This is a genomic window from Dyella sp. 01L423 (genome assembly GCF_056399945.1).
This window is the reverse complement of record NZ_JBFTSI010000003.1, coordinates 172,489-229,389: the sequence shown is the minus strand read 5'-3', so window position 1 is coordinate 229,389 and position 56,901 is coordinate 172,489. Positions and strand designations below refer to the sequence as shown.

Here is a 56,901-nt window from a genome sequence, read left to right as displayed (position 1 = left end):
CGCCCACCAGAACCAACACGATCACATCAAAGGCAGACATCTCGCCGAAAGCGCGCTTGCCGCACAGTCGTAAAAGGACTAGCAAGCCCACGTACGTGAGAGCGCCGCGCACGGCGTAATGCCACCAAGGCTCCGACAAAGCGAACGTTGACATAGGCTTCTCATCTCTCAGGCAACCGCCTCACGAGCGTAGCCGCACGATCCTGCGCCACGTCTCCCGGCCTTAAGGTAATCCCCATGGACGCGATCCAGCTGCTTAAATCAGATCATAAAACCGTGAAGGGGCTGTTAGAGGAACTCACGGCAACCACCTCGCGCGCTACCAAGCGCCGCGCGGCGCTTCTGCAAGAAATCCACCTCAATCTGCATGCTCACACCACGATCGAGGAAGAAATCTTTTATCCGGCTTACCGCGATGCCGGCGGCAAGGAGCAGGAAAAACTGTATTTTGAGGCGCTCGAGGAACATCGAGCGGCCGAAGACTTAGTGCTGCCAGACCTACTGAACACGGAGCCGGACTCCGAACAGTTCTCAGGCCGGGCCAAGGTACTGAAGGAACTGATCGAGCACCACATCGAGGAAGAAGAACAGGAACTCTTCAAGCAGGCCAGGCAACTGCTCGATAAGGCGACCTTGCAGGAACTGGGCGAGAGCATGGCGCAGCGCAAGGAAGAAGTGCTGGCCGAGGCAAAAAAAGCTGCGGCGGCATAAACGCCATGTCAGCACACGCGCCTCGTGTGCTGTTGGTGGTCGACGTGTTCAATCACTTTCGCTTCGTCGATGGCGAAGCACTGGCCGACGCCCTCCTGTCGGTGTGCTCCGATATGGCGAGCGCGATGGCGGCGTGCCGCGAGCGTGACATTCCGGTGGTGTTTTGTAATGACAATTTTGGTCGATGGAACGAACCATGGGACACCATTTTGGAGTTTACGGCCAGGGAAGGCCTAGAGGCCTCGAGGGTGCTCCTGCCACGCTTGCGTCCGCAGAGCCGTGACGTGGTATTGCTGAAATCACGCCATTCGGCGTTTTTCCAGACTCAGCTTCCGGCGTTTCTCACCGATCAACAGGTGAAAGAAGTCGCGATAACTGGTGCGGCCACTGACGCGTGCGTGCTTTGCACGGCGAACGACGCGCATGTTCGAGGTTTCGATACCTATGTCTTAAGCGACATCACGGCGGCCGCCTCGCGGGATCGGCACGACCGCGCATTGCACCATTTGCGCGAGAGCACCGGCATTCACATCACATCCCACATGTCGTGGGTCTCACGAGCTGCCACCCGTGACGGCTCAAAGAGCAGTTAGTGACCATGGCTGACACGTCATCCCCTACTCCATGGTGGAAGCGCCTAAGCGCGGGCTTCGTGACTGGGGCGGCCGACGACGATCCGAGCGGCGTAGCCACTTATTCCCAAGTCGGCGCCAAGTTCGGCTATGCGTTGCTTTGGATAGTCTTCCTCACGATTCCATTGATGATTGCCATCCAGATGGTCAGTGCGCGCATTGGACGCGTGTGCGGGCGTGGTTTGGCCGATACGTTGATGCGCCAGTTTCCTGCATCGGCGGTCTGGGGCCTGCTGGTCCTCCTTGTGGTGGCCAACGTGATCAATATCGGTGCCGACTTGGCGGCGATGGGTGCGGCGGCACAATTGCTAATGGGCGGACCACCGTTAGCCTATGCCTTAGTGTTTGCCGTGGCATCCACGCTGCTCCAGGTGTACCTCTCCTTTAACCGATACGCGCCGATCCTCAAGGTGCTGGCGTTGAGCCTCTTCACCTACGTGGCAACCGTGTTTGCGGTGCAGGTGCCCTGGGGAGAGGCGCTCAAAGCAACCGTCTGGCCAACGTTGCAGTGGAACACCGACTACATCACGGCGATCGTCGCAGTACTGGGTACGACGATCAGTCCGTACTTGTTTTGCTGGCAAGCCGCGCAGGAAGTCGAAGAGCTACGCGAGAGCGATGAGCGCGAACCGTTGAAACAGGCCAACGATCAGGCGCCGGATGCGTTGCGTCGAATCGCCATCGATACCAGTGTCGGTATGGTGTTTTCCAATGTGATCGCGTTTTTCATGATCCTGACGTCGGCAGCTGTTCTACATGCGCATGGCAAGACCGACATCCAATCGGCGTCCGAAGCGGCCGAAGCCTTACGTCCTATCGCCGGTCGTTTCGCTTTTATCCTGTTTGCCACCGGCATCATCAGCACGGGCCTGCTCGCCGTCCCGGTACTTGCCGGGGCCACTGCCTTTGCGATCGCGGGCGCGGCCCACGCGCCGTACGGCCTGACACGCAGGCCATCGCAAGCCAAACTCTTTTATGCCGTATTGGTGGGGGCCATGGCGCTCGGCGCGGGTCTGACGTTTTCGCCCATCGATCCCATCAAGGCGCTCTATTGGAGCGCCGTGGTCAATGGCGTTTGCGCGGTGCCCCTTATGGCAGCCATCATGATCGTGGCGCGTCGCAAGGCCGCGATGGGCGAGCATACCGTGCGCGGGCCTCTATGGGTTCTCGGATGGCTGGCCACCGCGGTCATGGGCGTGGCCGCCGTCGTGATGTTTGCGACGTTGGGCAAGAGTTGAATGCGCGCGTTCGGCTGGGGTATCAGCTTGGCACTTCTTCCGGGCGTTCTCTGGGCAGGGTCGGGCGCCTATGTCGTGGACGATGCCTCCATCACGCCTGCCGGCCAGTGCCAAGCTCAGAGTTGGCTCCAATTGGTCTCCGGTGGCGAAAAGACCCTCAACACTTTGCCTGCCTGCAGCACTGGCCCGGTGGAGTGGTCGCTGGGCCTGGGCGGGCAGAACCATCCGTACGAGCATCAGGAAAGCCCCGCGATCAAATGGATGATGCGAGATCCCGATCAACATGTCTTTGGGATTGCGGCCAATGTGGGTGCCACGTGGGGCAATGGCCATGTGCTGAACCGTAACGCTTATGTGGCCGTAACCTGGACGCCAGATGCGGCCCATCGTTGGGGAATCAGTGGCGACGCCGGGTCGGTGTATGCGCGCGGCAGTTCCTGGAATACTTTGGTCGGCATCGCCATACGTTACAAGGTGCTCGACCCATTGGCCCTCACGCTCGAGCGGATGCAGCACTGGAACGGAGGTGCTAACACGCAGGCGGGTCTTCGGTGGACCTTCCGCAATGGGGATAGCGTGGACCTTATCGCGGGCAAGAGTGAAGCGGTCGCCCATGGTCGGTGGCTCACGTTTGGTCTCAATGTCGCAATCTGAGGCTTTGCCTCTTTTGCCGGATAACGAGTTCGCCGCATAACCCCGCGCTGAGCGCGCTTGGGGGTGTCAGCTGCGTCTGACGCTCGATTTGAAGGCGAGTGTGTCGGACGGTGAGATTTAACCGTGCAACGCTTGGCTAAGCATGACAGAATGCAAAAGTAGTCCACCGTTGAAGACAAATAAACCATGAATACTCAATGGCTTGCCAATCAGGTGGAGCAAAACGAGCGTTTTAGAACGGAGCTAGTCCAGTTGGCGAGACTGGCCGTGTCGGGCGACCGGGAGCGGCTGAAGATCCAAGTGATGCGGCTGATTCGCAAGCTGCGCCAGGAGGGCGACGCGATGGCGGACGCACTGCAAGCGGCCGCGTTTCCCGTAGCCGAGGAGGCACGCGCGTCATTACCCACCCGGGCGGCGGCGCGCCGCTCCCATGCTGAGAGCTTTTCGACACCGCTTCCTGTGGATGAGGACACGCGCGCTGACATTCTGCGCATTGAGGACAACCCGCGGCCTACTCACGCGCTCGTACGCCACGCGGGCCTTGACCGTACGATCAGCCAACTCATTGCCGAGCGCCAAGCCGCAGACCGTCTGCGCAAGGCGGGGCTGGAGGCGCCCTCCACGGTCTTGTTTACCGGTCCGCCAGGCGTGGGCAAAACCGAAACCGCGCGGGAGACGGCGGCCCGTCTGGGCCTTCCTCTGGTAATTCTTGACCTGGCTACGGTGATCAGTTCGCTGCTGGGAAAAACCGGCAACAACATCAAGCGTGCATTCGACTACGCGCGCGCGGGCCCATGCGTGTTTTTTCTCGATGAGGTGGACGCCGTCGCCAAGCGCCGCGATGATCAAGCCGATGTGGGAGAGCTCAAGCGCTTGGTGACCGTTCTCCTGCAGGAACTGGATTTATGGCCGTCGCACAATCTTCTGATCGCGGCCACCAACCATGCCCAGCTGCTCGACCCGGCGGTCTTACGTCGTTTCCACCAACAGATCGTCTTCGCGCCGCCCACGCGCGAAGAACTGCTAAGCCTGGGCATGGCACTGGATGTGCACGGCGAACATTTGCCGGTGGCGTGGGTCGACGTGCTGGCCGACTTGGCGCATGGGACATCTCATAGCAGCTTCCTGCGCGATGTGAATCGGCTGCGCCGCGCTGTCGTGCTGCGCGGCCAGGCCGAAGGCCTGGATGTGCTGCGCGAGGTGATTGCGGAACGTAGCGCAGTACTAGGCAAGGATGTCAAAAAACGAATTGCCACCCATTTGGTGGACCAGGGCTTATCCAAACGCGAGGCCAGTCGACTGACGGGACTGGCACGCGATACCGTTAACTCTGCATTGCAGGAGGCAGCGCGCGCATGAAGGATCAACCGCGGTTTTTGTTGGGACGAGGCGAGCTTTTGACGCAACCGGTGGCGTATCGGCCCCGTGACCCGGGCGATACCGCGGAAGCGTACACGCTCGCGGAGCAACTCGACGTTTTGGGGACGCAGCTGCGGGGGCAGCAAGTGTTCTTCGACCGGTTGCCCTCGGCTGCCTGTCCAGGCGACCAGGTCGTGTCGATGATGACGCTGCATCCCAATGCCTACGCGCGCTCGAGGTTTCCCGAAAGGCTGCTCAACACTGCAGGCCTTTCCCTGTTGGGTAGCCTGCCACGCCACGTGCGTCCTCGCGCGGGGCGCGGACACGACAAAGATGAAGGCATGGCCACGACCGTGCTGTTTGTCGGCGGCACGAGACGCGCGTTTGGACGTCTTGGCGACATCGTCGCTTCGGGCGACGGCCTGGAGGACGCTGTCGCCAATGAGTTGCTGCGCGTGGAAGCCATTCACCCGCAAACGGTTGACGATCGCATCAAGGGGCCACTTCCCCGAACCGCTTCGGCCCTGGAAGTGGTGTTGCATTTGAGCGCCGATGCGCAAAGTGCGGAGGCCGAGCAGCAGTTCCTGGCGTTCGCCGAGCACGCCGGCCTGGCGATTCGTGTGGACCAGATTTACCAGGCACGTGGACTATGGTTCGCTCCTGCGCAAGGAACCGCCGGGCAGGCCCGTAGCGCGGCCGAATTTTCCATCGTCCGTGCGATTCGCCCGTTGCCGGCGCTCCGGCCGGTGGAGGAACTGGCCATCTTGCGCAGTGCCCAACCCGAGCCGGCGGTCATCTTGCCGGCCGAAGGGCCGGTGGATCCGGGTTTCCGCGTGGCTGTCTTCGACGGTGGCCTGTCCGAGGACCATCCGTTTGGGCTGTGGGCCTCGCGTATCGAGCCGCTTCCTGGAGACGGCATCGGGGACCCTGTCCCAGCCTATCTCGGCCACGGCCAGGCTGTGACGTCCGCGCTGCTGTTTGGCCATATGGAGGCGGGTACGCAGCCCCGTCCGTATAGTCACGTGGACCATTACCGCGTGCTCGGCACCAAGACCACGGAGGCATCGCTCTACAACGTCCTGCTGTGCATGGACCGCGTACTGCAGCAAGAAGAATACCGTTTCGTCTCGTTGAGCATCGGCCCGGTCGAAATTATCGGCGACGATCAGGTGAGCGCATGGACCACCATGCTCGATGACCATCTTCTTCAGGCGCGCTCCCTGGCGACCATCGCCATTGGCAATGCCGGGCACATGCCCTCACCGCATAATCGTGTGCAGGTACCGAGCGACAGTGTCAACGCGCTCGCGGTCGGCGCGTCTGATGGTCATCACGACACCTGGCAACGCGCGCCCTACAGCTGCGTGGGACCGGGTCGGTGCCCGGGATTGACTAAGCCCGATGTGGTTCATTTCGGTGGTGTAGATGGGAAGCCCTTCCGCTTTCTTCATAGCAAGCAGGGCTTGGGCGAGACGCAAGGCACGAGCTTTGCGTCGCCGTCGATCATGCGCCTCGCGGCGGGCGTCCGTGCGCATTTCGGTGAAGCGATATCACCGCTTGCCATCCGTGCGCTGATCATCCACAGCGCACAGCGCGGTGATCGCAGCGAGTTGGACGTTGGTTGGGGTTTGGCCGCCAACGACGTCAATACGATCACCGTCTGCCCAGACGGCAGCGTTCGCGTTCTGTATCAAGGGACACTGGAGCCGGGCAAAGTAATGCGCGCGCGGGTGCCACTGCCTGACATGGCACTGCAGGGCAAAATCACATTGCGTGGCACCTTTTGTTACGCCTGCCAAACCGATCCCCATACGCCGGGGGATTACACGCGTGCCGGACTCGGCATCACGTTCCGTCCTCACGCTGACAAGCTCGGCAGCGCCAAAGGCAAGCCGCCGGGATGGCAACCTAGTCCCAATTACCCGGCCACGCGGCCGTTCTTCCAGGAAGAGGGCAAGTTGCCGGAGCAAGCGCTGCGTCGCGACGCGCGAAAATGGGATACGGTGCGCAACCACCAAGACACGATGTTCGCCAGCTCGCTAAAGAATCCGGTCTTTGATATCCACTACCAAGCGCGAGAACCAGGAAGCCCTAACTCGCCCTCGCGCGCCATGCGACTGCCCTACGCCTTAGTGCTAACGCTCACCTCTAGCAGGCACGCCAACATTTACGACGAGGTCACTTCAGCGTTTCCGGTGCTCGCGCCTATCATGCCGACGGCGCAGATCCCTGCGGTTGTGCGCATGCCGACGAGTGGCGGTTAGCGGGTGGCGATGCGGGATCAGCTCGCTGCCTATTTGCAGAAGGCTACCGCAACTGTTCGACGGCTTCGATAGCGCCCAGTAGCCACGCCGGCGCCGTCAGGCGCTGCCGCGAATCGAAGCGGCAGCGGTACACATGCGCGCGCAAGGCATCTTGTATGAAGCGCTCCGGCCACGCTTCGAGGTACCGCTCGACATCCGCCAGGACGGCCATGCGCAGCGGAAGCCGCCAGTATTCAAAAGGCGTAAGGCTCTGCGGCAAACCATCGTGCCAGGCAGCCCGCCGGCGCGTCGCGGCGCGCGCCTGGGTTAAGCCAGCCAGCCGGGCGTTTCCGTACAGGCCACGGATGAGTAAGCGCGTTCCCCAGAGGAAATCGCGGGGTCCAATGCACTGGTTGCCAATGATGACCTCATTGCCGCGCGCTGCGCGCTGACCGCGCCGTTGAAAGCACAGTGCGCGGACGCTCAGCGGTACTGGCGCTTGAGCGCACGCCAGATTGGCACCACAGGTAGGACATGGGCGATGACCAGGCGGCTCAAGGCAGAGGCGGTGGGGCATCAGCGGGGCGTCGCACGCCGGACACGCGTCCAGCAAGCGGCAGCCATGACGTGCACAGGCAACAGTGAAGGCGAACCGCCACACTAACCGTGCTGGCAAGCCTTCGGCTAAGCACCGCGGGCAAAGCATCTGGCCATGGTGGCGGTTCAGACGGTGATACACGCCCAGCGGCAGAAGCCACGGTTGCCACCCGTTGGAGGACAGCGGGTCGAAGACGGTGCCCTCGTAACGGCGAAGCGTGGCTCGCCGCAGGCGATCAATCGGAACGCCGAGGACGTCGCTTGCTTGCGCGAGGAGCGCGTCATCGATTGATCGATCCATATCACGCGGCCAGACGGCGCGGGAACCAAATAGGCGTGTCCCAAACGTGTGGTTGCTGAGGCCATTGGCCCATGCGTAACGATGCAGCCACAGCGATAGCGGCTCATCCCGCGCCAGGCGCGGGTGGGCACACCAGGCCGTCACTGCATGCGCGCGGGGACCTTGCTCGCTGTAGGCCGGCGGCGACGTTGTGAGGGTGGTACCCATGGCAAGGCACGCAGCAGTTCATTGTCCACGCACTCGCGGCCGCTGGCTAACGCTTGGCTCACCGCGAGACACAATAGATCACGAATCTCACCCAGAAGACCTTCGCTGAAGGTCAGGATCAAGGCGGCGGTATCACGTTGCTGCAAGCGCGACGGTTGTTTGAGTGGCATCGTCACTTCGAAGCTAGCCAAGAGGCGGCGATATTCGCCATCCATTTGCCAGGTCGGCATCCATACCGGCGTCAGGCGATTGGACAGCTGCTCATCCTTGCTTACGGCAACCTGCGCATCCGTGGTACCGGAGACCACGATCGGAATGCGCAGGGTGTTGCCAAGGTGTTTTACGACATCCAACACGATGCGACGCCTGTCGTTTCGCGGCCCAAGGACGTGCTGGAATTCATCGAGCATGAGCATGCGGCACTGAACGACCTGCAGGAGCGCCCGAATTTGACGTGACTTTTCACTGACGGGGTCGCGGGCGCGAAACGGTTGGCGCAGCGCAATGAACATCTCGTCGTAGAGACGCGACTCGTCGGGGTTGGGCGGCACTTCAATGCGAAGGACGGGCACGCAGATAGCGTCACCATCTGGATTGGGGTTCATGGGATGTCGCTCCACGAACTCTAGTCCAATAGCGGTCTTGCCGCTGTTGGAATCGCCCAGGATCTGGAGGCCAGGCATGCGGTGGGTTGCGGGGTAATTCAACAAGCCTTCGAGCCGGTCGAGAATGGCATCCGCAGCGGTATAGCCAAACCACTTGGGCGCTCGCATGAATGCTAGTCGCTCGCTTGGCGATTTCGTCATCACTGGCCACACGCTGGCGTCCAGATGGTCCATCAGTGCATGACTCGCAGCGTGAAGGGCGTCGCAGGCGCCTCGTCCCAATCGTCGCCCACCGAGATATCGCCGGCGCTTCCAGGCGGCAGGCCCTCCTGCGCTTGCTCATTCGTGCGCGCCGTTTGCCGAACGCGCTTCTTCTGCAACGCCTTGCGTGCTTTCACCTTCTGCAGCTGCGCAGATTCCACTAGGGCATTGAGCCGCTCATAGGTCTCAAAGATCAGATCCTCATCGACTTCGCTTGCGCCTTCGCGCTTGAGCTGAGCGCGTACCTCGCGCAGCTCCCAAAGGCTCAGGGCTGGGCGTTCGAGCTGTCGGAACGGGATCGGATAGTAGCGGTCGGTATCAGGATCCAAGAAATACACCACGCTGATATCGCGCGGGTCACGGCGCACCACAAAGTGTCGGGGCTTCTTGGTCGCTCGGTCGGTCGCGCGGATCCACGGATCGAGGACGGGATCGTAATAGCTCAGTCCATCGATGCGCAGGCCGTAGGACTGTATGGTGCGCTCCAGTAGCGGCATGAAATCGAGGCGCAAACGCCGGGCATCGGCGATGGGCGTGGGCAGCCCTCTCCCCGGCGTGATGCCATCTCCCAGCAGGCCGGCTTCGAGCCGTTTGATTGGCGGCCGGCCGACCGCGGAGTGCACGCGCTGGTGATAGATGTTGCAGATGTATTCGGCGAGATAAAGCTCAAGCTCTCCAAAGGTCAGCGTTGCTTCCGTGTGCGGGGCGTAGGTACCGCGGTCTTGGGTGTTAGAAAACGTGGTGCCAGGCAAGGAATGAACCTCCTGGTTGAACGTGCCAAGCAGCCGTTCGATATGCCCGCCCCAGTTGGGAGTTTTGACCTTGCGCCACTCCATGCGGAAACGATGTTGCTCGGCGGCGCGCGTGATCATGGAACCATGAAACTCCTTGCCGTTGTCCGCGTGAACGGCCGCCGGCACGCCCCACATCGGCCATCGTGCTCGTACGCCGAGCGCCGCGAGCCAACCCTCCTTGGGCAAAATGGCATGCACCAGACACATGCCTACCGCGATCTCGCTCGGTGCGTCCAACGACAGATAGAACCCGGCGACGCAGCGTGTGTGCACATCGATGGCCAAGGTCAGCCACGGGCGTCCAATGTGCCGGCGATGGACATCGTCCACCACCACGACATCGAGCGGCGTGTGATCAATTTGCCAGTAAGCGCCCGGATAGTCGGCGCCGGGAAACGCGCCGGGGCGAGGTGCAAACCGGTCGTCAGACGCTTTACGACCATGCCGTCGGGCCGTGACCATGCGTTCGGACAGGTCTGCGATGCGCCGTCTCACCGTATTGGAGTGCGGCGTCGCCACGCCAGCACGACGGCAAGCCAGCTCCACGTCGCGCATCAGCCGCGACACCCGGGGCCGTTGGCTTTGCAGATACTTCGCTTCGATGGCTTCGCTGAGCAACGCCTCGGCTAGAGGGTCCAAACGCGAATGGCCGCGCCCGCCAGGCGGCTTGGCCGGCGCCAAATCTGCAATACGTCCGGAGGCTTTAAGTTTCTTTATCCAGCGATAAAGAGTGGCGACGTGTACCCCTAACGACTTAGCCAGCGCTTCTGCTTGGGCACGTGGGGCCGGCGTGTCGCCCAAGAACGGCGCAAGCTGGGCCGCCCGGCTTTGGGCCACACTCCAATCCTCGGGCGACAAGGATTCGAACCTTGAGCTGTCATGCGCGTCGTCGGCGAGCCGGGCCTCGCCGTTCGCCAGTCCTTCCAGAAGTGCAGCGATGGCCAACCGCACTCGCTCGCCGGTATCGATCCGGACAGCGAGCACCGAGTACAGATCGATGTAGCGCAGCAGGGTATAGGTCACCCCATCGATGACGACGTCCTGCCCAATAGCCAGAGGACTGGTGCTAAGGGTGTCAGTCACGGAGCCAGATCTCCGAATGCATGGTCAACTTCAAACCTAGATCGCAGCCGATGTCGCGGATAGCCACCAAGTGCCACAACGCATTGAGTAGTCGCGCCTGCTCCCACGGGTCAGTCGCGCAAGCGGAAAGCAATGTGGATGGTGTGGCCTGTTCCAAGCGCCGGAGCATTTTGGTGAGCAATGCGTGCTCGCCCTCGGAAACGCTGTCGTGGACGTAGGGCAAGAGAAACTTTGCGTTCCACAACAGATCGGTGCCCCGGATCTCGCGCTCGGTAATGAGCTTAAAACGCCACCCTTGCGAACGAGCGTAGCGACGGGCCGCCATGAAACGCGGCTTCAGCGTCGCCCATTGGTTCTTCAGCTCCTCGCGGTATTTAATCTCGTAGAGCACGCGGTATTCCGCATGGGCATCACCATTGCTGGGAACGTAGCTCACCAAGGCGTCCGGCACATAGGACGGTAGCCCGGGCGCGACCTGCAGGCGCAAGGGCTGTGGGTCCCAGCGGGTCACATAGGGGTCAAATTCGAGCAGAACGTAGAAGTCCCGTTCCAGCGAAGACTCGAACCTGGCGACGGCCGGCTCTCCCTGCTTGTCGGTAGGGATCATGCCGGCCAGCGCGCGGCGGCCGAGGCCGATTTTCCGGATAGGTGGCAAGAGACGCGGAAATCCAGTCGCAACAGTGTGGTGAAAATTGTAAGGAGTCGCGTTGACTTTAGGGAAGATGGGCGTTGGCTTTGATAGAAACATGGCTATCGGCCGGCTTAGTGTCGCCGCAATAGTCGCATCCACTTAGGAAAACCACATGGGCGGCGGCGCGCTGCCGCGGCCCGGGGAGATCTCGCTGGCCCATAATGGCGTGCTGTTTCTGGACGAGTTGCCCGAGTTCGGTCGACACGTGCTGGACGTGCTGCGCGAACCCATGGAATCGGGGCATATCGTGATTTCCCGGGCTGCGCGGCAGTCCACCTTTCCCGCGCAGTTCCAGCTGGTGGCGGCCATGAATCCCTGTCCGTGTGGCTATGCGGGCGATTCGCGGCAACGTTGCCAGTGTTCGCCCGATCAGGTGCAGCGCTATCGCGGCCGCATTTCCGGGCCATTGATGGATCGCATCGACCTGGGCATCGAGGTACCACGGGTTCCGCTGGGTGAACTGGGGGCGCCGCCCGGCCCGCAGGACGAAGACTCGGCGACCGTCCGGGCGCGCGTGATCAAGGCGCGCCACCACGGCCTGATGCGGGCAGGACGCGCCAACGCCGAGATCAGTTCGCGCGAACTGGAGCGCGACTGCGCCCTGGGACCGGCTGAGCGACGCTGGTATGACAGCGCGCTGGAACGGCTCGGGCTGTCCGCCCGGGCTTATCACCGCACGCTGAGGGTGGCCCGCACCATCGCCGACTTGGATGGCGGCGCCGCCTTGCTCGACCGCAGTCACCTCGCCGAAGCCCTGATGTACCGCCGTTTCTAAGGACGGCCGGCCATGTCTTATGGCCCTTGCGGGTAATTTTTGAACTGACGGGTATTGACTTGGTTCGGCGCAGGCGTATTATCTGTACTCGCTGGTTCTGCATTGAGCCATGCCTGCCACCCCGGTATCGGTACTCCCTCCCCCTCCCCCGTCCGATACCGGGGCTTGGCCCCCTCCCTTCCCCCTGATTCCCTTTGATCGACCGGCGGTTTGCGGCCGTGGACGACAGCGCATGGCGCGTGGTCCGATAGCTGCACTGCGATCGCACGAAGGACCGCGCATGAGGCTCGATCTCGGACTTCTGCTGGTAGGCATCCTGGGTGTCGGCTTTCTTGCTCAATGGCTGGCGTGGCGCGTAAGGCTGCCGGCGATCCTGTTCCTGCTGCTGGCCGGCATCGTGATGGGGCCGGTGGTCGGCGTGCTGGCGCCGGATCGGCTGCTGGGACCGCTGCTATTCCCGATCGTGTCGCTGGCCGTGTCGGTGATCCTGTTCGAAGGCAGCTTGACGCTGCGCTTCAGCGAGCTGCGGGAGATCGGTCGCGCGGTGCGTGGCCTGGTCACCTACGGCGCGGTGATCGCCGTCTTCCTGCTTGCCGTGGCCGCGCATTACTTCGCCGGCCTCAATTGGGAAGTCGCGCTGCTGTTCGGCGCATTGACCTGCGTGACCGGGCCCACGGTGATTGCGCCCATGCTGCGCACGGTGCGGCCCAACGCGCGCATCGCGAACACGCTGCGCTGGGAAGGCATCGTGATCGATCCGCTCGGCGCGTTGTTTGCCGTGCTGGTTTACGAGGCCATCGTCTCGCGCCAGCAAGGCCACACGATGGGCGTGTTCCTGGCGGTGATCGCCAGTGGCGTGGTGATCGGTTTGCTGGCGGCGTGGACGCTCGCGTTTTTACTGCGGCGTCAAATGATTCCCGAATATCTGCAGAACTACGGCACGCTGGTCGCCGTGCTGCTGGCGTTCTCGCTATCGAATGCAATCACGCACGAGTCCGGCCTGCTGACCGTCACCATCATGGGTATTGCGCTGGGCAATATGCGCGGCGTGCATATCGACGACATCCTTGATTTCAAGGAAAACCTCACCACCCTGCTGGTCTCGACGCTTTTCATCTTGCTGGCGGCGCGCCTGAGCTGGCCGTTGCCCGACGGCATGTTGGGCGCTGGCATCGCCATTTTCATCGTGGCCCAGCTGATCGTGCGGCCGGTGACTGCGACCATCGCCTGCATCGGCAGCGGCTTGAACTGGCGCGAGCGCGCCTTGATTGCCTGGGTCGCGCCGCGCGGCATCGTGGCGGCGGCGGTTTCCGCGCTGTTTGCGCTGAAGCTAGAAGCGCTGGGCATGGCAGGTGCGAAGGAACTCGTGCCCCTGGTCTTCATCTTGATCATTGGCACCGTGGTGCTGCAGAGCGCGACGGCGCGTCCGCTCGCGCGCTGGCTGAAGGTCGCCGAGCCCGATCCCACCGGCGTGCTTGTTTACGGCGCCGACCAGGCCGCTCGCGTGGTGGCGCGCGCCTTGGCCGACGCGGGCTTCCACGTTATCGTGGCGGACGAACATTGGGACGGTATCAAGCTGGCGCGTATGGACGGTCTGCCGACCTTCTTCGGCTATCCCGCGTCGTCACATGCGGAGCGCCATCTCGATCTCACCGGCATCGGGCGAATGCTGGCGATGTCGACCAATCGCGAGCGCAATGCACTGGCGTGTGTGTACTACCGGCGAGAATTCGGGCGCGGCAAGGTCTATCGATTGAGCAACGACGACGGCGCCGAGAACGGCAGTCGTGTGCAGTTGGGCGGAGACCTCGCGGCTCCCACGCTGTTCGATGCCGACATGACGCACGAGCGCTTCCTGGAGCGTCTCGCCGAAGGCTGGCGGATCAAGTCGACGCGGCTCACTGCGACCTTCGACTGGCCCAACTTCATCGAGCAATACGGTTCGCCGACGGTGCTGCTGTTCGGTGTCGAGGAGCATGGCGCGCTGCGCGTCGCGTCGGTGAAACGGGAGCTGGAACCGCGCGCGGGCTGGACGGTGATAGCACTGGTACCGCCGCAAAGCGCTGCCTGATCGAAGCGATACCTTCCATGCGTGCATGCGTGGGGGCGCTGGACAGGGCCGCGCTCCCCACGCACGCGCCGACGTCCCTGTCGGCTTACGCGAGGCAGGCAGCGTCAGGCGGCGCTGGCCTGACGCGAGGCGTGGAACTGGGCCTCTTCCGTGGACCCTTTGAGCGCGGTAGTGGACGACTGTCCCTGCTGGATGGCCTGGGTCACCGCATCGAAGTAACCCGTGCCGACTTCGCGCTGGTGCTTGACCGCGGTGAAGCCGCGATCGGCGGCGGCGAATTCCTTTTCCTGCAATTCCACGAACGCGCTCATCTGGCGACGGGCATAACCATAGGCCAGATCAAACATGCCGTAGTTAAGGCTATGGAAACCGGCGAGTGTGATGAACTGGAACTTGTATCCCATCGCGCCCAGTTCTTTCTGGAAAGTGGCGATGGTGGCGTCGTCGAGGTTCTTCCTCCAGTTGAAGCTGGGGGAGCAGTTATAGGCGAGCAGCTTGCCGGGATATTTCGCGTGGATGGCCTCGGCGAATTTGCGTGCTTCTTCCAGATTTGGCTTGCTGGTTTCGCACCAAACGAGATCGGCGTACGGCGCATAGGCGAGACCACGGCTGATGGCCTGGTCCAGGCCCGGGCGCACGCGGAAGAAGCCTTCCACCGTACGCTCGCCGGTGATGAACGGCTTGTCGTTGTCGTCGATATCGGAGGTGAGCAGGTCGGCCGCATCAGCATCAGTGCGTGCCACGATCAGCGTGGGCACGCCAAGCACATCGGCAGCGAGGCGTGCGGCGTTGAGCTTGTCGACCGCTTCGCGCGTCGGCACCAGCACCTTGCCGCCCATATGGCCGCACTTCTTCACCGAGGCGAGCTGATCTTCGAAATGCACGCCGGCGGCACCTGCTTCAATCATCGCCTTCATCAGCTCGAACGCGTTGAGCACCCCGCCGAAACCGGCTTCCGCATCGGCGACGATCGGCACCATCCAGTCGATCTCGTCCTGCCCTTCCGCGTGGTGCAGCTGATCCGCGCGCAACAGCGTGTTGTTGATCCGCTTGACCACCGACGGCACGGAATTGGCGGGATACAGCGACTGGTCGGGATACATCTCGCCCGCCAGATTCGCGTCCGCCGCGACTTGCCAACCGCTCAGGTAGATCGCCTGCAGGCCCGCCTTCACTTGCTGCATGGCCTGGTTGCCGGTGAGCGCGCCCAGTGCGTTGACGAAATCTTGCTTGTGCAGTGACTTCCACAAACGCTCCGCGCCGCGACGGGCGAGCGTGTGCTCCACTGGTACGGTGCCGCGCAAGCGTGCCACGGCCTCAGCGTCGTAGTTGCGCTGGATGCCGTTCCAGCGTGCGTTGTTCTTCCATTCGAGGGCGATCTGATCGGCGGTGGGCAGTGTGGTTTTCATGAGAGTGACTCCGTTGCATGTGCATGGATGCGGATGTGTGGGAGCGCACCCTGTGCGCGACTGCGGCCTTGCGGCATGACGCTCCGTTGGCTTGTCGCGCACTGGGTGCGCTCCCACCGTTGCTCTGCTGCCGATCAGCCGATCCGGGCGTACGCGGCCAGGGTGAGGAAGTCGCCGAGTTCTTCAGCGTGCGTAAGTTGCTTGAGCAACGCCGCCGCCTCTTCCGCACGATGCGCGACAGGGCTGTTGCCCTCCACCAGCCGATGCGTGTGCTTCACCAGCGCGTGATCGAACAAGGCGAAATCGATCGGCGCGTGATCGGTGAATTCCAGCGGACCGCGATGCAGCCATTGCCAGATCTGAGAGCGCGCAATTTCCGCGGTCGCCGCGTCTTCCATCAGGTGATGGATCGGCACGCAGCCCTGGCCATCCAGCCACGAGGCGGTGTAGCGCAGCGCCACTTCCACGTTGTTGTCGAAGCCGGCGCGCGTGATGGTGCCGCTGCACGGTGCGATCAGCTGGTCGCGGCAGACCTTGACGTCGCTGCGCGTCACATTGAGCTGGTTGGGCGAAGGCATGTATTTGTCGAACACCTCTTGCGCCACCGGCACCAGCGCCGGATGCGCCACCCACGTTCCGTCGTGACCGGCCTGCACTTCGCGCAGCTTGTCCGCGCGCACCTTGGCGAGTGCGGCATCGTTGGCTTCCTCATCGCCCTTGATTGGAATCTGCGCTGCCATGCCCCCCATGGCGAAAGCGCCGCGGCGATGGCAGGTCTGGATCAGCAGTTCCGAATAGGACTTCAGGAACGGCACGGTCATGAGTACCTGGCTGCGGTCGGGCAGCAGGCGGTCGCGATGGCCGCGGAAGGTTTTCAGATAGGAAAAAATATAATCCCAGCGACCGCAGTTGAGGCCGACCACGCGTCCGCGCAGCGCATGCAGGATTTCGTGCATCTGGAACACGGCCGGCAGCGTCTCGATCAGCACCGTGGCCTTCATGCAATCGGGCGGCAGCTCGAGCGCGGCTTCGGCGGCGGCCATCACGTCGTCCCATAGCGCGGCTTCTTCCATCGCCTGCAGCTTGGGCAGATAGAAATACGGGCCGCGATCGCGAGCTTGCAAGGTGCGTGCGTTGTGGAAGGCGTACAGTCCGAAATCCACCAGCGCGCCCGACATCGGTTCACCGTCGACGGTGATGTGGCGCTCGGGCAGATGCCAGCCGCGCGGACGCACCACGAGCACCGCAGGGTTGCCGTTGACGCGGTAGTGCTTGCCCTCGGGCGACGTGAATTCGATCGCGCCATTCACCGCGTCGCGCAGGTTGATCTGACCGTCGATCTGGTTGGCCAGGGTAGGCGCGGAGGAATCCTCGAAGTCCGCCATGAACACCTTCGCGCCGGAGTTGAGCGCGTTGATGATCATCTTGCGCTCGACCGGGCCGGTGATTTCCACCCGGCGGTCGCGCAGCGCCTGCGGAATCGGCGCCACCGTCCAGTTGCCCTCGCGGATGGCGACGGTGTCGGCACGAAAGTCCGGTAACTCGCCGGCGTCGTAGCGGGCCTGACGGCTCTCGCGGGCGGCCAGCAGGTTCAGGCGGCGATCGTCGAACTGCCGATGCAGGTCCGCCAGGAAAGCCAGGGCCTCAGGGGTAAGGATGGCGGCGTGTTCCGGGCGGATGCCGCCCAGCACCTGCGCCGCGGAAAGGGCGAGTCGTTCCTTGGGGACGGCCATGGGAATCTCCGTGATGACGTTGGGATGACACTAGGTCGCGGAGACTGGCTTTGACAAAGCAAATGTTTCAATCTTTGATATTGTCTTTTTTAATATCTATCGCAACTCAATGAATATAAAAGGCCAAAAGTGGACAAAAAGCCGCTGAACAAGGCAAAAAAAAGCCCCGTCACGCCACATCGGAGACGTACGGACACGTATGGTGAGGACGGCGAAACGAGCCGCTTCTACTACAAGGGCAATCGGCAGAAGCAGCTGAGGGCATTCGTCTACACGGTGAAGCTGGGCACGCTGACCCGGGCCGCCGAAGCGCTCTTTCTGTCTCAACCGACCGTGAGCCTGCAGTTGCAGGCCTTGGAGCGAGAGCTGGGCGTCCGCCTGCTGGAGCGTCGCCGCCGACGCATCAATCTCACCGATGCGGGGGAGGCGCTGTACGAGCTGGCGCGTCCGCTGGTGGAAGGCTGGGAAAACCTCGACCGCGATTTCCAGGCCAAGGTGAAGGGCTTGCAGGGCGGGCGGCTCACCATCGCCGCCGGCAGTTCTACCATCCAGTACCTGTTGCCGGATCTTGTGCGCCGCTACCGCGAAAGCTACCCCGAGGTTCAGTTGCAGCTCGCCAACGTGACCGGCAAGGATGGCTTGGCGCTACTGCGCGCCGATGAAGCCGACTTCGCCGTGGGCTCCATGCTCGACGTGCCCAACGACATCGCTTGGGCGCCCGTGCATCACTACGACCCGATGCTGATCATGCCGCCCGATCATCCGCTGGCTTCCAAGGCCACGGTGACCGTGCAGGATCTTTCGCCCTATGGACTGATTCTTCCACCGCAACGGCTGTCGACCTATCGGCTGGTGGACCTGGTCTTCCAGCAGCGCCAGGTGCCTTACCGCGTGGCCATCGAAGTGGGTGGCTGGGACGTGATCAAGGAATACGTCGCCATGGGCCTGGGCATTTCCATCGTCACCGGCATCTGCATCACCGAAGCGGATCGCACGCGTTTGGCCGTCCGTAACATGAAGCAGTATTTCCCGCAGCGCAGTTACGGCGTGGTGATGCGCAAAGGTAAATTCCTCAGCGCGGAAGCGAGGGCGTTTATCGATCTGGTGAAGCCGGGACTGCTGACGCATCGCGATTACGATGAGTCGGGGCATTCGGAGCGTTAGGGCGCACGGTTTCTGTGGGAGCGCACCCTGTGCGCGACGGCCTCAGGTTCCGTCACCGCAAGTCGCGCACAGGGTGCGCTCCCACAATGGGGTCTGAGTACGCTCAGTCGTTCGCGTTGCGATGTTTGCCCCGATAGGGCGTAAACAGCGCACGGATCCTCGCCATGTCCGCATCCGGATCGTCGGTGGCGCGCACGACCGGGCCGAAGGTAAAGGTCTTGCTCGGGTAATCGAGGAACAGCGTCTGGATCGGCACATTGGCATCGTGGGCGATGCGCAGGAAGCCCGACTTCCACTGCTTGACCTTTTTGCGCGTGCCTTCGGGAGTGATGCCCAGCCACATGCGGTCTTTCTCCCGGAAACGCTGCACCATCTGGTCCACCACGTTGAGCGCGGCGCTGCGGTTGATGGCGATCATGCCGATCGGGCGCAGGATGATGCCCAGCGGGCCTTCAAGCACTTCGCGCTTGACCATGATGTTGATGTCCACGCCCAGGCCGATCTTCATCAGCAGGCCGTAATAGCCATCCCAATAAGACGAATGCGGCGCGCCGATGATGATCAGCCTGGGCTCGTTCGGGAGCTCGCCAAGCAGCTTCCAGCCGGACAGGCGCAGCAGGCAGCGCGCGAGCCACGGCCAGAACTTGCTGTTGAGCTTGGGCGCTTCAGGCGGGGCAGGGGGCAGCATCGGGGTGTTCATTCACGACTCCAGTCACGCGACCGCGTTTGCTTGATCTTGCCGCGTTGCTGTTTGCCGGCGAGCCGGCGCTCTTTCGAGCCGCGGGTGGGCTTGGTGGCGATGCGCGCTTTGGGTACGACCAGGGCGCCTCGGATGATCTCGACCAGGCGATCGCGCGCATCCTCGCGGTTGCGGCCCTGGTCGCGGAAACGGCGTGCCTGGATCACCAGCACGCCCTCGTCGGTAAGCCGGCGATCGCGGCGTGCGAGCAGGCGCGCTCGCAAGGGCTCGGGCAGGGACGGCGATTGCGCCACGTCGAAGCGCAGTTCGACGGCGCTTTCCGTGCGATTGACGTGTTGCCCGCCGGGACCGTCTGCGCGGAGGAAGCGCTCAGTCAGCTCGGTCTCGGGCAGGACGATGGATCGGCTGATGGTGAGCATGGCGCAAAGTTTAGCGGGCGAGCGTGACATGCCGCCACGACGCGGCGCATCACAAATCGGGCAACGACCAGCCGAGGCGTTCGAGCAGGCCTCGATAGGCGGCATCCAGCGGCGCTTCCAGGCGCATCGGCTCGCCGCTCAGCGGGTGCGCGAAACTCAGGCGCCAGGCGTGCAGCAGCATGCGGTGGCAGCTGAAATACTGCTTGTAGAGGCGGTTGTGATCGCTGCGCCCGTGCTGGCAATCACCAATGATGGGATGGTGCAGGTGCGCCATATGCTTGCGGATCTGGCGAAAACGGCCGGTTTGCGGTTCGGCCAGCACCATGGCATAGCGCTGCTGGGGATAGCGCCCCAGCTCAATGGGCACTTCCACCGTGGCCAGGCGTCGATAGCTCGTGCGCGCTTCGCGGCGAGGCCCGCTGTCGCGGGAGCCGGGCAGGGGATAGTCGACCAGCGCCTCTTCGGGCTCAGGCCAGCCGCGTACCACGGCGAGGTATTGCTTGTGCACGTTGCGCCCCATGAACTGCTCGCCAAGCGCGGCGGCAATTTCACTTGAGCGCGCTACGAGCAGCACGCCGCTGGTGGCGCGGTCGAGGCGATGGGCGAGATAGGTCGTGCCGCCCACTTGCTCGCGCAGCAGGTCGATCAGGAACTCTTCCGCGTTGCCGACCATTTTCGACCGGTGCACGGCGAGGCCCGCGGGCTTGTTCACCGCGATGAGGGCGTCGTCTTGGTAGAGGATGTCGAGCATGTCGATGACTCACGAAAGAGGCGGACTATCCGCCGCTTTCACCGGTGCGTCATCCCGGCGCACCCCGAAAAGGGGGCAAGGGCCGGGATCCAGCAGCGACGTCGCATGGTCAGACGATGAGGCGCTGGATTCCGGCCTTCGCCGGAATGACGGTGAGGGGGATTAGCGTCGAGGCCAACCCGCAGCGAAAGCGATCAAACCGGCAACCGCAACGAGGGGAGCTTGCCACGCGCCATGCTCTGCTGCTTGCGTCCACAGCACCGCACTACCCAACAGCAACGATCCGCCCAACAACCCAAACGACAACGCGCGCCGCGTGCGCTGCGCTTCATCACGTTGCTGCGCGAGCTCAGCCGGATCACTGATCGTGTGCCGCTCGCCCTTGGCCACTTGGCGCAACGCATCGCGCACCAGCTCCGGGAACTGCGGGGCGGCGTGGAACCATTCGGGCAGGCGCTTGCGCACCTCGCGCAGTGTTTGGCGCGGGCTGTAGCGCTCGCGCAGGATGCGCTTGAGCACCGGGTGCGCCACCGCCCAAATGTCGATCTCCGGGTCGAGCATGCGGCCGACGCCTTCGATATTGAGCAAGGTCTTTTGCAGCAGGATCAGCTGCGGCTGCAGCGTCAGCTCATAGCGGCGCGCGGTCTGGAACAGTTTCACCACCAACTCGGCCAGCGAAATCTGCGACAGCGGACGGGTGAAGTACGGCTCGCAGACGGTGCGTACTGCCGCGGTCAGTTCGTCGATGCGCACGGTGGACGGCATCCAGCCGGCGTCCACGTGCAGCTGCGCGATGCGTGCGTAGTCGCGTTCGAACAAGGCGATGAAATTTTGCGCAAGCCAATACTGGTCGCGCTCCGGCAGCGATCCCATGATGCCGAAATCCAGCGCGATGAAGCGTGCATCGGCCGGGCGCGCCGTGTCGACCCAGATATTCCCGGGGTGCGCATCGGCGTGGAAAAAGTTGTCGCGAAACACCTGCTCGTAGAACAGCCGCACGCCCTTTACGGCGAGTGCTTTGCGGTCGATGCCGGCGGCGTCGATGGCGGCGATGTCGTCGCAGCTGACGCCGTAGACGCGCTCCAGCGTCAGCACGCGGGCGCTGGTGAGATCCCAGAACACCGCCGGCACGTAGAGATCGTCACCGCTCTTGAAGTTGCGACGAAGCAAGCTGGCGCTGGCGCCTTCGCGCTGCAGATCCAGCTCGTTTTCAAGCATCTTCTCGACTTCGGCGACGACGTCGAGCGGACGGATCTTGTCGGCATTGGGATGCCAGCGTTGCGCCAGCTCACCCAGCGAACGCAGCAGCTTGATGTCGCGCTCGATCTGCTGGTCGATGCCGGGGCGCAGCACCTTGACCACCACCGCGCTGCCATCGGCCAGCGTGGCCGCATGCACCTGCGCGATCGAGGCCGACGCCAGCGGCGTTTCATCGAAGCTGGTGTACAGCGCGGTGATCGGCGCTTTCAGTTCCTGCTCGATGATGGCGCGCGCTTCGCCGCCGGGGAACGGTGGCACCTGATCCTGCAGTTGCGCCAGTTCATCGGCGATGTCCGCCGGCACCAGGTCGCGGCGCGTGGACAGCACCTGGCCGGCCTTGACGAAAATCGGTCCCAGCTCGGTCAGCGCCAGCCGCAGGCGGGCGCCGCGAGAGAGATTCGTGATGTACGTGCGCGGCCGCGCCACGAAAGGGCGCACCAACTTGAGCGGTCGGAACAGGTGCGCGGCATCGACCAGTTCGTCCAGGCGATAGGCGAGCAATACGGAAGCGACGCGCATCACGCGCGGTACCACCTTCAGCGGTGTCCTCACGCGGCGGGTCCCTTCTTCAGACGCTGCTCCAGGCGCGTCAGACGCGCTTCGAGGCGTTCGCTGCGTTCGCGCAAATCATCCACGCCATCGAGGAAACCTTCCACTTCGCCGGGCGCGGCCGCGACGCGAGCCTCGTCGCGCAGCCAGTCGGCGGTGTCGGTGGTGAGGTGGCTTGCCGTTTCCTTCGCATGCGCCAGGCCGTAGCGCACGGCCCTGGCGAGCGGAACGCCGAGTACATCGCCGAAGGTGCGCGCGAACGCCTCTTCGAAATCGGGTGCGAACTTGCTGGCCAGTTTTTCCAGGCGGCGCGCAAGGTCGGCATCGCCGGCGATCTCGACCTTGCCCGGCGCCACGCCTTCGTCATCGCGCTTCACCAGCATGGCCAGCAAGCTGCCCGGCGTTGCGGCGACGCGCAGATGGTTGTCGTCCTGCGCAGGGCCGACCTTCAGCCGCTCGCCATCCACCGTCACCGACAACGCCAGCTCCGGCCCGCGCAGATGCAACTGCACGCTGCGCCCATCGAGCGCGGACAGCCGGCCGGCGGTTTCCGGATCGAGCGACAAGGTGTGATTCAGCGCGGTTTCCAACGCGCGACCGGCGAGGGCGCGCATGGGCCGTGGGAGGAGGGACATGAGGGATGGGGCAGTCATGCCGCCGATTGTAGCGGGTCAGGTCGTTTGAGCTGCAGAGCAGCTACGGTTGAAGCGCTCCCGCGAGCACCCGCCCCTCACCACCGGCCCTCTCCCCGGAGGGGAGAGGGAGAAGTGAAGTGCCTCGCTCCGTAGGTTTGTCGCGCACAGGGTGCGCTCCCACAGACAAGCCGGTGCGGCAAAGAGAAGGCGGGACGATCAAAGCCGATGTGCAGCGAGGCTCGGCTTTAAGTCCTCAGCGATTCGGGCGCGTTGCGCAGCGCTTGGAAGTATCCCCTGTGTACCCTCGGAGGTTGTCCCACAACCACTCGCCTCGAGCGTTCGGGCTTATCCCAACACAATGCTGCGGGCGTTATCAGGCCATTCTCTTTGGGTTACTTTCGACGCGAAGCTAGTCCCGTGGGATCTCTTGGGCCAGCAAGAGAAAAGTGACTCGAGCGGCGGCAGCCGATCGAAACGCCCGCCGCGTAGGCGGCCAGATCGCGGGAACGCGACAATCGAGGCGCAAAGTCACTGGATTCCTGCCTTCGCAGGAATGACGAGCTAACTTCGGATGTCCGATGCGCTACGGCGCAGCGCCGACAAACCCCATCTGCCGCCACGCCTCATACACCGCAATCGCAACAGTATTGGACAGATTCAAGCTGCGACTATTAGCCCGCATCGGCAAGCGCAACCGCTGCGCCTCAGGCAGGGCATCGAGCACCTCCCCAGGCAACCCAGCCGTCTCACAACCAAACAGCAACGCATCGCCTTCGACAAAGCGCGCATCCACATGCGCCACGCGTCCGCGCGTGGAAAACGCAAACACGCGTGGCTGGCCGATGCTCTCAAGGCAGCTGGCGAGGTCGTCGTGCACGGCCAGCTGCGCGTATTCGTGATAGTCCAGGCCTGCGCGGCGCAGGCGGGCATCGTCCAGTTCGAAGCCCAGGGGGCGGATCAGGTGCAACGAGGCGCCGGTGTTGGCGCACAGCCTGATCGCGTTGCCCGTATTGGGGGGTATTTCCGGTCGGTAGAGGATGACATGCAGCATCCGGCCATTATCGGGTCTGTCCGTGGGCCCGTAAAACGGTGAGCGTCCTTGCTCAGCCGTTGGAGAGGCGCGGGCACACGACGCCGTCGGGCGGCAGCGCGCAAGCGGTCGGGGCAATCAGTTGGCCGGCGCTGCCGGCGGCGGCAAGGCGAATGGCTTCGGGGGAAGCGTTCACCATGGCACCCAGCACGAGTCCGCAAACCAGCAGGCAGGCAACGAAAAGGCCGCGCAGCATCAAGGCTTCGAATTTCATGATCATGTCTCCGATGAAAGGTGAGGTAGTCCTGCACGGTACTTATGGCAAGCCTCGTGCCAAGCCCTCGTGGTGATTCAAGTGATTGTTACCAGGGAGAATTTCGTCCGGCGGTGAGTGGGCATGAGCTGTCCGCGGACAGCGACCGGGCGTGGCCGGACAACTGCGGACACCTGCCCGGACTCCCTACATGCGGCCCCGTCATGTTCTTGCGTCGAACGAAGCCCGTTGGCGGTTGTCCACCATGCCATTGGTCATTTGCCAAGGTTCCGGGCCCTGGCTAGCCTCGGAATGTTCATTCACCAAGAAAAACAGGAGTGTCGTGATGGCAAGAAAGCCCCTCGCCCTACTCGTTGCAGGAGTGCTCAGCATGTCGGCCGGTCTGCCCGCCATCGCGCTGCCCCAGGCGGCCACCGCCGAGTCCACTCAGGCGGTTCCGGATATCGCCTTTACCCGCTTCACCCTGCCCAACGGCCTTACCGTGGTGGTGCATGAGGACCACAAGGCGCCGGTAGTTGCGGTAAGCATCTGGTACCACGTGGGTTCGGGCGATGAGCCCAAGGGCAAGACCGGCTTCGCGCACCTGTTCGAGCACCTGATGTTCTCCGGCTCGGAGAACCACAAGGGCACGTATTTCCAGCCGTTCGAGCTGGCGGGCGCCACCGACATGAACGGCACCACCTGGTTTGACCGCACCAACTACTTCGAAACCGTGCCGACCACCGCGCTCGACATGGCGCTGTGGATGGAATCGGACCGCATGGGCCACCTGCTTGGCGCGATCGGCCAGAAGGAGCTCGATACGCAACGCGGCGTGGTGCAGAACGAGAAGCGCCAGGGCGAAAACCGTCCCTACGGCCGCGTGGACCAAAACATCCTGTCCAACACCTATCCGGGCAATCATCCCTACCAGCACGACACGATCGGCTCGATGGCCGATCTCAACGCCGCCTCGCTGGGCGACGTGAAGCAGTGGTTCCACGACTATTACGGCGCTGCCAACACCACCCTGGTGCTGGCTGGCGACATCACCGTGGCCGAAGCCAAGGCGAAGGCCGAGAAGTATTTCGGCGACATTCCCGCCGGCCCGCCGGTGCCGCGCCAGCAGGCGTGGATCACGCCGCTGAGCAAGTCGACCCGTGGCGTCCAGCACGACCACGTGGCGCAGCCGCGCATTTATCGCACCTGGGTGGTGCCGCAGCTGGGCACGGACGATGCGATCCAGCTCGACCTCGCGTCCACTGTGCTTGGCGGCGGCAAGACCTCGCGCCTGTACCAGCGCCTGGTCTACCAGGACAAGCTGGTCGACGACGTGTCCGCCAGCATCTCGCCGTTTGCGCTGGCCAGCCAGTTCCAGATCCAGGCCGACATCAAGGATGGCGTGGACCAGGCCAAGGTCGAAGCCGTCATCGCCGAAGAGGTGAAGAAGTTCCTTGCCGAAGGCCCCACCGCCGACGAACTGGAGCGCGCCAAGATCGGCAACCGCGCCGGCTTCGTGCGTGGTCTGGAAAAGGTCGGCGGCTTCGGCGGCAAGGCCGTGATTCTTGCCGAAGGCCAGGTCTATCGCGGTGATCCGGGTGCCTACAAGAAGGACCTGGAACGCGCCAACGCCGCCACCCCGGCGAGCGTCAAGGCTGCTGCCGACAAGTGGCTCAGCAAGGGCGATTACCTGCTGACCGTGCTGCCCGCCGGCAACGACTTCAATCCGGACAGCGAAGACGCCAAGGTGGTCGCGCTGGGCCCGCAGCCCGATCGTCCGGCAGCCAAGATGCCGGCCAAGCATGACTACACCGTGGCCAAGAGCGATATCGACCGCAGCAAGGGCGTGCCGCAGGTGTCGCAGTTCCCGGACCTGAAATTCCCAGCGCTGGAGCGCGGCAAGCTCAAGAACGGCATCGAAGTGATCCTGGCTGAGCGCCACACCATTCCCGTGACGCATGTGCAGCTGATGTTTGACGCCGGCTACGCGGCTGACCAGGGCCACAAGCTCGGCACCGCCAGCTTCACCACGACGCTGATGAACGAGAGCACCAAGGATCTCGACTCGGTGGAAGTGGCCAAGCGCAAGCAGCGCCTGGGTGCGATCACCCGCATCGGTTGCGGGCTGGACTCGTGCTCCGCTTCGCTCAATGCCTTGAACGACCAGCTGCAGCCGTCGCTGGCGCTGTTCGCCGACATCGTGCGCAACCCGGCGTTCAAGTCCGAGGACATCGAACGCATCCGCGGCCAGTGGCTGGCCGGCATCGCGCAGGAAAAGACCCAGCCCACCGCGCTGGCGCTGCGTACCCTGCCGCCGCTGCTCTACGGCGCCAACCACGCCTATGGCATTCCGTTCACCGGCTCGGGTACCGAAGCGGCGATCAAGGCGATGCAGGCATCGGATCTGTCGACCTTCCAGAACGATTGGTTGCGTCCGGACAACGTCAAGATCCTCGTTGCCGGCGACACCACCCTGCAGCAGATCATCCCCCAGCTCGACGCCGCCTTCGGCGACTGGAAGGCACCGTCCAGCGCCGTGCCGAAGAAGAACATCGCGACCGTGGCCGCCCAGGCCAAGCCGCGCGTGTTCCTGATCGACAAGCCTGATGCACCGCAGTCGCTGATCCTGGCGGGCCTGCTTGCGCCGTCCAGCAAGGCGCCGAACGAGCTGGCCATCGACGTGGCCAATGGCGCGTTCGGCGGCAGCTTCACCTCGCGTCTCAACATGAATCTGCGCGAGGACAAGCGCTGGGCCTATGGCGCCTTCAGCTTCATGCGTGATGCGATCGGCCAGCGTCCGTTCCTGATGTACGCCCCGGTGCAGACCGACAAGACCGCCGAATCCGCGCACGAAGTGGCCAAGGAAGCGAACGAGGTGATCGCCTCGCGTCCGCTCACCGAGCAGGAAGTGGACAAGATCAAGGACTCCAACGTGCGCGGCCTGCCGGGCAGTTTCGAGACCGGCTCCGAGGTGCTCAGCGCGATGAGCGAGATCGTCCAGTACAACCGTCCGGACGATTACGTGCAAACGCTGAAGGCTCGCACCGAAGCGGTGACCCAGCCTGATGCCGAAAGCGCGATCAAGGAAATCATCCAGCCCAAGGCACTGACCTGGGTGATCGTGGGTGATCTGAAGAAGATCGAGCAGCCAGTGCGTGCGCTGAATCTTGGCGACGTGCAGGTGATCGACGGCGACGGGAGGCCGGTGGCGGCCAAGCCGTCGAAGTAAGCGTGAGATTTTGTGGGGAGCTGTTCACGTCCCCGGGTTAGGATGGTGGCCGGGCGGGAGACCGCCCGGCCTTTTCATATCCATGTTGCGGAGCTGCTCATGCGTAAGACCCTGCTGTTGCTCGTTCCCATCGCGCTGCTTGGCGCGTGCACCTATGGCATCACGCTCGACGACGCCGGGAAGAACGTCCGCACGGCGTGGAGCGGCGATGTGTCTTCCTGCCGTGACCTGGGCAAGGTCACCGTGTCCGTGATGGATCACGTCGGCCCGATCGATCGCAACGACATCAAGGTGCGAGACGAGCTGGAAGTGATGGCTCGCAACGAGGCGGCCAAGATGCACGCCGATACCATCAAGCCGATGGGCGAACCCACCGACGGCTCGCAGCCGTGGGGCGCCTACCAGTGCGGCAATGCCCAGCTGGCGCCGTCGGCTCGTCCGGCCAATCCGGCGAATCCGAATCCGAATCCGGCGCCGAACGGCACCGCGCCGGGTGGGTTCGAGACTTACCCCGCCAAGGGCAACTGAGCCGCGTCGCGCGCGCTCGGTCTGGAACAACGCCTCGGCCGTCGCCGAGGCGACGGGCGAACCACTCGCCAGCTTCACCCCAAGGGCGCCCTCGTGGCGCCTTTTTCACGCGCGCCGTCCGACGCTCTTGCATGCCATTGGGGGGCAGGCATAAAATTCAGTTATATATATTACATATATGTACTAATTAATCGGGGCGCCATGAGCAGCTTTCTTCCGACCGAACAGCGATTGGCGGTGACCCGTCAGCGCTATCCCGCGTTTCCGCGGGACCCGGCCGTGCTCGTCCGTCTGATCCGGCACATCTACAAGCGCGTGAACGACGACGCCAACGCGATGCTGCGCCCGTACGGCATCAATCATCCGGAATACAACCTGCTGATGATGCTCTACGGCACCGAGGGCAACGCGATGCATCCCACCGAGCTGGCCGATGCCGCGGGCGAGAAGCTGGCCAATATCACGCGGCTGACCAACGAGCTGGCCGACAAAGGTCTGATTGCACGCAACGCCAGCGATGAGGATCGTCGCAAAGTCACGCTCACCCTCACCGACGAAGGCTTCGCACTGATCGAGAGTTTTCTGCCCGACGTTTGCGCCATGCTTGAGTGGCAGGTGGACGGCATTTCCCAGCGCGATGTAGCGCAGCTCGAACGCCTGCTCAAGAAGTTTCTCGATCAACTGGAGCGTGCCTGATCATGTCGGCCGTGCCTAGCGACCTTGCATCGTGGCGCAACCCGCCGTGGTTGCGCGACTTTGCGGCTGAAGAGGGACAGGCCTGGATCTTCGTGGTGAAGAGCCTGGTCGCCTTCTATCTCGCGGCGTGGCTGACGATGGTGTTCCAGTTGGAGCAACCATCCACCACGATGATCACCGTAGCCATCGTGATGCATCCGCAAAGCGGCACGGTGCTGGCCAAGAGTTTCTACCGCGCGCTGGGCACCTGCACCGGCAGCCTGTTCGGCGTGTTGCTGATGGCGGCCTTCCCGCAGCAGCGCGAACTGTTCCTGCTCAGCTTGTCGATCTGGGTGGCACTGTGCGCCGGCGGTGCCGTGCTCTACCGCAACTTCATGTCCTACGGCTTCGTGCTCGCCGGCTATACCGCCTTCATCGTGGTGCTGCCGGCAATCGATCATCCGACGGCGGTGTTCGATTCGGCAGTGGGTCGCGTGAGCGAGGTGATGCTCGGCATCATCGTCTCCGGCCTGGTCAGCGATGTGATCCTCCCGGTGCGTTTGCGTGAAGTGCTTCGACGCATTTCGCGCGAGCATTACCAGCACTTCATCGATTTCGCGCGCGGCAGCCTGGGTGGCGCCATTCCGCGAGAGGACATGGAGAAGGCGCATCTGCGCTTTGTGCGTGCGGCGGTGCAGATCGAGGATTTGCGCTCCTCGGTGATTTTCGAGGACCCCGAGGTGCGCGCGCGCAGCAGTCGCATGCAGTTGCTCAATCTGCGCTATATGGCGGCGGCCACCAGCTTCCAATCGTTGCACCATTTGATCAATCGCCTGCAGCGCAGCAACCACCCTCGCACGGCAGCCGCGCTGATCACATTGTATGGGCCCATTGGCAAAGCGCTCAGCCCTGATCCCTCCGAAAAGCCGATGCCGCGTTTGCTGGCGACGCGCATCGAGGCCTGTGAAGCAGAACTGCCGGTGCTCGCGGCAAAATTGCGCGAGGATTTGCGGCAGGATCCGAATCTGCTGCTGGAATTCGACAGCGGCACCACCCTGGTGCGTCGCTTCGCTGCCGAGTTGCGCGACTTCACCTCGCTGGAAGCGACCCTGCGCGAAACCCAGGGCGTGATCGGCGGATCGGTGGAGAACGTGGATTTCAAGCGCGCCAATGATTACGCATCACCGCTGATCGCCATCGTGCGCACCTTCTTCACCATGGCCACGCTGAGCGTGTTCTGGATCGAAACCGGCTGGACGTTCGGCCTCAGTGCGCTGTTGTTGGCCACGGTTTTCAGCGGTCTGCTGGCGACCTCGCCCATGCCAGTGCTGGCAACCGCCAACACCTGGGTGGCTTACGCGATCGGGTTGGTGGCCGCATACTTCGTGGTGTTCGAATTGATGCCGGGCAGCGACGGCTTCGTGATGCTGATCCTGGTGACCGCGCCACTGCTCGCACTCGGGCCGTATCTCACCACGCGCAACGCCACTTTGCCCGGCGTGGGCGCGGGTTACTCGCTGGGGTTCGTCTATATCCTGGCGCTCAAGAACCCGATGGTTTATGCGCCCGAACGCTTCCTCAACGACGGTATCGCTGCGCTGTTCGGCCTGATGGCGAGTGGCGCGGCCTTCATGATCATCCCGACCGTGATCGGCACGCAGTGGTTGCGCCGCCGTCAGCTGGTGCAGCTGCGGCGGCAGGTGGTGTTTGCCGCCACCGCGCCGATGGATGGCATCCTGTATCGCTTCGAAAGCGTGAATCGCGATCTCTATCAACAGATCGTGCAGTTCACTCGCCAGGGCAGCGAAGAGTCGCGCGTGCTGTTCTCGTGGGCATTGGCCGTGCACGACGGCGGCCGCGCGGTGATCGAACTGCGCCAGGACATGTTGCACGCGGGCCTGCCGCCACCGGTGAGGGAATCCATGCAATACGCCGTGGACGCATTGGCGCAGCTTTACGACTCGCCCGATATGGCGCGCTGGACGACAGCTGATGCCGCCGTTGACCAAGCCATCACACTCACTACGCAGACACTGCCGCAGGCACGGGCCAGCTGTCAGCCGGCGCTGGCGGATCTGCTGCAATTGCGCACGGCGTTGCGCGACGACGAGTCTGCGCTCGCTCCCTATATCGTCAAGGCACCGGAGACCGCCCATGCCCCGTGAAGTCGCCCTTGCCGATGCCCTGGTACCGGGCCTGCTGCTGGTCTACCTGGGCTGCCTGCTGGTGCTGTGGGGTATCGACACCCTCATTGGCCGCTACGGGCTGTATCGCTACGTGTGGCATCCCTCCCTGTTTCGCGTTGCCGTGTTCTTCGTGCTGTTCGGCGCGGCTGGCCTGCTCCTATATCCCTGACCTATGAAACTCGAACCTCAAGCTGTGCTTCGTTTCGCCATCACGGCGGTTGTCGTGATCGTGGCCTTGCTGCTCTGCCATGCGCTGTGGCGGCACTACCTGTATGCGCCATGGACACGTGACGGCCGCGTGCGCGCCGAGGTGGTGCGCATCGCGCCGGACGTCTCCGGCCTGGTCACGCGCGTGCCGGTAATCGACAACCAGGAAGTGAAGAAGGGCGACGTGCTGTTCGAGATCGATCCGCAGCGCTTCCGGATCGCCGAACAGCAGGCCGAGGCCAACCTCAACGCTGCCAAGGCTGCCGCCCGCGCGGCCGGCGCGAACATCGACGCGGTGTTAGCCAGCGCTGCTGCGCGCAAGGCCGAGTACGACATGCGCCAGGAGCAGGCGCAGCGTCGCCAAGACCTGGCTGATGTAGTGCCCAAAGAAGAACGCACCGATGCCAAGTCCGCCGCCCTCACCGCGCGTGCCGTGTGGGAGCAGGCGCAGGCCAGCGGCCATCAGGCCAACGCTTCGCGCGAACAAGCGGAAGCCGCGGTGGTGCAGGCGCAGGTTGCGTTGGATCGCGCCAAGCTCGACCTGGAGCGCACCGAAGTGCGCGCGCCGGTGGACGGCTATGTGACCAACCTCGATGTGCGCGTAGGCGACTACGCCGCTACCGGCAGCCCGCGCCTCGCGCTGATCGATCGCCACAGCTACTACATCTACGGTTATTTCGAGGAAACCAAGCTGCCGCATCTGCGCGTGGGCGATCCGGTGGATATCCGCATGCTGAGCGGCGGCATCCGCCTCAAGGGTCATATCACCGGCGTGGCGCGTGGTATTACCGATCGTGACAACCCTACGGGCCGCGACCTGCTGGCCGACGTCAATCCCACCTTCAACTGGGTGCGTCTGGCGCAGCGTGTTCCGGTGCGCGTCGACATCGACGAAGCCAGCGAACCAAAGGGCTTGATCCTCTCCGCCGGCATGACGGTGAGCATCGACGTGCAGCCACGCCGCGTGCTCGACAAGGAGCGCTGAGCCCATGTAGGAGCGCACTTGTGCGCGACCGCTTGACGTAAATGTCACAGTCATCTGGCGGTCGCGCACAAGTGCGCTCCTACAAGATAGGGCGGGATTGCTAACATGCGCCACTATGAATCGACCGCTACCCTCGCCACGTAACCTTGCCCGCCGCCTGCTTTCGCTTGGTCGAGGCCGTGGTCTCGACCTGTCCGGCCAGGTGAGTTTCGCCGTGCCGGCAGAGTCGATCGCCACATTGGCCGGTCCGGTGAAATTTCGCGACACGCTGCTTTCGTTGATTGCGCAGGCGAGGCGCCGCATCGTACTGGTCGCGCTGTATCTGCAGGACGACGATGCCGGCCGTGAAGTGATCGAAGCGCTGCACGCGGCGCGAAATGCACATCCGGATCTTTCCGTGGAAGTGTATGTCGACTGGCATCGCGCGCGTCGCGGGCTGATCGGCAAAGGCAGCAGCGAAGGCAACGCAGCGATGTATCGCGAGTACGCGCAGCGCCTGGGCGAGGGCGTGGTCATTCGCGGCGTACCGGTACAGACGCGCGAATTGTTCGGTGTGTTGCACCTCAAGGGTTTCATCATCGATGACGCGGTGCTTTACAGCGGCGCCAGCCTCAACGACGTGTATCTGGCCAAGCATGGCCGCTATCGGCTTGATCGCTATCACCTGATCCGCGACCAGTCGCTGGCGGACAGCATGGTTGGCTATGTCGATGCCCAGTTCCGCGGCAGCGATGCGGTGCCGCGCCTGGACCGCTTGCCGCAGCCGCGCTCGCGCGATCTGCAGGAACCGATCCGCCGCTTGCGCCAGTCGCTGCAGCAGGCGCAATACGTCGGCGCCAGCGAGGCGCCTCGCGATGGCGATGTCGCAGTGATTCCACTGGCGGGTTTCGGGCGCAACGACAATGCGCTCAACGAAACACTGCTGGCCCTGCTGCGTGGCGCACAGCGTCGCGTGATTTTGCTGACGCCGTACTTCAACCTGCCGCGGCCGGTGCGTGTGGCGATCGGTCACTTGCTGCGCCGTGGTTGCCAGTTGGACATCATGGTTGGCGACAAAACGGCCAACGATTTCTACATCCCGCCGGAGCAGCCGTTCAGCCGCATCGGGATGTTGCCGTATCTGTATGAAGCGAATCTGCGTCGCTTCGCGCACGATCATCAAGGCGCCATCGACAGCGGCCAGTTGAACCTATGGCTATGGCGCGACGGCGACAACACGTATCACCTGAAAGGGCTGTTCGTGGATGGGGAGTTCGCCGTGCTGACCGGCAACAATCTCAACCCCCGTGCGTGGGCGCTGGACCTGGAGAATGGCCTGCTGTTGCGCGATCCCTCGCGCAGGCTGTTGCCGCAGCACGAAGCCGAATGGCAGGCCTTGCGCAGGCATGCCACGCGCCTGGCGCATTATCGCGACCTGCCAGGCGTGCGCAGTTATCCGCCGGAAGTGCGCAAGCTGTTGCGGCGCATGCGTCGTGTGCGGTTGGATCGGTTGGTCAATCGCCTACTTTGAGGCCGCGTTTCCCTGTGGGAGCGCACCCTGTGCGCGACCACCCGACGGAGCGGAGACGACACGGCGCCGCGGTCGCGCACAAGGTGCGCTCCTACAGGTGAGGGGTGCCCCTGTTCGAAAGTTTTTCTGTGGGAGCGCACCCTGTGCGCGACAACCTGACGGAGCCAGGACGACATGGCGCCGCAGTCGCGCACAGGGTGCGCTCCCACACATAAATCGGGATGCTGCACAAAAATCTGGCGCGTCAGCCCGCCAGGCGCTCCAGCCGCAACGCCAGCCAGCGCGACACATCCGGCCACTCGCTGTCGATCACGCTGTAGCACACCGTGTTGCGCAAGCTGCCATCGGGGCGGCGCTTGTGGTTGCGCAATACGCCTTCGCGTTGCGCGCCCAGACGCTCGATGGCGCGCTGGGAGTCGAGATTGCGGTGGTCGGTGTGAAACTCCACCGCCACGCAGCCCAGCGACTCAAAGGCATGCTGGAACAGCAGGCGCTTGCAGGCGGTGTTGAGATGGCTCTTCTGCCAGCGCCTGGCGTACCAGGTGTAGCCGATGGCGACGCGGCGCGGGTCATTCACGAAATCATAGAAGCGCGTGCTGCCCACGATTTCGCCGCTGCTCTTCTCGCGCACCGCGAAGGGCAGCATCAGCCCGGCCTGCTGGCCATCGAGGGCCTTGGCGATGTAAGCGGCCATCTCTCCCGGCACCGGCGCACTGGTGAACCACAGCTTCCACAGTTCGCCGTCGGCCACGGCCGCCTCGAGGGCAGGGGCGTGGTCAGGCGTGAGCGGTTCGAGGATGACGTAGGCGTCTTCCAGCAGGACAGGCGTCAGCGCGGGCATCGGTGCTCCGTGGGAGGTCTTAGGCGTCCAGATCCGGTATCAGCCTGCTTTCCAGCCGGGCGATATGGTCCTTCAGCAGCAGCTTGCGCTTCTTCAGGCGGGTGATCTGGAGCTCGTCCCGGCTGAGCGACACGGCCAGGTGCTCGATGGCCACGTCGAGATCGCGGTGCTCCACGCGCAGCTCGGCCAGCATGTGGGCAATTTCGGCTTGGTCCTGGACCTGCATGTCGGTGCGAATGGCTGGGGAAAACACACGCAGTGTAGCGCCGCGCGACCCAAAGAGCCTGCCCCGGCCGATCAGATAGTTACAATGGGAGGCCGTCCCGTTCTCACCTGACCCATGTCCGCCCAGCCCGACGCCACCCGCAAGCAGCACCACGAGGCCGCCAAGCTGGCCAAGCGCCTGCGCCATCAGGTGGGGCAGGCCATTGCCGACTTCCACATGATCGAGGAAGGCGACAAGGTGATGGTGTGTCTGTCCGGCGGCAAGGACTCGTACACGCTGCTGGATGTGTTGCTGTCGCTTCAGGCCAAGGCGCCGGTGCGGTTCGGGATCGTCGCGGTGAACCTGGACCAGAAGCAGCCGGGTTTCCCTGCCCACGTACTGCCGCAATACCTTGCCGAGCGCGGCGTGCCGTTCCATATCATCGAGCAGGATACGTACAGTACGGTCACCCGGGTCATCCCCGAGGGCAAGACCATGTGCAGCCTGTGTTCGCGCCTGCGCCGCGGCGCGCTGTATCAATGGGCGGCGGCCAACGGCGTCAGCAAGATCGCGCTCGGCCACCATCGCGACGACATCCTGGGCACGTTTTTCCTGAATCTGTTCTACCAGGCCCAGCTGAAGGCGATGCCGCCCAAGCTGCGTTCGGACGACGGCCGCCACGTGGTGATCCGTCCCTTGGCATACTGCAAGGAAAGCGACATCGCCGAGTACGCGCAGGCCAGGCAATTCCCGATCATCCCGTGCAATCTCTGCGGTTCGCAGGAAAACCTGCAACGCAAGGCGGTTAGGCGCATGATGGAGGACTGGGAGCAGACCCAACCCGGGCGCGCCGAGAACATTTTTCGCGCGCTGGGCAGTGTGCAGCCCTCCCAGCTCACCGATCGCAAGCTGTTTGACTTCGCCACGCTGGGCGCGCGCGAAGGTTTCGCCCGCGCCGAAGCGCACGAGTGGCTTGCCGGTACGCCGGACGAGTCGTGACCTTCACCGAAAACCAGTCGAGTAACGCCGTGTCTCTCTTTGCATCCGTTGAAATGACCCCGGGCGATCCGATCCTGGGACTCACCGAGGCCTTCGTGGCCGACACCCGTCCGGGCAAGGTCAATCTGGGCGTGGGCATTTATTACGACGAGCAGGGCCGCATCCCGCTACTGCGCGCCGTGCAGCAGGTCGAGCAGCAGCTGGCGCTTGACGCCAAGCCGCGCGGCTATATCCCCATCGACGGCCTGCCGGCGTACGACCTCGCCACCCAGAAACTGGTGTTCGGCGAAGACTCGCCCCTGCTGGCCGCCGGTCGCGTGGCCACCTCGCAGACCGTCGGCGGCAGCGGCGCGCTGCGCGTCGGCGCCGACCTGCTCAAGCAGATCCTGCCGACCGCGAAGATCGCCATCAGCAACCCGAGCTGGGAAAACCATCGCGTGGTGTTTGGCGCGGCCGGTTTCGAGGTGCTCACCTACGCCTACTACGACGCCGCCACGCACGGCCTGGACTTTGCCGGCATGCTGGCGGACCTAGGCAAGCTGGAGCCGGGCACCGTCGTGCTGCTGCACGCGTGCTGCCACAACCCCACCGGCGTGGATCTCAATGCCGAGCAGTGGCAGCAGGTGGTGGATCTGGTGAAGGAGCGCGGCCTGCTGCCCTTCATCGACATGGCCTACCAGGGCTTTGACGAAGGCATCGACGCCGACGCCACCGCCGTTCGCCTGTTCGCTGCTTCCGGCATCGACGCCTTCGTGGTTGCCAACTCGTATTCCAAGTCGTTCTCGCTGTATGGCGAGCGCGTGGGCGCGCTGTCCGTCGTGGGCAAGACGCGCGACGAAGCCCTGCGCGTGCAGTCGCTGGTCAAGCGCACGATCCGCTCCAACTACTCCAGCCCGGCCACGCACGGCGGCCTGCTGGTATCCACTGTGCTCGGCAGCGCCGAGCTCAAGGCCATGTGGGAGCAGGAGCTGGGTGAGATGCGCGAGCGCATCCACGCGATGCGTGCCGGCATGGTGGAGAAGCTGGCCGCGGCGGGTGCATCGCATTTTGGCTTCATCCAGGAGCAGGCTGGCATGTTTTCCTACTCGGGCCTCAGCAAGGCTCAGGTGGACCGCCTGCGCGAGGAATACGCCATCTACGCCATCGGCACCGGCCGTATCTGCGTGGCGGCGTTGAACCGCGCCAATCTGGATACGGTGGTAAATGCGGTGGCTGCGGTCAGCCGCTGATCTAGCCTCAGGCCCTCAAATTTCGTCTTCCCGGCGCAGGCCGGGATCCAGCGCCTCAGTGCGTGAGAAGGCGACGCGGCATCATCGATGCGCATCGCACCTGGATCCCGGCCTTCGCCGGGATGACGGCAGAAAAAATACGGATACCGAATGTTCTTCCGCAATCTCACGCTCTTCCGCTTTTCCCCCGCCATTGCCGACGACCTCAACCGCCTGGACGAAGCGCTGGGCGACCATCGCCTGCGCCCCTGCGGTCCGCTGGAGATGGGCACCAAGGGTTTCGTGCCGCCGGTAGGTCGTGGCGATGAAGCCCCGCTCACGCACGCAGTGAATGCCTGCACCATGGTCACCGTGGGCGGCGAGGACAAGCTCCTCCCCGGTTCGGTGGTAAACGACGAACTTCACCGCCGTGTGCAGAAGATCGCTGAAGAAGAAGGCCGCAAGGTCGGTGGCCGCGAGCGCAAGCGCATCAAGGAAGACGTGCTCAACGAACTGGTGCCGCGCGCCTTCATCCGCAGCTCCCGCCAGCGCGCCTACGTGGACAAGAAGAACGGTTGGCTGGTGCTCGATACCTCCAGCCGCAAGTCGGCCGAGAACACGCTGACGCAGATCCGCGAAGCGATGGGCAGCTTTCCGGCCGTCCCGCTGGCGCCGGAAGAAGGCCCGCGGGTGCTCATGACCGACTGGCTGGCCAACGGCAACCTGCCGGCCGGCCTGGCCCTGGGCGACGAGGTGGAGCTGCGCGACCCGGCCTCCGCCACCGGCGCCATCGCCAAGTGCCGCCGCCAGGACCTGGATGGCGAGGAAGTGAAAGAGCACCTGCGCAACGGCAAACAGGTCTTCCAGCTCGGTCTCACCTTCGATGAGCGGATGAGCTTCGTGCTCGGCGAGGACCTGATCGTGCGCAAGCTCAAGTTCCTGGACGTGATCACGGAGGAACTGGGCGACAGCCATCCCGACGCGGCTGCCGAGGCCGATGCGACCTTCACCCTGCTCACCCTCGAGGTTGAACGCCTGCTGGGCAAGCTCGAGGAATGGTTCGGCCTGCCGCGTCCCGCCGAGGCCTGAGCCGCTCCATTCAGGCTCCGCCGTCCCGACCGTATGGTCGGGACGGACATCGCACTGCCTTGCGAACCCTGCATGCTCTCCCCACATTTCCTTTGGGACACTGGTAGTCCTTTGGAAATCGGTCGGCCTGGACGCCAAGCAGTTAAGGCGGGGATATGACGCAGCATCTTGAAGGCGATTGGCTGGAACTGGCCACCGCGAGCGGCAGCACCATCCGTGTGCTCAAGGCCGCCCATCCGCGCGCGCGCCGGTTGCGGCTGACGGTGACGCCCAAGGGTGCGCGCGTGTCGTATCCGCATGGCACGCATCCGGCGCAGGTGAGCGCGTTCCTTCGTCATCACGCCGACTGGCTCGAGCGCAAGCTCGACGAATTGCATCTGATCGTGAAGCCCTTGCCGCCGCTGCGCGTCGGCACGCCCACGGAATTTCCGCTGCGTGGGGAAACCGTGCAACTCGATTGGGCGGAAGGTCCGTATCCGCGCGTGGAAGCCGGCGAGGGCACGCTGACCCTGGTGATCCCTCGTCCGCATACGCGTGCGGTGCCGGTGGCGCGCGGCTTGCTCGCTTCGTATTTCGAAGCGCAGATCCGTCGCGATGTATCACGTTGGTTGGCCGGCTACGTACCGCAGCTCGGTCTGGCGCCCACGGCCTTGCGCGTGCGGCCGATGAAAAGCCTTTGGGGCAGCCTGGACACGCGCGATCGCATCAACCTCGACCTCGCGCTGGCGTTGGCGCCGCCCAATGCCTTGAAGTACGTGCTCGCCCACGAGCTGTGTCACCTGAAGGTGCGCAGCCACGCGCCGCGCTTCTGGGCGCAGGTGGAACTGCTGTTCCCTGAGTGGCGTGAGCAACGCGACTGGCTGCGACTCAATGGCGCCTGGCTGAAGACGGAGCTCGATCGCCTGATTGCAGACGTGGCGGACTGAGGTTTTCGTTTAACCCCTTTCTGGCGTTAGCGGCGAATATGGATGTATCGCCAACGGAAAGGACGCCATGTCGGCCGCCATCGCGCAATCAACGGACTGGACGCAAGCCTGCGCGCAAGCGCTCGAGCATCTGCAGCGGCAATTGTCGCAACCGCCTATCGGCCACCTCATCGACAGCTCGTCGCTGAGCGACGCCGAATGCATGCAGCGCTATCGCAATGGCGACGCACACGCCTTCCGCATCCTTTACGCACGCTATCGCGAGAAGCTGCATCGCTACGCCTTGCGCCTGGCGGGCAAATCCAGCGAGGCCGAGGAGGTGTTCCAGGACGTGTGGATGGCCGTCGTTCACGGCAAGGAACACTTTCAGCCTGAAGCCTCGTTCGCGGCATGGTTGTTCGGCATCGCCCATCGCCGCGCGGCGGATCGCTGGCGCACGCTCGGTCGGCATGCGCCTGACGCCATCGATCCTGAGCAAGGCGAGCATGCACTCGAACAACACGCCGCGCCGTCCTCGCATGCGCCCGACCGACATCTCCATAACGACGCCTTGGGCAAGGCCTTGGTCGAAGCCGTCGAGGCGCTTCCGCTGCCGCAGCGCGAAGCGTTCCTGATGAAGGCCGAAGGCGAGCTCAGCCTGGAGGACATCGCGATTGCCACCGGCAGCACGCGCGAAACGGTGAAGAGCCGCCTGCGCTATGCCCAGCAGAAATTGCGGGAGGCCTTGCAGCCATGGCGGTAAACGACGAGATGGATGACCTGCTGCTGCTCTATCGCCAGGCATCGCACGAAGCGCCTACGCCGATGATGGATGCACGCATCCTGCGTGCCGCAGATCAGGCCTCGGTGGTTCGCCGCTGGTATCGCCACGCGGCGTGGCCGGCCGCCATTGCCGCTGCGGTGCTGCTGTGGGCTGTGTGGCAGGGCCATGCGCTTCCCGCAGCCGACGCCGCCGTCCCCATGGCCGGCTACGACGCCGGCGCATCGCGCGCCGAGCTATTGCAGATGGACGTCACGCCTCCCCATGGCGAGCTCGATCGCTTTCTATTGAACGTCAGCAGTACTCACTCTCCATCCACGACAAGGAATGCCCCATGAAAAAGCTGCTCCTGACCGCTGCTCTGCTTGCTGCCAGCCTCGCCGGCATCGCGCATGCTGCGGCGCCTCCCGGTTGGTTCGTCTACGTCAACGGGACCGCTTCCACCGACTTTGAAACCGGCACGGAATCGTCGACCCGTACAGCCGGCGCGACCAGCGCGTTTCTTCGCGCAACCACCGACAACCACGGTTTCGCTACCTTGATGCAGACCATCGGCGCCACCGCCTATCAGGGCAAGCGCGTGCGGTTCTCCGGCTACCTGCGCACCAAAGACGCAGGCAAGGGGCAGCTGTGGATGCGTGTGGACGGCGCGGACAAGAAGCCCGCTGCGTTCGACAACATGGAAGATCGCGCCCAGCAAGGCGACAAGCCTTGGCAGCACTTCGACGTGGTGCTCGACGTGCCCGGCAATGCACGCGACATCGCTTTCGGACTGCTGCTGCAGAACCGAGGCGAAGTATGGGCTGATGGCCTCGCCTTCGAGGTGGTCGACCAGACCGTGCCGACCACCGGCAACCAGCCGCACGCCTTGCCGGCAGCACCAGTGAATCTGCAATTCGCCAAGTAAGTTCGGGCCCGCCTGCGCAGGGACGCGCGGCGGGCCATCTTGCGCGAGCCCGAGCAACGGTGGAACCTGAGTGCCCACCGGGGATTCAGGGGAACGCCATGGAACTGCCGATCGGCCCGTTCATCAAGGCCATGTGGCTGATCTTCACGCTGTACTGGTTATGGGGCTGGCGCCGCGTCAAGGGTGCGCAGCGCAAGGAGCCGATCCTGCCGCGCCTGCTCAAATACTGGTTGCCGCTCGTCGTGGCGATCCTGTTGATCGGCCCCGGTGACTGGTACCTCGGCAACTGGCTGGGCACGCGGATGTATCCGGGCAGCGATGCGGTGGCGGTGCTCGGCGCATTGTTCACCATGCTCGGCGTCGGCTTCGCCTGCTGTGCGCGCTACGTGCTCGGGCGCAACTGGAGCTCGGTGGTGCAGGTGAAGAAGGATCACGAACTGATCCAGAGCGGCCCTTATCGCTGGGTGCGCCACCCGATCTACACCGGCCTGCTGCTTGCCTTCTTCGGCACGGCGATGGCCATCGGCGAATGGCGCGGCGCGATCTGCGTGGTCATTGTCGCCGTGTCGTTCTGGTTCAAGCTGAAACTTGAAGAGCGCTGGATGCGCGAGAACTTCGGTGCCGTTTACGAGAGCTATATGCAGCGCACCAAGGCGCTGATTCCGGGTGTTTTGTAGAACAGCGTAGGACGGCCGGATGGCGCAAGGCCATCCGGCGCGCTGAGCGTTAGTGCGATAGCGTGAACTGCGTAAGGATGCGCGCCGTCTCGTCCGGCTTCTCCATGATCGGCATGTGATTGCAGCCGGTCATCGTGCTGGTGCTGATGGCGGCGGCGTTCTTCAAGCCGTTGCGCAGGCTGTCGAGCGCCGAGATGTCGACGATCTTGTCGTCATGGCACCACAGGCCGAGCACCGGCATGCCGAGTTTGTCGAGGCGGTTCTGCAGCGACAAATACTGCGACGGGTCACGCAGCTCGTTGAAAGTCTGGTTGATGAAGGCGCGGTTTTCCTGGTTGCGCCTGATCAGCACGTCCTGGAAGCGGCCGGGAATATCCAGCGGCTTGGCAAACGCCCAGGCAGTCGCCTTGGCGAACTGCTCGCGATTGTCGAAGGCGAACAGGTTTTTGCCGGCCAGGGCTTCGCGCGAGAATTCGTTCTCGTTGGTCTTCAGGCCGAACGAATCGAGCAGGGCGAGTTCTGCGACATGCTCAGGGTGTTCGGCGGCGAACACGCCGGCGATGGCGCCGCCCATCGAGTGACCGATCAGCACGACTTTGGGCAAGTTCAGCGCATCGACAAAGCCCTGCAGGCGCGCCACTTGCGCGTCGATGTTGTAGCTGGCGCCCTCGACGCGAGAGGACTCGCCCCAGCCCGGCAGATCGGGCGCGATCACGTGGAAATGCGGCGTCAGCAATTCCATCTGCTTGAGCCACACTTCCTTGCTTGCGGCAAAGCCGTGCAGCAGCAGCAGGGTCGGACCCTGGCCACCTTCGTAGTAAACCCACTTGGTGTCGCCGACCTGCACCGAGTGCTTCTCGACATGCGCGACCATCGCCTGGCGCTTGATGTCGGCGCTCATCAGCCACTGCGGTGCGAACAGGTACGAACCACCCAGCACCACGACCAGCAAACCGGCGACGTAGCCGAGGAATTTGAGCCGGCGCAGGGCCAGCCGCTGCCATAGCGGGCGCGTGGGAGCGGGCGTGGTGGTGGTCGCTTTCTTGGATGTCATGGGTGAACCAATGGTGGGGATCGCAGCTATCGATGGCGTCGCGCGCCTCCCTTTGCAAGGAGGCGCGCGCGGGACTTACTTGCTGGCGCCCTTGGTCGCCTTGGCGAACACGGATTCCACAGCTTCCTGCGTCAACGGGTGATAACCGCTCTTGGCCTTCGCATAAACCTGCTGCGCATAGGCCAGGCCTTCCGGCGACTTTACGAAGGCCTTGTACAGCGGCATGGTGAGGTAGAGACGGCCGATCCGCGTCATATGCTCGGCAGCGGCCGGCCACACGTCCTTGTCGCCCGCGGCAATGGCATGGCTATACCAGCGCATGCCGATCTCGGCGTTGGGCGTGCCGGTGAGATGCCAGGCGGCATCGATCTGCTTGATCTTGTCCAGCGGCGTCACGTCCGGCAGGCCGTCGAGGAAGTACATCCACTCCTGCGTGTTCCAGCTCTTCGCGTCGAGCTTGTCGGCCGCGAGCGAGCCGGCGAGGAATGAAGCGCGTTCCTTGTCGATCGCGTTGAAGCGCGGCGAATCGGGCAGGGGCGCATCCTTGGGAATGCCCGGCTCATACACCCACTGCTGCACATCGTCCCAGCTCATCTTGCCCGGGTTCTTGTCGAACAGATTGGCCTTGAGGTAATCGAGCATCTGTTCGGTGTCGATGCTCTGGAACGCGAAGTGCGCGAAATAGCCCTTCAGATAGGCATCGAAAGTGTCGCGGCCAAAGCGCTGCTCCAGCGTGCGCAGGAACCAGCTGCCCTTGTCGTACGGCACCTCGGAAATCGAATCATCGGCGCCAATGCCGGGCTTGGGTGCCAGGCGCTGCGCGTTCGGAGCAATGGTCTTGTCCCTGATGGACTTCTCAAGACCGCGCGCCGAGATCAGCGCTTCCTCGTCGGCCAGCGTCTTGCCGTAAACCGCCTCCGTGATGCGGCCCTGCACGTAGGTGGTGAAACCTTCGTTGAGCCAGATGTCGCGCCATGCGGCGCTGGTGACCAGGTTGCCCGACCACGAGTGCGCGAGCTCATGCGAAATCACCGAGACCAGGCTCTTGTCGCCAACCAGCAGCGTCGGCGTGGCGAAGGTCATGTTCGGGTTTTCCATGCCGCCGAACGGGAAGGACGGCGGCAGCACGAGCAAGTCGTAACGACCCCAGGAATACGGGCCGTATAGCGACTCGGCGGTCTTGATCAGCTTCTCGGTGTCTTCGAACTCCTTGGCGGCCTTGCCGACCACGCTGGGCTCCGCATAGACGGCCGAACGCGGACCGGTTTCCTTCGCCGCGATATCGCCGGCTGCGATCGCGAGCAGGTACGAGGGAATCGGATGCGGCTGGCTGAAGCGGTAGTCGCCGTTCAACGGATGGTTTGCGTCGTTGATCGCGCTCATGACCACGCGCACGTCCTTCGGCGCAGTGACATGGGCGTCATAGGTGAAGCGGATTGCCGGCGAATCCTGCAGCGGCACCCAGGAGCGCGCATGGATGGATTCGGACTGCGAGAACATGAAGGGCAGCTTCTTGTCCGCCGTCTGTTCCGGCGGCAGCCACTGCAGGCCCGAGGCGGTCGGCACGGTCGAATAGACGATGCGCACCTGCGACGGATGCTGCGGCGTGGCGATGGTGAGCTTGCTGCCCAGTTCCTTGTCGCGCGGCGCCAATGCGTACTTCAGCGCGCTGGTCTTGCCGGTGTCGTCGACGGCTTCGATGCTGGCGATCTTCAGGTCGCGCGTGTCGAGCACCAGGGACTGCGCCTTGGCGTCCTTCCAATCCAGCTTAAGCGTGGCCCGGCCATCGAGCTGCTTGTGCGGAAAGTCGACCTTCAGATCCAGGTCCAGATGCGTCACGCGGACCTGGTCGGGCTGGGCATAGGAATGCGGGTCGGCGGCGAAGGCGCTCAGCGGCAGCGCGAGGGCGCCGAAGGCAAGGAGGTGGAACGGGCGCATCGGGAGGCTCCAAAAGCAGGAATGGCGAGTATGCCATTGGAGGGTGAGGGGGCGCGGGTGCGGGAGGTCACCCTGGGGGCGCTGCTGGATCGGCGTGAGGTTTGGCTCCCTCTGCCCTCCGGGAAGAGGGGCGGGTGCTTGCGGGAACGTCCCTCCTTCGTCATCCCGGCGCAGGCCGGGATCCAGACGCGGTGAGCTGGGTTGTCGAGTTGTCGCGCCCCGGCGAGCCTGCCGCATCCATGCGGCCACCCTCTGGGCCTTCCTCCACCCGCCCGCCGCGGGGACCCCGGGGGCAGAGCCAGATCAAGAACCAAACAACGCCCGGCATCACTGGGCAGCTCTTTTGTAGGAGCGCACTTGTGCGCGACCAGCCGACGGAGCGGTACGCCCACGAGCCGCGGTCGCGCACAAGTGCGCCCCTACAAAAAAAGGAGTGCGCGCCCGTGGGTCGGGGCTTAGAGGTTGCGGGCCGCTCAACTTTTTGTGGGAGCGCACCCTGTGCGCGATAAACCTACGGAGCGGTACACCTAGTCGTGCCGGTCGTGCACGGGTGCACTCCCACAGACAGGAAGGTGCGCCAGGCTTGAGTGAATTCGCGGACACGCCTGGCTTTGCACGGGCCCTCCAACTTCGCCATGCATCGCAACGCAAGGTCCGCCCCGCGACCAGGCAAGAGCCGCACACGCGAGCCCAATCCCCACCCCGCTATCATCCCCCGATGAACACCGCCGCATCCTTCCCCATCACCCCACTCTTGCCCGAGATCACCGCATCCCTCGCGGCACACCCACGCCTTGTGCTCGAAGCGCCGCCCGGTGCCGGCAAGACCACTCAGGTGCCGTTGGCGTTGCTCGATCAACCCTGGCTCGGGGGCGACAAGATCCTCATGCTGGAACCGCGCCGCATCGCCGCGCGTGCGGCGGCGCAGTTTATGGCCAGGCAGTTGGGTGAGGAGGTGGGGCAGACGGTGGGGTATCGGATCCGCTTCGAGGCGAAGGTGAGCGCGGCAACGCGCGTTGAAGTGGTGACGGAGGGCATCCTCACGCGGCTGATCCAGGACGATCCCGAGCTCACCGGCATCGGTGCAATCCTGTTCGATGAATTCCATGAGCGCCATCTCGCCGGGGATCTGGGAGCCGCATTTGCGTTGGATATCCAAGGCACGCTGCGTCCGGAGCTGCGCCTGCTGGTGATGTCCGCCACGCTCGATGGCGAGCGCATCGCGCAGTGGCTTGATGCGCCGCGTATCAGCAGTCCGGGTCGCAGCTTTCCCGTGCGGGTGGAATATCCCGCCGCTCGCGCGCAGGAGACCACCGAGCACCAACTGGCGCGCGTCGTGCGCCAGGCCCTGGATGAAAATCCAGGCGATGTGTTGGCCTTCCTGCCTGGCCGCCGCGAGATCGCGCGCACGCAAGCCGTGCTGGCATCGTCGCTGGACGAGAACATCGACATCGTGGCGCTGCATGGCGAATTGTCGATGGCGGAACAGCAGGCTGCGTTGAGTCCGGCCGAGCCCGGTACGCGACGCGTGGTGCTGGCAACCAATGTCGCCGAATCCAGCGTCACGCTGCCGGGCATACGCGCGGTGGTGGACAGTGGTTTGGCGCGCGAGCCACGCTTCGATCCCAATTCCGGCTTTACGCGATTGGAAACGGTGAACATTTCACAGGCTTCGGCCGATCAGCGCGCAGGTCGCGCGGGTCGCGTCGCCGAAGGTGCGGCGTATCGCCTGTGGCCGCAAAGCAAGCGACTGGATTCCTCGCGCACGGCTGAAATCGCGCAAGCGGAATTGTCAGGCCTCGCCTTGGAACTCGCCGCGTGGGGCATCACCGCGGCCAGTGGCAACACGCTGCCCTGGCTCGATGCGCCGCCCTCTGGCGCACTGGCGCAGGCGCGTGAGCTGCTCGTGCAGCTGGCTGCGCTGACCGCAGATGGTCGAATTACAGCACTCGGTCGCCACATGCTCGAACTCGGAGCGACGCCCCGGCTTGGTGCGGCAGCCTTGCGCGCTGAGCCCGAACTGCGCGCGCTCGTCGCTGATCTGCTGGCATTGATGGAAGCGCGCTCGCCCTTGCGGGGTGAGCAGGCGCGCAGCGACGATTTTCGTGCACGCGTGAGCGCGCTGCATGTGTGGCGCGATCGTCACACCGCTGGCGCGCGCGGTGGTTCGGATGCCGGTGCGCTGGCCGCCATCGAGCAAGCAAGCAAGGGCTGGCGTCGTCGCCTGGATATGCGTTCCGCGGCAAGCGGCGTGCCGGACAGCCACGCCGTGGGCGATCTGCTCTTGCACGCGTTCCCAGATCGCGTGGCACGCCGCGACGACAACAACCCGCTGCGCTACACCCTCGCCAATGGCCGCGGTGCGCGTCTGCATGAGAGCACCGCGCTGCATGGCGAACCGTGGCTGGTGGCGCTGGATCTTCGATTCGAGGCGCGCGACAGCCTGATTCTCGCTGCCGCACCGATCGATTTCCGCGTGCTGGAGCGAGACTATCCCGCCCAGTTCAAACGTGAGCGCGCCTTGCGCTGGAACGACGAACGCAACGCCGTCGAAGCCTTCGACGAACATCGCTACGCCAACATCGTGCTTGAAAGACGCAGCGTGCCGGTGAAACCCGAAGACGCGCTGCCCACCTTGCTCGCCGCCGTGCGCGCCAAAGGCATCGATACGTTGCCGTGGAGCGACAACGCCAGACGCCTGCGTGCACGCATGCAAGCCTTGCGTGGTTGGATGCCCGAACTCGGTTTGCCCGATGTATCCGACATCGCGCTGATCGATTCACTGGAGGACTGGCTCGCGCCCTATCTCAACGGCAAGCGCCGCCTCGACGCGCTAAGCGCGGAGGAACTCTCCCAAGCGCTGGGCTCATTGTTTGACTACGAGCAACGCCGCCAGCTGGATGCGCAGGTTCCCGAAAGCCTGACCGTGCCCAGCGGCATGACGCGCCGGCTGGAATACGCCGAGGGCGAAGCGCCAGTGCTCGCGGTAAAGCTGCAGGAACTGTTCGGACTTGCCGACACGCCACGCGTGGCGAACGGCCGCATTCCCGTCACGTTGCACCTGCTCTCACCGGCGGGGCGTCCAATCCAGGTCACCCAAGACCTCAAGGGCTTCTGGGAGCGCACCTACCCTGAAGTGAAGAAGGAGCTGAAGGGACGCTATCCACGTCATCCGTGGCCGGATGATCCGTGGACCGCGGCGCCCACCCATCGCGCCAAGCCGCGCGGCACTTAATAAAAAGGCTGCCGACCTTTGGGTGCGGCAGCCTTCTTCAGCGCGGCTTTCAGTGGCGAATCAGCGCCCGATCTCGCGCAGCCGCTTGCCGCCCATCAGGTTGCGTTCGATCTGCTCCAGCGTCACGCCCTTGGTTTCCGGAATCAGCCAGAAGGTGAGCAGGATGAAGACGGCGTTGAGCGCGGCATACATCCAGAATGTGCCGGCGTTGCCGATGCTGTTGAGCAGGCTGAGGAAGGTGAAGCCCACGATCATGTTGCAGATCCAGTTGGTGAACGTGGACACGCCGATGCCGAAGTCGCGTCCCTTGAGCGGCTGGATCTCCGAACACAGCGTCCAGATCAGCGGACCGGCCGACATGGCGAAGCCGACAATGAAGATCAGCAGCATCGTCACGGTGAAGATCTGCGCGCCGTGGTCATGGATGCCGTTGTGCATCATCGTGCCGACCACGCCCAGGCCAACGGCCATCACGGTGAAGCCGGTATAGAGGATGGGTTTGCGGCCCCAGCGGTCGATCAGCGCAATGGCGATGAAGGTGGCCAGCACGTTGGTCAGTCCCACCAGCGCGGTAAACCACATCTGCGTGGAGGTGTCGTAGCCCATCTCCTTGAAGATGCGCGGCGCGTAATACATCACCACGTTCATGCCGGTGAACTGCTGCATCAACTGCAGCAGCACGCCCAGCCACACCGAGCGGCGGAAGTTGCGGTTGTCCTTGAACAAGTGCCAGCCGCGCTGCGGCATCTTGAGCTGCTCTTCGATGTCGGCGGCTTCGCGCGCAACTACCACGCTGTCGCCGCGCAGGCGCAGCAGCACCTCGATTGCCTCTTCGCGACGCCCGCGCATCATCAGCCAGCGCGGGCTATCGGGAAGGAACATCACGCCGAGCAGAAACAGTGCGCCCGGAATCGCGATGATGCCGAGCATCCAGCGCCATGCGCCGTTGTAGCTCAGTGCCGTGTCCGACAGGAATGCGACCAGGATGCCGATCGTGATCATCAGCTGGTAGGTGGAAATCATCGCGCCGCGGATGCGTTCCGGCGCCACTTCGGCAAGATAGAGCGGTGCAGTGAACGTTGCGAGGCCAATCGCAAGACCGAGCACCACGCGCGCGGCGATCAGCGTTTCCGGCGACCACGCGCCGCCCGACAGCAGCGAGCCAAGAATGAACAAGACGGCGCCCAGGATCAGCGAGCGCTTGCGGCCCAGCGTGGCCGACAACCAGCCGGCGCCGACCGCACCTACGGCTGCGCCGAACATCATCGAGCTCACGATCCATTCGATCATGTGGTCGCTGACCTTGTACTCGGCCTGGATGAATTGCGTGGCGCCTGAGATCACGCCGATGTCGAGGCCGAACATGAGGCCCGCCAGCGCGGCGAGCACACAGGTAAAGATGATGGTGACCTTGGCTTGCGCCGAGGCTGTCTCGATGACTTGGGCATTCATGGACAAAACTCCCCCGCTGGCGATAGTGGTGCCTCTAATGGGCAGATGTGCTTGAGCCGCGGTCCCTACGCGGCGGCAATGACGTGCGGCGGCGGACCGGCGAAACGCGGTTCCGGCAAGCCACGAAAACCTGCATCGGCGACGAACAACGCGCCGGCATAGGGTTGGGCGGCGAGCGCCGCCTCGTCGAGGCCGGCACGCGCACTGGTGATGTACAGCGTCGAAAAGTCCGTGCTGCCGAAGGCCGGTTTGGTCGGCTGCGATGCGGGTACGTCGATGATGCGATCGAGCTGACCGGTTGGCGTGTAGCGCGCCACGCGACCCAATCCCCATTGGGCGTTCCACAGGCCGCCATCGCGGTCGACGGCCGAACCATCGGGTTCGCCGCGTTGATCGTCCAGCGTGGCGAAAGTGCGCACGTTGGTTACCTGATCGCCGTAATCGCAGCACTGGATGATGCGGGTAGGCGAATCGCAGAAATACATGCTGCCGCCATCCGGGCTGAACGCGATGCTGTTGCTGATCGCCACGCCCGGCAAGGGCAGGCGCTCCAGCGACAAGTCATGATTCAACCGGTAGAAACCGCCCACCGGCTGTTTGGGGCCGCTGGCCGGTTCATGCAGCGTGCCGAACACGAAGCGGCCCTGGCGGTCGCAGGCACCGTCATTGAGGCGCGTGGGCAGCTCCGCTTCCACGTCGGTGACGGGAACCAGCGCATGCGTGGAAGGATGGAAGAACGCCAATCGCGAGGCGAGGCCCAACAGCAGCCAGCCATCCGCTTCGCACAGCGCAAAACTGGCGAGGCGTTCGGGCATGCTCCACTGGTGCAACGCGCCGTCATGCGGGCGATAGCGCCACAGCGTGCTGGCGTGGATATCGGTCCAGTACAACACCTGGCCACGGTCGCACCAGGTGACGCCCTCGCCCAGACCGTTGTGCACTTGCATCGCGACAGCGGCGCGAATGTTCATACCCAGCCTCCATCGACAATGAATGCCTGGCCGGTGCACATGCGGCTGTCGTCGGCGGCGAGGAAGAGTGCGGCGCGCGCCAGATCGTCAGCCATCAAGTAACCGGGCAAGCACTGCACGCGGGCAATCTCGGCTTCGCCGTCGGCATCGAGCCACAGGCGACGCTGTTTCTCGGTGATCACCCAGCCGGGGACCAGCACGTTGATGCGGATGCGGTCGTGGCCCAGCTCGCGAGCGAGGCCATTGACCAGACCGTGCACCGCGGACTTCGCCATTGCGTACATCGGATAGCCCGCGTTCTTCTTCATCCACCCGGTGGAACCGAGGCAGATCACCGAGCCGCCGCCGAGTGCGCGCATATCGTCGCGCACCGCCTGGGTCGCGAAATACTGGTGGCGAAGATTGACCGCCATGTTCTGGTCGAATTCGGCTGCCGTGGTGCCGCCGAAATCGTGGCGCACGTCGTTGGCTGCGTTGTTCACCAGCACGCCGATTGGGCCGTGCGCTTCACGCGCCGTGGCGATGGCCGCTTCCAGCGCATCGAGCCGCGTGACGTCGCAGCGTACGAACAGCGGGCGATGCGCGCAGGCGGCGAGGCTTTCCGTAAGTTGCTCGCCATTCGCCTGATCGATATCGATGAACGACACCCGCGCTCCCTGCCTGGCGAAATGCTCCACGAAGGAAGCGCCAATACCGGTGGCGCCGCCCGAGACAAATACGTGGCGATCGATCAGGCTGGGATAGCTCGCGAACGCCATGCTCACCACTCCGCCACGCTGCCGTCGGCATGGCGCCAGATCGGATTGCGCCAACGGTGACCCACGGCAGCGCGCTCGGCCACGTAGGCCTCGTTGACCTCAATGCCCAAGCCGGGACCGTTTGGAATGGCGACGAAGCCATCCTCGTAGGCAAACACGCTGCGATCCTTCACGTAGTCGAGCAGATCGTTGCCGGCGTTGTAGTGGATGCCCAGGCTTTGTTCCTGGATGAAGGCGTTGTGGCACACCGCATCGAGCTGCAGATTCGCGGCGAGCGCGAGCGGACCGAGCGGACAGTGCAGCGCCAGGGCCACATCGTAGGCCTCGGCCATGGCGGCGATCTTGCGCGTTTCGGTGATGCCGCCCGCGTGCGACGGATCGGGCTGGATGATGTCCACGCCACCCATCTGCAGCACGCGCTTGAAGTCATAGCGCGTATACAGTCGCTCGCCAAGCGCGATCGGCGCCGGCGAAATCGCGGCCAGTTCCGGCAGCGCTTCGAGGTGATCGGAGAGCACCGGCTCTTCGATGAACATCAGCTTGAACGGCGCCAGCTCGCGCATCAGTACCTTGGCCATCGGCTTGTGCACGCGGCCATGGAAATCCAGGCCGATGCCAACGTGTGGGCCTACCGCATCGCGGATCGCCTGCACGTTCTCGAGCAGCAACTCGACCTTGTCGTAGGTGTCGACGTATTGCAGTTCTTCCGTGGCATTCATCTTGACCGCGGTGAAGCCGCGCGCCACGGCTTCCTTGGCGGCACGCGCAGTGTCGGCCGGGCGATCGCCGCCGATCCACGAGTACACGCGAATACGATCACGCACGGGGCCGCCGAGCAGCTGATGCACCGGCTGGTTCAGATCCTTGCCCTTGATGTCCCATAGCGCCTGGTCGATGCCGGCGATGGCGCTCATCAGCACCGGGCCGCCGCGATAGAAGCCGCCGCGATACATCACATTCCACAGGTCTTCGATATGACGCGGATCCTTGCCGATCAGGTAGTCGGACAACTCATCCACGGCAGCCGCGACGGTGTGCGCGCGCCCTTCGACGATGGGCTCACCCCAGCCGACGATGCCGGCATCGGTCTCGATGCGCAGGAACAGCCAGCGCGGGGGAACCAGATAGGTGGTGAGGCGGGTGATCTTCATGCATGCGATCCTTTTGCATCAGAGTGGCTGCGCCAGGCGTCGGCGAACGCGCGTGCGCGCGTCGCGACATCGCTGGCCGGGCGGCCGGGAGCGTAGAGAGAGGAACCGATACCGAAACCGCCGGCGCCGGCGGCCAGCCACGGTCCCATGTTGTCGGGCGCGATGCCGCCGACCGGCAGCACGGCCAGATCCTTGGGCAATACCGCGCGCCATGCCTTGAGCACGGCGGGGCTGGCCTGTTCGGCGGGGAACAGCTTCAGCGCGTCGGCACCGGCGGCAAGCGCAGCGAACGCCTCTGTCGGCGTGGCGACACCCGGCACGCAATAGAGGCCCGCCTGCTTCGCAGCGCGGATCACGTTGACGTCGGCATGTGGCATCACGATCAAACGGCCGCCGGCGTCGGCAACCTTCTTCACGTTGGCGGGATCGAGCACGGTGCCGGCGCCGATCAGATAGTCGCCACCCAGTGCGTCGACCAGGCGACGGATGCTCTCGAACGGCTGCGGCGAGTTGAGCGGCACTTCCAGCATGCGAAAGCCGGCACCGGCCAGCGCGTGACCGATCTCGACCGATTCGTCGGGCGTCAGCCCGCGCAAGATGGCAACAAGGGGGAGGGGGTCAAGCCATGACTTCATGCGTTTATGCCGTTGCTTGCGTGGAGATCAGGCCGGCGGCATCGGCGATGCGCCACAGCCCGTGGGAAGTGGTGGCGTCCGGCGCCTGATGGATAGTCAGGCCAAAACGCTCCGCCGCGCGCAGATAGCGAGCACACAGCGGGCCTTCGCCGACCATGTGTACGGTGGTCTGCGCATCGACCCAGCCCTTGGCGATGGCGATGCGAAGTTCGTCGCCGATCAGCAGGCCGGACAGATAATCGGATACCGAGCTGGGTGCCAGGACACCGTCGAGCAGCAGCGTACGCGCCGAGAAAGCAATCGACAGCGCGCCAGCCGCACCACTGTCGCGCGCCGCCTCGACACCGCGAAGAAAAGCGCCGTCGTCTTCGGCGGCGGGTGGCAACTGCGCGCCGAGAATCGAGTGCTGCGTCAGCATGGCGAACAGCTCGCCGGTCATCAGCGTCGCGAAGCCGGTGACCGCGCCATCGCGCAACGAAACCCACTTGCTGTGCGTACCGGGCAGCAACAGACATCCGTGCCGGGCGACTTCAGCCGATTGCGCCACCACGCCGACGACCTGCGTCTCCTCGCCGCGCATCACGTCGGGGCGCGAGGGATCGCGCAGGCCGGGCACAAGGTGCAGCGTGCGACCGTCGGGCGTGGTCATGGCGGTCAACGCGCCGGCCAGGCGATCGACGCTCGTCGGCGTGTCGAGATACGGCACTTCGAGCCAGCCGTTGCGGCTGCCGACCATGCCGCAGGCGAGCACCGGAAGTCCGACCGGCCACTCGGCCAGCACGTCGGCCAGCGCGGCGGCGAAGCCGCCTTCGGGAAGATGACGGATGCCCCAGCCGCGCTGGCGGCGTTCGCGCACCACGCCCTCGGCATCGAACAGGAAGGCGCGCAGGCTGGAGGTGCCCCAGTCCAGGCCGATCAATCGCATCATCGAATCAGCTCCGCGCCGCGCGGCCTTTCTGCATGTTGGCGCGCGAGTCCTCGACCATGGCGAGCATCGCGCGGCGGGCCGCCTCGGGCTGGCTGCGGCGGATCGCATCGAGCACCTTGCGGTGGCCCGGCAGCGCGTACTTGAAGTTTTTGGCGGTGCGCGCGGACAGCACGAAGAAGGTGCCGAGCGCGCTCTCGATCACCGCGAACAGCGAGACCATCAGCTCGTTGTTGGTGGCGTTGAGCACCGCCTCGTGGAAAGCGAGGTCGGCGTCGGCCCAGGCATCCAGGTCGGCGGCCGCTTCCATAGCCGCGTAGGCGTCCTCGATCGACTGCAACTGTTCGTAGGTGCGGCGTTTGGCGGCGGCAGCGGCGGCGGCCGGCTCGATCACCTCGCGCATCTCGGCCAGCTTCTGCACGAAATCGTCGGTGGGCATCCGGGCGCAGCGCCAGGCCAGCACGTCGGCGTCCAGCTGGTGCCAGGCGCGCGCGTCGCGCACGCGCGTGCCTACCTTCGGGCGCGATTCGACCAGCCCCTTGGCGGAGAGCACCTTCATGGCCTCGCGCAAGGCAGTGCGGCTGACGTCGAGCTGCTCGGCCAGCAGTTCCTCGCGCGGAAGCACCTCGCCCGGCTTGAGGTCGCCACCGATGATGCGTTGGCCGATCTCGTGCAGCACGTGGCCGTGCAGGTTGCGCGTGGGCGTGGTCTTGGCCGGGAGGCGGCCCGGGCGGATCGACGAGGGCGGAGCGGAGTGTTTGGTCATGGGGTGCATCAGCGCCTGTCAGTCGGTCCATTTGTCATACAAGTAACCTTATAGCAGAGCCTTCGCGCAGCGTCATCCGTGTTCTGGCGGTATGTCGAAAGCAGGATCCGGCGCCGCCGAATCGAATTGCGAATGACTTGTGATGCGACGCGTCATGTCAACAAATCGCTGGCTATTGGAGCTGGTAGCTGGATTGCCGGCGATTGTCGCATTTGCGGGACTTCCCTGATGTTGCGATGCATCTCAAAAGGGCCGCTGTTGAGCGGGTCGCCCTTATTGTCAATCATCATACCATATGCTCATATGCCGATCCGCGCCAACGGCCCAAAGGGGCTGGCGTTGTGCAAGCGGCCCGATGTGGCGAGGCCGCGCGATGACGATGACCGCCGCGATGACGCGGTGGCATGGCTACCAAACAAGAACAGCGTCTTTGGGAGAGGAAGGCATGATGCAGACGAGAAAGCTCACGGTGGGTATCCGTAGTGCGTTGCTGTGTGCAGTCGGCGCCGCGTGCGGCTTGGCGGGGACCGATCTTTACGCGCAGACGGCAGCGCCCGATACGACGGCAGCGCCGGTGGCTTCGGCCGCGCCGGATGCGGCGGCGGCTTCGGCAGATGCGAAAAAGAACGCGACCAATCTCAACGCTGTCCAGGTGACCGGTCAGCTGGAGTCGCTGTTGCGCGCGCAGGAAACCAAGCGCGACGACATCGGCGTGGTCGATTCGGTGTCCGCCGCGGAAGCAGGCCAGTTTCCCGACCAGAACGTGGCCGACGCGTTGCAGCGCGTGCCCGGCGTGTCGGTGAATCGCGGCGGCGGCGAATCCTCGCAGATCACCGTGCGCGGCTTCGGTCCGCAGTTCGTCAACGTGCTGGTGAACGGCCGCGACATGGCATCGTCCTCGACCGATCGCGCGTTCGACTTCGACGTGCTGCCGGTGGAGTTGCTGCAGCAGGCGGTGGTCCACAAGACCGGCACGGCCGACCTCGACGAAGGCGGCATCGGCGGCACGGTGAACCTGGTGACGGCGCAGCCCTTGGACTTCAATGGCTTTCATGCCTCCACCAGCCTTGGTGGCGTGAATGACGATTCGGTCGGCGGCAAGGTCACGCCGAAAGTGTCGGGCATCATCGGCAATACCAATGCCGATCACACCTTCGGTTGGCTGGTCTCGGCGGTGTACTACAAGCGCGACCATTCGACCGAGTCGGTGGACACCTCCGGCTGGATGCACATGGGCTTCCCGTGGGTGAATCCGAACTACACGGATGTCTACCTGCCGCAGAGTCTGCAAGGCTCGGTCACCCATGAGAAGCGCACGCGTCAGGCGCTCAGTGGCGCAATCGACTGGAAGCCGATCGACGACCTCACCGTGAAAGTGGACGGCCTGTACTCCGAGTACAAGGTGGACTACAGCTACAACGCCTTCGGCCTGTACACCAATCCGTATGTGATCGACTCCATCACGCCGGGCGCGAACAACACCGCGCAATCGTTCAGCGAGAACGCGACGGGCGGCATGTCGAACGATTACATCAAGGAGGGCAACCCGCGCGATTCGAAAAACCTGCAGTTCGGCATCAATCTGAACTACCAGATCGACAAGGACACGCAGGTCGACTTCGACTCGTCCGTCTCGCGCGCCTGGAACAAGCAGTCGGCCAACGGCTATTTCGTGGTGATCGGTACGCGCAACCTCGGCGTCAATCCGGCGTGGACCAACAACGGCAACAGCCAGTTGCCGAGCTACACCGATTTCCTCTCGCCCACTGACGTCAATAATCTGCATGCCCACGTGACCAACGAAGGCACGCAGAGCCCGAACGTGAGCAACGATATCTTCGAGAACCGCCTGCATCTCTCGCACACGTTCCAGGAAGGCGTGCTGTCGCGCTTGGACTTTGGCCTGGAGCAGTCGTCGCAGGACAAGACGATGGACACGTACAACACGCCCAACAGCTTCGGCTGCGCGGAATACTGCGGCTACGTGGCGACCATCCCCGCGTCGGCGATCGGTGCGCACGTGGGCAATTTCGGCTCGCTGGTCGGCGGCGTGTCGCCGGGCTTCCCGCAGCAGTGGATCGACTACGACGTCAACAAGCTGTTCGCCTATCTGGCCACGCCTGCCGCGTACAATCAGTTGCCGAACGCGGCCGCCTTCAAGGCGCAGCTGGATGCCAATGGCGGCAGCTTCGGCGCGATCCCTGATCCGCAGAAGTACAGCCGCATCCACGAGATCGTGCGTGCGGCTTATGCGATGGGCACGCTCGACGGCAACATCGGCGAGATGCCGTGGGAGCTGAACCTGGGCATGCGCTACACCAAGACCGATACCACCTCGGAGGCGTACTCGGTGCCGCTGGTGTCGCTGGTGGTGAACCCCAACGACCCGACCAATGCGATCCCGACCTATGGCGCGATCTCGCCGATCAGCGCGCACGGCAGCTACAGCAACTGGCTGCCGTCGGCAAACTTCCGCCTGAACCTGCGCGATGATCTGATCTTCCGCGCCGCCGCGTCCAAGACGCTCACGCGTCCCGACCTGAGCAACCTGTCGGCAGCCGTTGGCTACGACTTCCGTCCGACCGACCAGACCATCACCAAGGGCAATGCGGAACTCAAGCCGTATCTGTCCAAGAACTTTGACATGGGCCTGGAGTGGTACTTCGCCGATACGAGCTACGTGGCGCTGGATGGCTTCTACAAGAAGGTGGACAACTTCAGCACGCTGGTGACCAGCACCACGGAGCTGCTCGGCTTCCCGTTCCTGCTGACCGAGCCGGTGAACCTCAACAGCGCCTCCATCAAGGGCGCCGAGTTCACCTTCAACTACCAGTTCACGCATCTGCCTTCGCCGTTCGACGGCCTGGGTGTGGCCACCAACTACACCTATGTGACCAGCAGTGCTTCGGCCAGTGGCACCGAGATCAGCACCACCGGCAAGTTCGCCATCCCCGGTATC

Annotated in this window: 50 protein-coding genes and 1 pseudogene (2 of these 51 cut by a window edge); 26 read left to right on the top strand and 25 right to left on the bottom strand. The window is 64.0% G+C overall.

Features of this window, described 5'->3' with window-relative positions; all coding sequences use genetic code 11:
* A protein-coding gene (locus AC1DMY_RS11980; RefSeq protein WP_477165187.1) for a DUF421 domain-containing protein crosses the window boundary here: on the bottom strand, positions 1–154 show its 5' end (the start). The gene continues 320 nt to the left of window position 1, outside the view; the window shows 154 of its 474 coding nt (coding positions 1–154); it begins with the start codon at positions 152–154; its stop codon lies off the left edge, out of view.
* A gap of 83 nt (positions 155–237) precedes the next feature.
* Here AC1DMY_RS11980 and AC1DMY_RS11975 point away from each other — a divergent pair, with 83 nt between their 5' ends.
* From AC1DMY_RS11975 to AC1DMY_RS11950, 6 genes are all read left to right on the top strand, one after another.
* Positions 238–711, top strand: a complete 474-nt coding sequence (locus tag AC1DMY_RS11975; RefSeq protein WP_477165186.1) for a hemerythrin domain-containing protein — start codon at positions 238–240, stop codon at positions 709–711.
* A gap of 5 nt (positions 712–716) precedes the next feature.
* On the top strand, positions 717–1,304 hold the full coding sequence (locus AC1DMY_RS11970) for a cysteine hydrolase family protein (RefSeq protein WP_477165185.1): 588 nt from the start codon (positions 717–719) through the stop codon (positions 1,302–1,304).
* Between the two features lie 5 nt (positions 1,305–1,309).
* A complete protein-coding gene (locus tag AC1DMY_RS11965; RefSeq protein ID WP_477165184.1) occupies positions 1,310–2,581 on the top strand; it encodes an NRAMP family divalent metal transporter in 1,272 nt (423 codons plus the stop codon).
* Positions 2,582–3,235, top strand: coding sequence for a hypothetical protein (locus AC1DMY_RS11960; RefSeq protein ID WP_477165183.1), 654 nt, complete (start codon positions 2,582–2,584; stop codon positions 3,233–3,235). It abuts the gene before it with no gap.
* A 186-nt stretch (positions 3,236–3,421) separates the two neighbouring features.
* Positions 3,422–4,594 (top strand): AAA family ATPase, encoded by a 1,173-nt coding sequence (locus AC1DMY_RS11955; RefSeq protein ID WP_477165182.1) that lies wholly within the window; start codon positions 3,422–3,424, stop codon positions 4,592–4,594.
* Positions 4,591–6,858, top strand: a complete 2,268-nt coding sequence (locus tag AC1DMY_RS11950; RefSeq protein WP_477165181.1) for a S8 family peptidase — start codon at positions 4,591–4,593, stop codon at positions 6,856–6,858. The genes AC1DMY_RS11955 and AC1DMY_RS11950 overlap by 4 nt, the downstream gene beginning before the upstream one ends.
* Positions 6,859–6,901: 43 nt before the next feature.
* Here AC1DMY_RS11950 and AC1DMY_RS11945 read toward each other — a convergent pair whose 3' ends face one another.
* From AC1DMY_RS11945 to AC1DMY_RS11930, 4 genes are read right to left on the bottom strand one after another with little or no spacing between them, the layout of a single operon-like run.
* Complete coding sequence (locus AC1DMY_RS11945) at positions 6,902–7,942, bottom strand: TniQ family protein (protein ID WP_477165180.1); 1,041 nt, start codon at positions 7,940–7,942, stop codon at positions 6,902–6,904.
* Positions 7,876–8,781, bottom strand: coding sequence for a TniB family NTP-binding protein (locus AC1DMY_RS11940; protein WP_477165179.1), 906 nt, complete (start codon positions 8,779–8,781; stop codon positions 7,876–7,878). Before AC1DMY_RS11940 ends, AC1DMY_RS11945 begins: the two co-directional genes overlap by 67 nt.
* Entirely contained in the window at positions 8,781–10,685 is a 1,905-nt protein-coding gene (locus AC1DMY_RS11935) for a transposase (RefSeq protein WP_477165178.1), read from the bottom strand. Before AC1DMY_RS11935 ends, AC1DMY_RS11940 begins: the two co-directional genes overlap by 1 nt.
* Positions 10,678–11,475, bottom strand: a complete 798-nt coding sequence (locus AC1DMY_RS11930) for a TnsA endonuclease N-terminal domain-containing protein (protein ID WP_477165177.1) — start codon at positions 11,473–11,475, stop codon at positions 10,678–10,680. Before AC1DMY_RS11930 ends, AC1DMY_RS11935 begins: the two co-directional genes overlap by 8 nt.
* 13 nt (positions 11,476–11,488) lie before the next feature.
* Between AC1DMY_RS11930 and AC1DMY_RS11925 the strand changes: the two are divergent.
* Positions 11,489–12,151 (top strand): annotated as a pseudogene (locus AC1DMY_RS11925) (ATP-binding protein); the annotation flags it as partial.
* Between the two features lie 280 nt (positions 12,152–12,431).
* On the top strand, positions 12,432–14,222 hold the full coding sequence (locus AC1DMY_RS11920) for a cation:proton antiporter (protein ID WP_477165176.1): 1,791 nt from the start codon (positions 12,432–12,434) through the stop codon (positions 14,220–14,222).
* Positions 14,223–14,326: 104 nt separating this feature from the next.
* On the opposite strand, the gene aceA is transcribed toward AC1DMY_RS11920, so the two are convergent.
* Positions 14,327–15,631 carry an isocitrate lyase gene (gene aceA / locus AC1DMY_RS11915; protein WP_477165175.1) on the bottom strand — a complete coding sequence of 435 codons (1,305 nt, stop codon included), beginning with the start codon at positions 15,629–15,631 and terminating at the stop codon, positions 14,327–14,329.
* A 134-nt stretch (positions 15,632–15,765) separates the two neighbouring features.
* Positions 15,766–17,364 carry a malate synthase A gene (gene aceB, locus AC1DMY_RS11910; protein ID WP_477165174.1) on the bottom strand — a complete coding sequence of 533 codons (1,599 nt, stop codon included), beginning with the start codon at positions 17,362–17,364 and terminating at the stop codon, positions 15,766–15,768.
* A gap of 129 nt (positions 17,365–17,493) precedes the next feature.
* On the opposite strand from aceB, the gene AC1DMY_RS11905 reads away from it, so the two are divergent.
* Complete coding sequence (locus tag AC1DMY_RS11905; RefSeq protein ID WP_477165173.1) at positions 17,494–18,528, top strand: LysR family transcriptional regulator; 1,035 nt, start codon at positions 17,494–17,496, stop codon at positions 18,526–18,528.
* A 103-nt stretch (positions 18,529–18,631) separates the two neighbouring features.
* Here AC1DMY_RS11905 and AC1DMY_RS11900 read toward each other — a convergent pair whose 3' ends face one another.
* The 7 genes from AC1DMY_RS11900 to AC1DMY_RS11870 form a co-directional block, all read right to left on the bottom strand.
* Positions 18,632–19,228 (bottom strand): 1-acyl-sn-glycerol-3-phosphate acyltransferase, encoded by a 597-nt coding sequence (locus tag AC1DMY_RS11900; protein WP_477165172.1) that lies wholly within the window; start codon positions 19,226–19,228, stop codon positions 18,632–18,634.
* A complete protein-coding gene (gene arfB, locus AC1DMY_RS11895) occupies positions 19,225–19,647 on the bottom strand; it encodes an alternative ribosome rescue aminoacyl-tRNA hydrolase ArfB (protein WP_477165293.1) in 423 nt (140 codons plus the stop codon). The genes AC1DMY_RS11900 and arfB overlap by 4 nt, the downstream gene beginning before the upstream one ends.
* A 49-nt stretch (positions 19,648–19,696) precedes the next feature.
* On the bottom strand, positions 19,697–20,398 hold the full coding sequence (locus tag AC1DMY_RS11890) for a pseudouridine synthase (RefSeq protein ID WP_477165171.1): 702 nt from the start codon (positions 20,396–20,398) through the stop codon (positions 19,697–19,699).
* 162 nt (positions 20,399–20,560) lie between these two features.
* On the bottom strand, positions 20,561–22,177 hold the full coding sequence (gene ubiB, locus AC1DMY_RS11885) for a ubiquinone biosynthesis regulatory protein kinase UbiB (protein ID WP_477165292.1): 1,617 nt from the start codon (positions 22,175–22,177) through the stop codon (positions 20,561–20,563).
* 29 nt (positions 22,178–22,206) lie between these two features.
* Positions 22,207–22,860 (bottom strand): ubiquinone biosynthesis accessory factor UbiJ, encoded by a 654-nt coding sequence (locus AC1DMY_RS11880; protein ID WP_477165170.1) that lies wholly within the window; start codon positions 22,858–22,860, stop codon positions 22,207–22,209.
* A 565-nt stretch (positions 22,861–23,425) separates the two neighbouring features.
* Complete coding sequence (gene trmL / locus AC1DMY_RS11875) at positions 23,426–23,893, bottom strand: tRNA (uridine(34)/cytosine(34)/5-carboxymethylaminomethyluridine(34)-2'-O)-methyltransferase TrmL (protein WP_477165169.1); 468 nt, start codon at positions 23,891–23,893, stop codon at positions 23,426–23,428.
* 52 nt (positions 23,894–23,945) lie between these two features.
* Positions 23,946–24,146: a hypothetical protein gene (locus AC1DMY_RS11870; protein ID WP_046972488.1), complete on the bottom strand. Its 201-nt coding sequence runs from the start codon at positions 24,144–24,146 to the stop codon at positions 23,946–23,948.
* 325 nt (positions 24,147–24,471) lie between these two features.
* Here AC1DMY_RS11870 and AC1DMY_RS11865 point away from each other — a divergent pair, with 325 nt between their 5' ends.
* The 7 genes from AC1DMY_RS11865 (at position 24,472) to pssA (ending at position 33,445) form a co-directional block, all read left to right on the top strand.
* Positions 24,472–27,354 (top strand): M16 family metallopeptidase, encoded by a 2,883-nt coding sequence (locus AC1DMY_RS11865; protein ID WP_477165168.1) that lies wholly within the window; start codon positions 24,472–24,474, stop codon positions 27,352–27,354.
* 99 nt (positions 27,355–27,453) lie between these two features.
* Positions 27,454–27,882, top strand: coding sequence for a DUF4156 domain-containing protein (locus AC1DMY_RS11860; protein ID WP_477165167.1), 429 nt, complete (start codon positions 27,454–27,456; stop codon positions 27,880–27,882).
* Between the two features lie 201 nt (positions 27,883–28,083).
* A complete protein-coding gene (locus tag AC1DMY_RS11855) occupies positions 28,084–28,578 on the top strand; it encodes a MarR family transcriptional regulator (RefSeq protein ID WP_477165166.1) in 495 nt (164 codons plus the stop codon).
* 2 nt (positions 28,579–28,580) lie between these two features.
* A complete protein-coding gene (locus AC1DMY_RS11850) occupies positions 28,581–30,722 on the top strand; it encodes an FUSC family protein (RefSeq protein ID WP_477165165.1) in 2,142 nt (713 codons plus the stop codon).
* Positions 30,712–30,912 (top strand): DUF1656 domain-containing protein, encoded by a 201-nt coding sequence (locus AC1DMY_RS11845; protein WP_441601990.1) that lies wholly within the window; start codon positions 30,712–30,714, stop codon positions 30,910–30,912. The genes AC1DMY_RS11850 and AC1DMY_RS11845 overlap by 11 nt, the downstream gene beginning before the upstream one ends.
* Before the next feature lie 3 nt (positions 30,913–30,915).
* Entirely contained in the window at positions 30,916–31,935 is a 1,020-nt protein-coding gene (locus AC1DMY_RS11840; protein ID WP_477165164.1) for an HlyD family secretion protein, read from the top strand.
* 115 nt (positions 31,936–32,050) lie between these two features.
* Entirely contained in the window at positions 32,051–33,445 is a 1,395-nt protein-coding gene (pssA, locus tag AC1DMY_RS11835; RefSeq protein ID WP_477165163.1) for a CDP-diacylglycerol--serine O-phosphatidyltransferase, read from the top strand.
* A 244-nt stretch (positions 33,446–33,689) separates the two neighbouring features.
* Here the strand turns inward: pssA and AC1DMY_RS11830 are convergent, their stop codons facing one another.
* Positions 33,690–34,286 (bottom strand): GNAT family N-acetyltransferase, encoded by a 597-nt coding sequence (locus tag AC1DMY_RS11830; RefSeq protein ID WP_477165162.1) that lies wholly within the window; start codon positions 34,284–34,286, stop codon positions 33,690–33,692.
* 19 nt (positions 34,287–34,305) lie between these two features.
* Positions 34,306–34,512: a YdcH family protein gene (locus tag AC1DMY_RS11825; protein WP_477165161.1), complete on the bottom strand. Its 207-nt coding sequence runs from the start codon at positions 34,510–34,512 to the stop codon at positions 34,306–34,308.
* 114 nt (positions 34,513–34,626) lie between these two features.
* On the opposite strand from AC1DMY_RS11825, the gene ttcA reads away from it, so the two are divergent.
* The 8 genes from ttcA to AC1DMY_RS11785 all read left to right on the top strand — a co-directional run bounded on the left by ttcA (position 34,627) and on the right by AC1DMY_RS11785 (position 41,057).
* Entirely contained in the window at positions 34,627–35,490 is an 864-nt protein-coding gene (ttcA, locus tag AC1DMY_RS11820; protein WP_477165160.1) for a tRNA 2-thiocytidine(32) synthetase TtcA, read from the top strand.
* 29 nt (positions 35,491–35,519) lie between these two features.
* A complete protein-coding gene (locus tag AC1DMY_RS11815) occupies positions 35,520–36,719 on the top strand; it encodes an amino acid aminotransferase (protein WP_477165291.1) in 1,200 nt (399 codons plus the stop codon).
* A gap of 150 nt (positions 36,720–36,869) precedes the next feature.
* The gene (locus AC1DMY_RS11810) at positions 36,870–37,787 is read left to right on the top strand and encodes a recombination-associated protein RdgC (RefSeq protein WP_441601995.1); all 918 of its coding nucleotides are present in this window, start codon (positions 36,870–36,872) and stop codon (positions 37,785–37,787) included.
* 155 nt (positions 37,788–37,942) lie between these two features.
* On the top strand, positions 37,943–38,713 hold the full coding sequence (locus AC1DMY_RS11805; protein ID WP_121883093.1) for a YgjP family zinc-dependent metalloprotease: 771 nt from the start codon (positions 37,943–37,945) through the stop codon (positions 38,711–38,713).
* A 67-nt stretch (positions 38,714–38,780) separates the two neighbouring features.
* Positions 38,781–39,455 carry a sigma-70 family RNA polymerase sigma factor gene (locus AC1DMY_RS11800; RefSeq protein ID WP_477165159.1) on the top strand — a complete coding sequence of 225 codons (675 nt, stop codon included), beginning with the start codon at positions 38,781–38,783 and terminating at the stop codon, positions 39,453–39,455.
* A complete protein-coding gene (locus tag AC1DMY_RS11795) occupies positions 39,446–39,811 on the top strand; it encodes a hypothetical protein (protein WP_477165158.1) in 366 nt (121 codons plus the stop codon). The genes AC1DMY_RS11800 and AC1DMY_RS11795 overlap by 10 nt, the downstream gene beginning before the upstream one ends.
* Positions 39,808–40,380 carry a hypothetical protein gene (locus AC1DMY_RS11790; RefSeq protein ID WP_477165157.1) on the top strand — a complete coding sequence of 191 codons (573 nt, stop codon included), beginning with the start codon at positions 39,808–39,810 and terminating at the stop codon, positions 40,378–40,380. Before AC1DMY_RS11795 ends, AC1DMY_RS11790 begins: the two co-directional genes overlap by 4 nt.
* A 98-nt stretch (positions 40,381–40,478) precedes the next feature.
* Positions 40,479–41,057, top strand: coding sequence for a methyltransferase family protein (locus AC1DMY_RS11785; protein WP_477165156.1), 579 nt, complete (start codon positions 40,479–40,481; stop codon positions 41,055–41,057).
* 49 nt (positions 41,058–41,106) lie between these two features.
* Here AC1DMY_RS11785 and AC1DMY_RS11780 read toward each other — a convergent pair whose 3' ends face one another.
* Positions 41,107–42,111 carry an alpha/beta fold hydrolase gene (locus AC1DMY_RS11780; protein WP_477165155.1) on the bottom strand — a complete coding sequence of 335 codons (1,005 nt, stop codon included), beginning with the start codon at positions 42,109–42,111 and terminating at the stop codon, positions 41,107–41,109.
* 75 nt (positions 42,112–42,186) lie between these two features.
* Positions 42,187–44,049 (bottom strand): M1 family metallopeptidase, encoded by a 1,863-nt coding sequence (locus tag AC1DMY_RS11775; protein ID WP_477165154.1) that lies wholly within the window; start codon positions 44,047–44,049, stop codon positions 42,187–42,189.
* Between the two features lie 718 nt (positions 44,050–44,767).
* Here AC1DMY_RS11775 and hrpB point away from each other — a divergent pair.
* The gene (gene hrpB, locus AC1DMY_RS11770) at positions 44,768–47,284 is read left to right on the top strand and encodes an ATP-dependent helicase HrpB (protein WP_477165153.1); all 2,517 of its coding nucleotides are present in this window, start codon (positions 44,768–44,770) and stop codon (positions 47,282–47,284) included.
* Between the two features lie 60 nt (positions 47,285–47,344).
* On the opposite strand, the gene AC1DMY_RS11765 is transcribed toward hrpB, so the two are convergent.
* The 7 genes from AC1DMY_RS11765 to AC1DMY_RS11735 all read right to left on the bottom strand — a co-directional run bounded on the left by AC1DMY_RS11765 (position 47,345) and on the right by AC1DMY_RS11735 (position 53,951).
* Complete coding sequence (locus AC1DMY_RS11765) at positions 47,345–48,736, bottom strand: sugar porter family MFS transporter (protein WP_477165152.1); 1,392 nt, start codon at positions 48,734–48,736, stop codon at positions 47,345–47,347.
* A gap of 65 nt (positions 48,737–48,801) precedes the next feature.
* Entirely contained in the window at positions 48,802–49,707 is a 906-nt protein-coding gene (locus AC1DMY_RS11760; protein ID WP_477165151.1) for an SMP-30/gluconolactonase/LRE family protein, read from the bottom strand.
* On the bottom strand, positions 49,704–50,465 hold the full coding sequence (locus AC1DMY_RS11755) for an SDR family NAD(P)-dependent oxidoreductase (RefSeq protein WP_477165150.1): 762 nt from the start codon (positions 50,463–50,465) through the stop codon (positions 49,704–49,706). The genes AC1DMY_RS11760 and AC1DMY_RS11755 overlap by 4 nt, the downstream gene beginning before the upstream one ends.
* Before the next feature lie 2 nt (positions 50,466–50,467).
* The gene (gene dgoD, locus AC1DMY_RS11750) at positions 50,468–51,616 is read right to left on the bottom strand and encodes a galactonate dehydratase (RefSeq protein ID WP_477165149.1); all 1,149 of its coding nucleotides are present in this window, start codon (positions 51,614–51,616) and stop codon (positions 50,468–50,470) included.
* A complete protein-coding gene (locus AC1DMY_RS11745) occupies positions 51,613–52,251 on the bottom strand; it encodes a 2-dehydro-3-deoxy-6-phosphogalactonate aldolase (protein WP_477165148.1) in 639 nt (212 codons plus the stop codon). The genes dgoD and AC1DMY_RS11745 overlap by 4 nt, the downstream gene beginning before the upstream one ends.
* A gap of 4 nt (positions 52,252–52,255) precedes the next feature.
* On the bottom strand, positions 52,256–53,179 hold the full coding sequence (locus AC1DMY_RS11740) for a 2-dehydro-3-deoxygalactonokinase (protein WP_477165147.1): 924 nt from the start codon (positions 53,177–53,179) through the stop codon (positions 52,256–52,258).
* Between the two features lie 4 nt (positions 53,180–53,183).
* Positions 53,184–53,951 (bottom strand): FadR/GntR family transcriptional regulator, encoded by a 768-nt coding sequence (locus AC1DMY_RS11735; protein ID WP_477165146.1) that lies wholly within the window; start codon positions 53,949–53,951, stop codon positions 53,184–53,186.
* A 436-nt stretch (positions 53,952–54,387) separates the two neighbouring features.
* Between AC1DMY_RS11735 and AC1DMY_RS11730 the strand changes: the two genes are divergently transcribed.
* Positions 54,388–56,901 carry the 5' portion of a TonB-dependent receptor gene (locus tag AC1DMY_RS11730; protein WP_477165145.1) on the top strand. The gene runs 309 nt beyond the window's last position, so 2,514 of the gene's 2,823 nt are visible here — the first part of the coding sequence; the start codon lies at positions 54,388–54,390; its stop codon lies off the right edge, out of view.

Coding starts and splice junctions, on each gene's coding strand:
- AC1DMY_RS11975 (WP_477165186.1), top strand. CDS start 238: ATGGACGCGATCCAGCTGCTTAAATCAGATCATAAAACCGTGAAGGGG.
- AC1DMY_RS11970 (WP_477165185.1), top strand. CDS start 717: ATGTCAGCACACGCGCCTCGTGTGCTGTTGGTGGTCGACGTGTTCAAT.
- AC1DMY_RS11965 (WP_477165184.1), top strand. CDS start 1,310: ATGGCTGACACGTCATCCCCTACTCCATGGTGGAAGCGCCTAAGCGCG.
- AC1DMY_RS11960 (WP_477165183.1), top strand. CDS start 2,582: ATGCGCGCGTTCGGCTGGGGTATCAGCTTGGCACTTCTTCCGGGCGTT.
- AC1DMY_RS11955 (WP_477165182.1), top strand. CDS start 3,422: ATGAATACTCAATGGCTTGCCAATCAGGTGGAGCAAAACGAGCGTTTT.
- AC1DMY_RS11950 (WP_477165181.1), top strand. CDS start 4,591: ATGAAGGATCAACCGCGGTTTTTGTTGGGACGAGGCGAGCTTTTGACG.
- AC1DMY_RS11945 (WP_477165180.1), bottom strand. CDS start 7,942: ATGGGTACCACCCTCACAACGTCGCCGCCGGCCTACAGCGAGCAAGGT.
- AC1DMY_RS11940 (WP_477165179.1), bottom strand. CDS start 8,781: ATGGACCATCTGGACGCCAGCGTGTGGCCAGTGATGACGAAATCGCCA.
- AC1DMY_RS11920 (WP_477165176.1), top strand. CDS start 12,432: ATGAGGCTCGATCTCGGACTTCTGCTGGTAGGCATCCTGGGTGTCGGC.
- aceA (WP_477165175.1), bottom strand. CDS start 15,631: ATGAAAACCACACTGCCCACCGCCGATCAGATCGCCCTCGAATGGAAG.
- aceB (WP_477165174.1), bottom strand. CDS start 17,364: ATGGCCGTCCCCAAGGAACGACTCGCCCTTTCCGCGGCGCAGGTGCTG.
- AC1DMY_RS11900 (WP_477165172.1), bottom strand. CDS start 19,228: ATGAACACCCCGATGCTGCCCCCTGCCCCGCCTGAAGCGCCCAAGCTC.
- arfB (WP_477165293.1), bottom strand. CDS start 19,647: ATGCTCACCATCAGCCGATCCATCGTCCTGCCCGAGACCGAGCTGACT.
- AC1DMY_RS11890 (WP_477165171.1), bottom strand. CDS start 20,398: ATGCTCGACATCCTCTACCAAGACGACGCCCTCATCGCGGTGAACAAG.
- ubiB (WP_477165292.1), bottom strand. CDS start 22,177: ATGCGCGTCGCTTCCGTATTGCTCGCCTATCGCCTGGACGAACTGGTC.
- AC1DMY_RS11880 (WP_477165170.1), bottom strand. CDS start 22,860: ATGACTGCCCCATCCCTCATGTCCCTCCTCCCACGGCCCATGCGCGCC.
- trmL (WP_477165169.1), bottom strand. CDS start 23,893: ATGCTGCATGTCATCCTCTACCGACCGGAAATACCCCCCAATACGGGC.
- AC1DMY_RS11870 (WP_046972488.1), bottom strand. CDS start 24,146: ATGAAATTCGAAGCCTTGATGCTGCGCGGCCTTTTCGTTGCCTGCCTG.
- AC1DMY_RS11865 (WP_477165168.1), top strand. CDS start 24,472: ATGGCAAGAAAGCCCCTCGCCCTACTCGTTGCAGGAGTGCTCAGCATG.
- AC1DMY_RS11860 (WP_477165167.1), top strand. CDS start 27,454: ATGCGTAAGACCCTGCTGTTGCTCGTTCCCATCGCGCTGCTTGGCGCG.
- AC1DMY_RS11855 (WP_477165166.1), top strand. CDS start 28,084: ATGAGCAGCTTTCTTCCGACCGAACAGCGATTGGCGGTGACCCGTCAG.
- AC1DMY_RS11850 (WP_477165165.1), top strand. CDS start 28,581: ATGTCGGCCGTGCCTAGCGACCTTGCATCGTGGCGCAACCCGCCGTGG.
- AC1DMY_RS11845 (WP_441601990.1), top strand. CDS start 30,712: ATGCCCCGTGAAGTCGCCCTTGCCGATGCCCTGGTACCGGGCCTGCTG.
- AC1DMY_RS11840 (WP_477165164.1), top strand. CDS start 30,916: ATGAAACTCGAACCTCAAGCTGTGCTTCGTTTCGCCATCACGGCGGTT.
- pssA (WP_477165163.1), top strand. CDS start 32,051: ATGAATCGACCGCTACCCTCGCCACGTAACCTTGCCCGCCGCCTGCTT.
- AC1DMY_RS11830 (WP_477165162.1), bottom strand. CDS start 34,286: ATGCCCGCGCTGACGCCTGTCCTGCTGGAAGACGCCTACGTCATCCTC.
- AC1DMY_RS11825 (WP_477165161.1), bottom strand. CDS start 34,512: ATGCAGGTCCAGGACCAAGCCGAAATTGCCCACATGCTGGCCGAGCTG.
- ttcA (WP_477165160.1), top strand. CDS start 34,627: ATGTCCGCCCAGCCCGACGCCACCCGCAAGCAGCACCACGAGGCCGCC.
- AC1DMY_RS11810 (WP_441601995.1), top strand. CDS start 36,870: ATGTTCTTCCGCAATCTCACGCTCTTCCGCTTTTCCCCCGCCATTGCC.
- AC1DMY_RS11805 (WP_121883093.1), top strand. CDS start 37,943: ATGACGCAGCATCTTGAAGGCGATTGGCTGGAACTGGCCACCGCGAGC.
- AC1DMY_RS11800 (WP_477165159.1), top strand. CDS start 38,781: ATGTCGGCCGCCATCGCGCAATCAACGGACTGGACGCAAGCCTGCGCG.
- AC1DMY_RS11795 (WP_477165158.1), top strand. CDS start 39,446: ATGGCGGTAAACGACGAGATGGATGACCTGCTGCTGCTCTATCGCCAG.
- AC1DMY_RS11790 (WP_477165157.1), top strand. CDS start 39,808: ATGAAAAAGCTGCTCCTGACCGCTGCTCTGCTTGCTGCCAGCCTCGCC.
- AC1DMY_RS11785 (WP_477165156.1), top strand. CDS start 40,479: ATGGAACTGCCGATCGGCCCGTTCATCAAGGCCATGTGGCTGATCTTC.
- AC1DMY_RS11780 (WP_477165155.1), bottom strand. CDS start 42,111: ATGACATCCAAGAAAGCGACCACCACCACGCCCGCTCCCACGCGCCCG.
- AC1DMY_RS11775 (WP_477165154.1), bottom strand. CDS start 44,049: ATGCGCCCGTTCCACCTCCTTGCCTTCGGCGCCCTCGCGCTGCCGCTG.
- hrpB (WP_477165153.1), top strand. CDS start 44,768: ATGAACACCGCCGCATCCTTCCCCATCACCCCACTCTTGCCCGAGATC.
- AC1DMY_RS11765 (WP_477165152.1), bottom strand. CDS start 48,736: ATGAATGCCCAAGTCATCGAGACAGCCTCGGCGCAAGCCAAGGTCACC.
- AC1DMY_RS11760 (WP_477165151.1), bottom strand. CDS start 49,707: ATGAACATTCGCGCCGCTGTCGCGATGCAAGTGCACAACGGTCTGGGC.
- AC1DMY_RS11755 (WP_477165150.1), bottom strand. CDS start 50,465: ATGGCGTTCGCGAGCTATCCCAGCCTGATCGATCGCCACGTATTTGTC.
- dgoD (WP_477165149.1), bottom strand. CDS start 51,616: ATGAAGATCACCCGCCTCACCACCTATCTGGTTCCCCCGCGCTGGCTG.
- AC1DMY_RS11745 (WP_477165148.1), bottom strand. CDS start 52,251: ATGAAGTCATGGCTTGACCCCCTCCCCCTTGTTGCCATCTTGCGCGGG.
- AC1DMY_RS11740 (WP_477165147.1), bottom strand. CDS start 53,179: ATGATGCGATTGATCGGCCTGGACTGGGGCACCTCCAGCCTGCGCGCC.
- AC1DMY_RS11735 (WP_477165146.1), bottom strand. CDS start 53,951: ATGCACCCCATGACCAAACACTCCGCTCCGCCCTCGTCGATCCGCCCG.